Annotated in this window: 48 protein-coding genes and 1 pseudogene (1 of these 49 running past the window's edge); 35 read left to right on the forward strand and 14 right to left on the reverse strand. The window is 41.0% G+C overall.

The genetic code is table 11. The features are described from left to right. Both ACESMA_RS03405 and ACESMA_RS03410 read left to right on the forward strand, forming a co-directional pair. Positions 1-277, forward strand: a pseudogene (locus tag ACESMA_RS03405) (glutamate dehydrogenase); the annotation flags it as partial. Positions 278-578: 301 nt separating this feature from the next. Then, the gene (locus tag ACESMA_RS03410; RefSeq protein ID WP_372947361.1) at positions 579-2,975 is read left to right on the forward strand and encodes a TonB-dependent receptor plug domain-containing protein; all 2,397 of its coding nucleotides are present in this window, start codon (positions 579-581) and stop codon (positions 2,973-2,975) included. Between the two features lie 137 nt (positions 2,976-3,112). On the opposite strand, the gene ACESMA_RS03415 is transcribed toward ACESMA_RS03410, so the two are convergent. Further along, the gene (locus ACESMA_RS03415) at positions 3,113-4,552 is read right to left on the reverse strand and encodes a hypothetical protein (protein ID WP_372947362.1); all 1,440 of its coding nucleotides are present in this window, start codon (positions 4,550-4,552) and stop codon (positions 3,113-3,115) included. Positions 4,553-4,701: 149 nt separating this feature from the next. Then, complete coding sequence (gene tpx / locus ACESMA_RS03420) at positions 4,702-5,202, reverse strand: thiol peroxidase (RefSeq protein WP_372947363.1); 501 nt, start codon at positions 5,200-5,202, stop codon at positions 4,702-4,704. Between the two features lie 168 nt (positions 5,203-5,370). Here tpx and ACESMA_RS03425 point away from each other — a divergent pair, with 168 nt between their 5' ends. The 4 genes from ACESMA_RS03425 to ACESMA_RS03440 all read left to right on the forward strand — a co-directional run bounded on the left by ACESMA_RS03425 (position 5,371) and on the right by ACESMA_RS03440 (position 9,947). Then, positions 5,371-5,955: a hypothetical protein gene (locus ACESMA_RS03425; RefSeq protein WP_372947364.1), complete on the forward strand. Its 585-nt coding sequence runs from the start codon at positions 5,371-5,373 to the stop codon at positions 5,953-5,955. A 12-nt stretch (positions 5,956-5,967) separates the two neighbouring features. Beyond that, positions 5,968-7,290: a phage exclusion protein Lit family protein gene (locus tag ACESMA_RS03430; RefSeq protein ID WP_372947365.1), complete on the forward strand. Its 1,323-nt coding sequence runs from the start codon at positions 5,968-5,970 to the stop codon at positions 7,288-7,290. A 79-nt stretch (positions 7,291-7,369) separates the two neighbouring features. Next, complete coding sequence (locus tag ACESMA_RS03435) at positions 7,370-9,454, forward strand: S9 family peptidase (RefSeq protein ID WP_372947366.1); 2,085 nt, start codon at positions 7,370-7,372, stop codon at positions 9,452-9,454. 16 nt (positions 9,455-9,470) lie between these two features. After that, positions 9,471-9,947, forward strand: a complete 477-nt coding sequence (locus ACESMA_RS03440) for a hypothetical protein (RefSeq protein ID WP_372947367.1) — start codon at positions 9,471-9,473, stop codon at positions 9,945-9,947. Between the two features lie 36 nt (positions 9,948-9,983). Here ACESMA_RS03440 and ACESMA_RS03445 read toward each other — a convergent pair whose 3' ends face one another. Together ACESMA_RS03445 and ACESMA_RS03450 are read right to left on the reverse strand one after the other, a co-directional pair. Beyond that, positions 9,984-10,382 (reverse strand): HEPN domain-containing protein, encoded by a 399-nt coding sequence (locus ACESMA_RS03445; protein ID WP_372947368.1) that lies wholly within the window; start codon positions 10,380-10,382, stop codon positions 9,984-9,986. Then, a complete protein-coding gene (locus ACESMA_RS03450) occupies positions 10,379-10,696 on the reverse strand; it encodes a nucleotidyltransferase domain-containing protein (RefSeq protein ID WP_372947369.1) in 318 nt (105 codons plus the stop codon). Before ACESMA_RS03450 ends, ACESMA_RS03445 begins: the two co-directional genes overlap by 4 nt. A 137-nt stretch (positions 10,697-10,833) precedes the next feature. Between ACESMA_RS03450 and ACESMA_RS03455 the strand changes: the two genes are divergently transcribed. Together ACESMA_RS03455 and malQ are read left to right on the forward strand one after the other, a co-directional pair. After that, positions 10,834-11,931 carry a Gfo/Idh/MocA family protein gene (locus ACESMA_RS03455; RefSeq protein WP_372947370.1) on the forward strand — a complete coding sequence of 366 codons (1,098 nt, stop codon included), beginning with the start codon at positions 10,834-10,836 and terminating at the stop codon, positions 11,929-11,931. After that, positions 11,924-13,408 carry a 4-alpha-glucanotransferase gene (gene malQ / locus ACESMA_RS03460; protein ID WP_372947371.1) on the forward strand — a complete coding sequence of 495 codons (1,485 nt, stop codon included), beginning with the start codon at positions 11,924-11,926 and terminating at the stop codon, positions 13,406-13,408. Before ACESMA_RS03455 ends, malQ begins: the two co-directional genes overlap by 8 nt. A gap of 3 nt (positions 13,409-13,411) precedes the next feature. Here the strand turns inward: malQ and ACESMA_RS03465 are convergent, their stop codons facing one another. Continuing rightward, positions 13,412-14,215, reverse strand: coding sequence for an alpha/beta fold hydrolase (locus ACESMA_RS03465; protein ID WP_372947372.1), 804 nt, complete (start codon positions 14,213-14,215; stop codon positions 13,412-13,414). A gap of 1 nt (position 14,216) precedes the next feature. Then, entirely contained in the window at positions 14,217-14,930 is a 714-nt protein-coding gene (locus ACESMA_RS03470; protein WP_372947373.1) for a pyridoxine 5'-phosphate synthase, read from the reverse strand. Between the two features lie 63 nt (positions 14,931-14,993). On the opposite strand from ACESMA_RS03470, the gene ACESMA_RS03475 reads away from it, so the two are divergent. The 9 genes from ACESMA_RS03475 to murI all read left to right on the forward strand — a co-directional run bounded on the left by ACESMA_RS03475 (position 14,994) and on the right by murI (position 25,044). Next, a complete protein-coding gene (locus ACESMA_RS03475) occupies positions 14,994-15,659 on the forward strand; it encodes a CBS domain-containing protein (RefSeq protein ID WP_372947374.1) in 666 nt (221 codons plus the stop codon). Positions 15,660-15,670: 11 nt separating this feature from the next. After that, the gene (locus tag ACESMA_RS03480) at positions 15,671-16,552 is read left to right on the forward strand and encodes an NAD kinase (RefSeq protein ID WP_372947375.1); all 882 of its coding nucleotides are present in this window, start codon (positions 15,671-15,673) and stop codon (positions 16,550-16,552) included. 303 nt (positions 16,553-16,855) lie between these two features. Beyond that, on the forward strand, positions 16,856-17,599 hold the full coding sequence (locus ACESMA_RS03485; RefSeq protein WP_372947376.1) for a DUF6089 family protein: 744 nt from the start codon (positions 16,856-16,858) through the stop codon (positions 17,597-17,599). Beyond that, positions 17,569-18,345, forward strand: a complete 777-nt coding sequence (locus ACESMA_RS03490; RefSeq protein ID WP_372947377.1) for an isoprenyl transferase — start codon at positions 17,569-17,571, stop codon at positions 18,343-18,345. The genes ACESMA_RS03485 and ACESMA_RS03490 overlap by 31 nt, the downstream gene beginning before the upstream one ends. 15 nt (positions 18,346-18,360) lie before the next feature. Continuing rightward, a complete protein-coding gene (gene bamA / locus ACESMA_RS03495; protein WP_372947378.1) occupies positions 18,361-21,087 on the forward strand; it encodes an outer membrane protein assembly factor BamA in 2,727 nt (908 codons plus the stop codon). A gap of 61 nt (positions 21,088-21,148) precedes the next feature. Continuing rightward, on the forward strand, positions 21,149-21,661 hold the full coding sequence (locus tag ACESMA_RS03500; protein ID WP_372947379.1) for an OmpH family outer membrane protein: 513 nt from the start codon (positions 21,149-21,151) through the stop codon (positions 21,659-21,661). A gap of 44 nt (positions 21,662-21,705) precedes the next feature. Further along, complete coding sequence (locus tag ACESMA_RS03505) at positions 21,706-22,221, forward strand: OmpH family outer membrane protein (RefSeq protein WP_372947380.1); 516 nt, start codon at positions 21,706-21,708, stop codon at positions 22,219-22,221. Between the two features lie 138 nt (positions 22,222-22,359). Beyond that, a complete protein-coding gene (locus tag ACESMA_RS03510) occupies positions 22,360-24,198 on the forward strand; it encodes a glycosyltransferase (RefSeq protein WP_372947381.1) in 1,839 nt (612 codons plus the stop codon). Between the two features lie 18 nt (positions 24,199-24,216). Next, on the forward strand, positions 24,217-25,044 hold the full coding sequence (murI, locus tag ACESMA_RS03515) for a glutamate racemase (RefSeq protein WP_372947382.1): 828 nt from the start codon (positions 24,217-24,219) through the stop codon (positions 25,042-25,044). Positions 25,045-25,051: 7 nt separating this feature from the next. Here the strand turns inward: murI and ACESMA_RS03520 are convergent, their stop codons facing one another. The 3 genes from ACESMA_RS03520 to ACESMA_RS03530 form a co-directional block, all read right to left on the reverse strand. Then, complete coding sequence (locus ACESMA_RS03520) at positions 25,052-26,140, reverse strand: phosphotransferase enzyme family protein (RefSeq protein WP_372947383.1); 1,089 nt, start codon at positions 26,138-26,140, stop codon at positions 25,052-25,054. A 10-nt stretch (positions 26,141-26,150) separates the two neighbouring features. Next, the gene (locus ACESMA_RS03525; RefSeq protein ID WP_372947384.1) at positions 26,151-27,050 is read right to left on the reverse strand and encodes an NDP-sugar synthase; all 900 of its coding nucleotides are present in this window, start codon (positions 27,048-27,050) and stop codon (positions 26,151-26,153) included. Positions 27,051-27,254: 204 nt separating this feature from the next. After that, positions 27,255-27,770 carry a gamma carbonic anhydrase family protein gene (locus tag ACESMA_RS03530; RefSeq protein ID WP_372947385.1) on the reverse strand — a complete coding sequence of 172 codons (516 nt, stop codon included), beginning with the start codon at positions 27,768-27,770 and terminating at the stop codon, positions 27,255-27,257. 204 nt (positions 27,771-27,974) lie between these two features. On the opposite strand from ACESMA_RS03530, the gene ACESMA_RS03535 reads away from it, so the two are divergent. From ACESMA_RS03535 to ACESMA_RS03545, 3 genes are all read left to right on the forward strand, one after another. Beyond that, the gene (locus ACESMA_RS03535; RefSeq protein WP_372947386.1) at positions 27,975-29,813 is read left to right on the forward strand and encodes a 2-oxoacid:acceptor oxidoreductase subunit alpha; all 1,839 of its coding nucleotides are present in this window, start codon (positions 27,975-27,977) and stop codon (positions 29,811-29,813) included. 2 nt (positions 29,814-29,815) lie between these two features. Further along, a complete protein-coding gene (locus ACESMA_RS03540; RefSeq protein ID WP_372947387.1) occupies positions 29,816-30,883 on the forward strand; it encodes a 2-oxoacid:ferredoxin oxidoreductase subunit beta in 1,068 nt (355 codons plus the stop codon). Between the two features lie 161 nt (positions 30,884-31,044). Further along, positions 31,045-32,124, forward strand: a complete 1,080-nt coding sequence (locus ACESMA_RS03545; protein WP_372947388.1) for an NAD(P)H-dependent flavin oxidoreductase — start codon at positions 31,045-31,047, stop codon at positions 32,122-32,124. Positions 32,125-32,177: 53 nt separating this feature from the next. On the opposite strand, the gene ACESMA_RS03550 is transcribed toward ACESMA_RS03545, so the two are convergent. After that, positions 32,178-32,732, reverse strand: a complete 555-nt coding sequence (locus tag ACESMA_RS03550; RefSeq protein ID WP_372947389.1) for a hypothetical protein — start codon at positions 32,730-32,732, stop codon at positions 32,178-32,180. Positions 32,733-32,939: 207 nt separating this feature from the next. On the opposite strand from ACESMA_RS03550, the gene ACESMA_RS03555 reads away from it, so the two are divergent. From ACESMA_RS03555 to ACESMA_RS03615, 13 genes are all read left to right on the forward strand, one after another. Continuing rightward, positions 32,940-34,103 (forward strand): GNAT family N-acetyltransferase, encoded by a 1,164-nt coding sequence (locus ACESMA_RS03555; RefSeq protein WP_372947390.1) that lies wholly within the window; start codon positions 32,940-32,942, stop codon positions 34,101-34,103. Positions 34,104-34,156: 53 nt separating this feature from the next. After that, positions 34,157-35,341: a GNAT family N-acetyltransferase gene (locus ACESMA_RS03560; RefSeq protein WP_372947391.1), complete on the forward strand. Its 1,185-nt coding sequence runs from the start codon at positions 34,157-34,159 to the stop codon at positions 35,339-35,341. Positions 35,342-35,478: 137 nt separating this feature from the next. Continuing rightward, entirely contained in the window at positions 35,479-35,742 is a 264-nt protein-coding gene (locus ACESMA_RS03565; protein WP_372947392.1) for a type B 50S ribosomal protein L31, read from the forward strand. A gap of 205 nt (positions 35,743-35,947) precedes the next feature. After that, positions 35,948-38,401, forward strand: coding sequence for an endopeptidase La (gene lon / locus ACESMA_RS03570; protein WP_372947393.1), 2,454 nt, complete (start codon positions 35,948-35,950; stop codon positions 38,399-38,401). 113 nt (positions 38,402-38,514) lie between these two features. After that, positions 38,515-38,985, forward strand: a complete 471-nt coding sequence (locus ACESMA_RS03575) for a DUF302 domain-containing protein (protein WP_372947394.1) — start codon at positions 38,515-38,517, stop codon at positions 38,983-38,985. A 4-nt stretch (positions 38,986-38,989) separates the two neighbouring features. Next, positions 38,990-39,298 (forward strand): heavy-metal-associated domain-containing protein, encoded by a 309-nt coding sequence (locus ACESMA_RS03580; RefSeq protein WP_372947395.1) that lies wholly within the window; start codon positions 38,990-38,992, stop codon positions 39,296-39,298. A 115-nt stretch (positions 39,299-39,413) separates the two neighbouring features. Continuing rightward, positions 39,414-39,566, forward strand: a complete 153-nt coding sequence (locus ACESMA_RS03585; RefSeq protein WP_372947396.1) for a hypothetical protein — start codon at positions 39,414-39,416, stop codon at positions 39,564-39,566. A gap of 260 nt (positions 39,567-39,826) precedes the next feature. Beyond that, a complete protein-coding gene (locus tag ACESMA_RS03590) occupies positions 39,827-40,447 on the forward strand; it encodes a hypothetical protein (protein ID WP_372947397.1) in 621 nt (206 codons plus the stop codon). Positions 40,448-40,626: 179 nt separating this feature from the next. Beyond that, entirely contained in the window at positions 40,627-41,502 is an 876-nt protein-coding gene (locus ACESMA_RS03595) for a CPBP family intramembrane glutamic endopeptidase (protein ID WP_372947398.1), read from the forward strand. Between the two features lie 61 nt (positions 41,503-41,563). Beyond that, positions 41,564-41,860 carry a type II toxin-antitoxin system HigB family toxin gene (locus ACESMA_RS03600; RefSeq protein ID WP_372947399.1) on the forward strand — a complete coding sequence of 99 codons (297 nt, stop codon included), beginning with the start codon at positions 41,564-41,566 and terminating at the stop codon, positions 41,858-41,860. 10 nt (positions 41,861-41,870) lie between these two features. Then, complete coding sequence (locus ACESMA_RS03605; RefSeq protein WP_372947400.1) at positions 41,871-42,227, forward strand: type II toxin-antitoxin system HigA family antitoxin; 357 nt, start codon at positions 41,871-41,873, stop codon at positions 42,225-42,227. A gap of 308 nt (positions 42,228-42,535) precedes the next feature. After that, entirely contained in the window at positions 42,536-42,907 is a 372-nt protein-coding gene (locus ACESMA_RS03610; protein WP_372947401.1) for a BlaI/MecI/CopY family transcriptional regulator, read from the forward strand. After that, entirely contained in the window at positions 42,904-44,418 is a 1,515-nt protein-coding gene (locus ACESMA_RS03615) for a M56 family metallopeptidase (protein WP_372947402.1), read from the forward strand. Before ACESMA_RS03610 ends, ACESMA_RS03615 begins: the two co-directional genes overlap by 4 nt. A 132-nt stretch (positions 44,419-44,550) precedes the next feature. On the opposite strand, the gene ACESMA_RS03620 is transcribed toward ACESMA_RS03615, so the two are convergent. The 4 genes from ACESMA_RS03620 to argH all read right to left on the reverse strand — a co-directional run bounded on the left by ACESMA_RS03620 (position 44,551) and on the right by argH (position 54,762). Continuing rightward, on the reverse strand, positions 44,551-47,106 hold the full coding sequence (locus ACESMA_RS03620) for a TonB-dependent receptor (protein ID WP_372947403.1): 2,556 nt from the start codon (positions 47,104-47,106) through the stop codon (positions 44,551-44,553). 69 nt (positions 47,107-47,175) lie between these two features. Further along, positions 47,176-48,600, reverse strand: coding sequence for a glutamate synthase subunit beta (locus ACESMA_RS03625; protein ID WP_372947404.1), 1,425 nt, complete (start codon positions 48,598-48,600; stop codon positions 47,176-47,178). A 36-nt stretch (positions 48,601-48,636) separates the two neighbouring features. After that, on the reverse strand, positions 48,637-53,172 hold the full coding sequence (gltB, locus tag ACESMA_RS03630) for a glutamate synthase large subunit (RefSeq protein WP_411289411.1): 4,536 nt from the start codon (positions 53,170-53,172) through the stop codon (positions 48,637-48,639). 258 nt (positions 53,173-53,430) lie between these two features. After that, positions 53,431-54,762 (reverse strand): argininosuccinate lyase, encoded by a 1,332-nt coding sequence (gene argH / locus ACESMA_RS03635; protein WP_372947406.1) that lies wholly within the window; start codon positions 54,760-54,762, stop codon positions 53,431-53,433. A 135-nt stretch (positions 54,763-54,897) separates the two neighbouring features. Between argH and ACESMA_RS03640 the strand changes: the two genes are divergently transcribed. Next, the gene (locus ACESMA_RS03640) at positions 54,898-56,517 is read left to right on the forward strand and encodes an ArnT family glycosyltransferase (protein WP_372947407.1); all 1,620 of its coding nucleotides are present in this window, start codon (positions 54,898-54,900) and stop codon (positions 56,515-56,517) included. 2 nt (positions 56,518-56,519) lie between these two features. Continuing rightward, positions 56,520-57,671, forward strand: partial view of an ArnT family glycosyltransferase gene (locus ACESMA_RS03645; protein WP_372947408.1) — the 5' portion only. It continues 486 nt past the right edge of the window; 1,152 of the gene's 1,638 nt are visible here — the first part of the coding sequence; the start codon lies at positions 56,520-56,522; its stop codon lies beyond the right edge, outside the window.

Below are 57,671 nucleotides of genomic sequence, written 5' to 3' on the forward strand. Positions count from 1 at the left end.
TAAATTTTTGAATGCCAAAATTTTATATGCGCCGGGGAAAGCAGCCAATGCCGGAGGAGTTGCAGTTTCGGGACTGGAAATGAGCCAAAACAGTATGCGTCTGAGCTGGACGCGTGCCGAAGTAGATGAAAAACTGAAGTCAATTATGACCAACATCCACAGCATGTGCGTGAAGCACGGTAAAGAAAAAGGCGATTTTGTGAACTATGTAAAGGGTGCAAATATTGCCGGTTTTGTAAAAGTAGCCAACGCTATGATGGCGCAGGGACTGGTTTAAAATGATACAAAATTTGGAAAAATATCCTGGCAGTTTTTGTCAGGATATTTTTTTTAAATCTGGGTGTTCTAACCCGAATAATCCAAGAATTATTCCTGTCTCCGACAGCGACTAAGATTACGTAAAAACTTTTTTCAAAAGTTTAACTTCCCCGAATCAACTTCGGGGCAGGCTATCTAAGTCGGGATTAACCTGCATTTCATTCATTACAAACAAAATTTATGAATAATGCAGGCTAAGATTGCCGGGCATAATTTTTGTAGTTTTCCGCGCTGAAAAAACAGTTTTTAAAATTGCCTTTGTGAAATACCTGATTTTATTTTTTCTGCTATTTGTTGTTACTTTAAGTTCCAGTGCACAAAATATTATTGTAATTAATGCTGCAACCAAAGAGCCTGTTGAAAATGTGCTGGTCATTTCAAAAAAATATACAACCCAAACCAACGCAAGGGGATTAGTTAGTTTGGAAAATATCGGGAAAAATGAACCACTGTTTTTTCAGCATTCATCGTTTTTGAAAGTTACCACTACCCTCGAAAAAATTGAAGCCGCGGGGAATATTGTTGAACTTTCTGAAGCTCCCATAAGAATTGATGAAGTAGTGATTTCTGCAAACAGGTGGGAACAGGTAAAAACTGAAATTCCGTTTAAAATTCAAAATATAAGTTCTACTGATATTTTGCATGTTCAGCCACAAACTACAGCCGATATGCTGGAAAGTAAAGGTGGCGTTTTTATCCAGAAAAGTCAGATGGGCGGCGGCAGTCCCATGATTCGGGGATTTTCTGCCAACCGGTTGCTTCTGGTGGTTGATGGAATTCGAATGAACAATGCCATTTACCGCAGCGGAAACCTCCATAACGTTATTTCGCTCGACGCCAATAGTCTGGAACAAACTGAAGTTATTTTCGGGCCGGGAACGGTAATTTACGGGAGCGATGCATTAGGCGGAGTAATGAGCTTTTCCACACTTACACCACGTTTATCCACTTCAGAAAAGAAAATCCAAAAGGGGAAAATTTCAACACGCTACTCCTTTGTGAACAGCGAAAAAATGATACACGGACATTTTTCTTTAGGAGATAAAAAGTGGGCGGTACTGTTCAGTGCTACATTTTCTGATTTCGGCGACCTGAGAATGGGCAGTCACGGGCCGGATGAATACCTTCGGCCAGAATATATTTTACCGGGGAAAAAGCCGGAAGATGACCAGGTTATAAAAAATGAAAATCCCAAAATTCAGACTCCAACAGAATACAATCAGATTAACCTTATGGGAAAATTAAGGTACCGGCCAACTGATTATCTAGACCTTACACTGGGAATTCACCATTCCCAAACATCCGACATTCCGCGTTTCGACAGGTTAGTGGTTTACCGCAACAAAACATTACAATATGCCCGCTGGTACTATGGTCCGCAACAATGGTCACTATTTTCGGGTCAACTAAATTACAGCAAGGAACATGTTCTGTTTGATAGGTTTAATCTGCTTGCCGGATTTCAGAATTATGCCGAAAGCCGGAATGACAGGAAATTGTATGATTCCGCTTTGAATCAGCGGGTTGAAAACCTCAGAATTTACTCGCTTAACTTTGATTTTGGAAAAACACTGAACAACCGCCATGAACTTTTTTACGGTGCAGAGGCTTTTTATAATCATGTGAGATCAATTGGAAAATCTGATAATATTTCTACCGGCGGGTCTATAAATATTTCGCCCCGGTATCCTGAAGGTTCAGAATATTCAAGCCTGGCAGGATATTTTTCCTGGAAATTCAGGCTAAACGAAAAAATCATTTTTCAGGCTGGGGGACGGTTAACTCAATCCTTTCTGAGCGGAGAATTTGATCACAATTTTTACGCTTTTCCTTTTGATAATTTCGAAATAAAAAACTCTGCACTTAACGGAAATGCGGGAATGGTGTGGCATCCAACAAAAGAATGGCAAATAAACGTTAGTGCCTCAACCGGATTTCGCTCGCCAAATATTGATGATGTAGCCAAAGTTTTCGATTCTGAACCGGGGAATGTGGTCGTACCAAATCCCGGATTAAAACCGGAGTTTGCAAGAAACCTTGAGGCCAGCATCATTCGTAATTTTTCAGGAAAAGCGAAGTTTGAAATAACGGGGTTCTATACACAATTAATAAATGCCATGGTTCGGCGCGATTTTCAGTTGAATGGACAGGATTCCATTGTGTACGATGGGATTTTAAGTAAAGTGGAAGCACTGGTCAATGCCGAATCGGCAAATATTTATGGGGGCAATGTTTTGCTTGAATTTCTGATAATTCCGGAATTGCGCACCGTAAATGAGTTGACATTAACTTTCGGGAAAGATTCGGAGGATTTTCCTCTTCGACATGTACCTCCTTTATTTGGCAGTTTTCATTTTCAATATCAAAAGAATGAGTGGTTTGCAGATTTGTTTGTCGATTACAACGGTAAATTAAATTTTGAGCAACTGGCACCCGATGAGCAAGACAAACCGCATCTTTATGCCACTGATGAAAATGGAAATCCGTGGTCACCTTCCTGGTGGACCTTAAATTTGAAAGTGAATTATAATTTCAGTGAATTAATTACTTTTTCTGGCGGAATTGAAAATATTTTGGATAAACGCTACCGCAGCTATTCGTCAGGAATTGTGGCGCCGGGAAGAAATTATTACATTTCTCTGGGTATTCATTTCTGATTTTTTCTTTCTGGAAATAATAAAAAAAAAGGTTTACCGTTTTGTTTGCATGAAGACGAATATTAGTCCATTTATTTTTTACCATCAATTCGGTATTAGTCTTCAAAAGAGGGGCGCGGGTCGTCCCTCTTTCTTTTTCAGAAATTCTTTTTCAGAAAATTCAGGGCATTGGTTCGCATAAACCGTTCCACAATGTCGGATGCCGTTGTTTTATTGTAATCTTTCAGGTTGTCAGACTGGCTGGATGCCAGAAAGTTATATGCGTGTTTTTCGAGGTAGCTGTCGAAAATCGGCATTTCTTCGGCACCCCAGAAACCGTTTAGCGGGTTCACCATCCCGTCGTAATCTGTACCGATGCACTGTATTCCCCAGGCAAACTGGTCGTGTTTGTTTAGCACCTCGGCAATGTGCTGAATCTGGTTCCAAACGAGTTTCGATTTGTAAAACAACATTTTTCTGCGCGCCAGAGACGGCCCTGTTTTTTTAAGTTCCATCTCGCTGGCCAGCCGGCGTTCATCGAATTGGATGCCAAACAAACCGCCCGATTTACCAATTCGTACAATTTCATCGTCGAAAAAATTAATGTCGGTTGGCTGAAATTTTCCGTAATTGAACAGGTCGTCTTCCACTTTTTCAGTGGGAGACCGGAAGCCATTCACAGCTCCGTGGCTTACTATTAACGGAATAACTTCTCCCGGATGTTCCTCATCCAAAAACCGGTAATATTCGTTTCGGGCTTTTACGCTCATGTGTTTCAAATCGGGTAAAATCCGTTTTCCGTTTGTATTGTCGAGCAATTTTCGCAGCACTTTCCAGCCCAGCTCATTAAATCCTGAATCCATTCCTTCAGATTGGTTAATTATTTTACAGACAATTCCGCCTAAACTTTGGGCATGCCCAACCATTTCGTTATAAAAATGGTGTGTTAACCCGGTAAAAAAAATTCTGTCGTCCCAACCTTTAACTTTGTCAATGTTGGTCAGAATTTCATTTGGGTCGGCAGTTTTACCCATCATTTGCAAGCCGGCATTGAAAACATGTGTTCCTTCAATGGTGAAAATGACAAAAATGGTTCTGATTTCCGGATTTTGATTCTCTTCAATTTCATTGTAGCTGGAGACAATTTTGTAGCGGTGCCACATGCCGTCGATTTTTACTTTATGGCCGTCGAGCTGTTTGTAAAAATCGTATTCCATTTCCAGGTCGCTGAAATAATCAGTCATTCTTTGTACATGATCGATGCGTTTTTTGCTCAGGCCAGTAACCAGATTGCCAATGATATCGCCCTTTAGTCCGGTACCCAGTTTGGTCATCACAAAACCTTTTTCGAGTCCGCACAACGATACAAACACAATTTCAGCGCCGCCTTTTGCCAGTGAGGTAAAATCTGATTGGCGAAACTTGGTGAGGGTTGTTGTAATGTTTAAAGCTTTGTCCAGAAAAGTGGCGGCATCGTAATGCCAGATGCTATCCACCCTGTTTTTGTCCGGGTTGTTTCTTCCCGGCTTGCTGTTGAAACTTTTTCCCAGCGGTTTCATCGCCGGGTGAATGTGCAAATCGATAAATTTTGTTTCCATGGTTGTTCCTGTTTTATTTTCAATATAAAATACTAATAAGTATGTAATTTACGAAAAAATACAGCAACTGTGGTGGCTTTCAGGCAAAAAAAAACCGCAGGAAGAATGGATTCAACCTGCGGCATGAAATTATAAAATTTGAAACAAATTTATTTCAGTGCATTAAGTGCTTCCTCGTAATTGGGTTCGTCCACAATTTCAGGAACTTGTTGTGTGTATGTAACTTTTCCGTTTTCGTCGAGGATAATGACCACCCGTGAATGCAAACCCGCAAGCGGCCCGTCGGCTATTTCCAAACCGTAGTTTTTACCGAATTCACCGGTGGCGTAATCTGAAAGTGTTACTACGTTTTTAATGCCTTCGGCACCACAAAATCTTGACTGTGCAAATGGAAGGTCGCGCGAAATACAAAGCACTTTGGTGTCTTTCAAATCAGCCGCAACCTTGTTGAAATGACGCACCGAAGCAGCGCATGTTCCAGTGTCGAGGCTCGGAAAAATATTCAGAACCAGTTTCTGTCCTTTAAAATCATTTAAACTTACCCGCGACAAATCGTCTTTCACCAGTTTAAAATCTTTTGCTTTTTCTCCTTTTTTGGGGAGTTCACCAACCGTATTCACCGGATTTCCTTTTAATGTAATTTGTGCCATTTTATTTTTTGTTTTTAAGATTTAACTCTAATCTTAAACACATATTTAGCCTGAAAGTTTTAAAGAGCGTAATTATCCTTTCTGCTGTTTGAAAAAATCAGATGAAAAAGTCGTAAATTGATGTGCATATCAAAATTTGTGTTTTGTGGAATTCTAAAAATTTATACGATGGTAGATCAGTTAATTAAATTGAGAAGCAAAGAAAGACTGTTGGCTCTTGGTATTGCCGGATTGTGCATCATCCTGGGATTTTTGTTGTTTATTTTCGCGCCAAATGCTTCGGAGGCGGGCACGGCCGAACTGGAATGGCTGGAGAAAAAAATGATGCTGGCCAATATTGGACCGGGTGTATTTTTTGCCCTTTTTGGCGCAGCAATTTCGGTTTACTCCATCGTTACGCAGGCGAGTGCAACTACTGAAAAGGATGGCGAGACTTCAGTAATGACCTATCGTTATCTTCAAAAAGATGTGAAGGATAATCAGGAAACTGAAAATTTGCGTAGCAATTATCAGCGCGATTTCCGTATTTTTTCCGAAGTCGTTCAAAAGCTGGAAGAAAACGAATCGGTTCCTGAACGGTTGAGAATGGATTTTGAAAATGCGTTAACCCATTCCAAAGATTTTCTGATGCGTTCGGTTTGGGACGATTCCTGGGGCGATTACAATCAGTTCAGCAACTGGATTTCCATGGGTTGCCCGGAACCTCCGCCGCCGGAAATAAGTAAAGCCGCAAAATATTTTTCAGGAAAATAAAAACGAAGCGACATGGAACATGATTATTCTGAAATGTACAGCAAACAAGACCTCAGTTACTGGCAAACCCGCTACCCGGCAAATATTTCGTGGAATTTTAATGATTTAATGTTGGGAAAACTTTATCCCAAAGAGAAGTACAACGCATTCGGAACAAAACTTGAATTTCCGTTAACTCCCTATGGCGAAATGGCTGGTTCGCCTTTTTCGTTTTACGCTGCAGTGCCACACAAAACCATTTACATTCCCATTTCTTCAGTAAAGTTTATCGACGACCTTGCCATTGCCTCGGCCTGGCTCGAGCAAAACGGGTACAGCCAGGAAACGGTTATGGATTACATTTCTGTTTTGAAATACAGTTTTAACCGTTTCCCCAAGGGAAATATTCCCGGCCCGCTCAAAGCATTGCATATTCCGGATAATGCGCTCGACGACCGGTTGGTTGATGACTTGTCCCAGAAAATTCTGAAGTCGATAATTGTCTGGATTCTGGGTCACGAACTGGGGCATATCGTTTACAACCATCCTGCTTATCACTCGGTTTCATTTGCCGAGTCGCAAAAATGCGAAAAAGAAGCGGATGCTTTTGCTACCGACATGTTTCGCAGGATTGGTACAATTCCGGCTGGTATGATTTTATTGTTTACGGTTTTTACTACGTTTTATGCGCATCGTGGTGACTTTTCCAATGAAAAAGACTGGCAGAATTACCTCAAAAATTCAACACACCCGGTTTCGCTCGAACGGTTAAAATTAATTTCTAAAAAACTGGTTAACACTGCGGAATCTTTTACGGGCGCCGAACCCGACCGTTTTAATGCAACACGGGTTACTGAATATGTGGGCCGGGAAGCCGGTAAAATTGTGGATATCATCAATTCAGAAAAAATGCAGGAATTTCTTCGTTTACGGGCAATGGCTGTTGATATTCATTCTTTATATCCGCGGAAAATTGGTGATGTAGCTGTGGCTGAACAGGGATTTTCCGAAAATTATTTTACAGACGAGCCATTTTCAGGAATTTATAAGGGAGAGCGCACGCGACAATATGGACAAGGCAAAGAGGAAATTTTTGAAACAATTTTAATTTTTTACCGAAATGGGAACAAAGTGACAGGCCGGTTTGGTTTCGGGTTGGGAACAGGAATTTTAAACGGCCTGGTAAAAGAAAACAAACTGGTTTTTAACTGGAAATGGGCGAACGAGGAAGGTGTTGGGGAGATGGTTGCCGCAGACCGGAACAGTTTTTCCGGAAAATGGCAATACAATGAAGGTGTTGCCGGAGGTGGTTCCTGGAAAGGGGTGAAATTGGGTCAGCGAATTGAACATTTGTAGGCACGTTTTATTCATTGTTTTTTTGTAATCGGCGAAAAGCTGCTATTTTTAACGCCATCTTTTAAATAAGACAAAAACCATGAAGAAAAACCTTTTTATTTTTGCACTGCTGGCACTCTTTGCCTGCACTACTCAAACCGAATCAACACAACAGAAAAATTATATACCCCAAACCCCTCAGCTTTCATCAGATTTAATGACACCTGAAGTGCTGTGGTCGTTTGGCCGGTTGGGCAGCCCGCAGGTTTCTCCCGATGGAGAATCGGTTTTATACACCGTAACATATTACAACATTGAAGAAAACAAACCCTACCGCGACATCTATTCAGCGCAGGTTTCAGGCGGAGAATCCAAAAACCTGACCAACTCGCCTACCAATGAGTTCAATACAATCTGGCGGCCCGACGGACAAAAAGTCGGATACATTTCAACGGCGTCAGGCAGCGCCCAGGTTTGGGAAATGAATCCCGATGGCAGCGGGGCAAAGCAGATTTCAGAAATTGAAGGAGGTATTTCAGGATTCAACTATTCGCCCGATGGTTCAAAAATTTTCTACATTAAAAGTGTGAAACTCGACTACAACATTCACGACTTGTTTCCCGATTTGCCCAAAGCCAATGCCCGGCTTGAAAACGACCTCATGTACCGGCACTGGGACCAATGGCACGATTACACCTACCAGCATATTTTTATTGCTGATTATTCGGATGGGAAATGGGGTGAAGGAAAAGATATTATGGAAGGTGAACGTTTCGATTCTCCTATGAAACCCTTCGGTGGAATTGAACAGATTGCCTGGAGTGCGGATGGAAAAATTCTGGCTTACACCTGTAAAAAGAAAACCGGGAAAGAGTATTCGATTTCGACGAATTCAGACATCTATTTTTATGATGTTGAAACCGGCCAAACCACCAATTTTACGGAAGGAATGATGGGTTACGATAAAAACCCGGTGTTTTCTGCCGATGGAAAATACCTGGCCTGGGAAAGTATGGAACGCGACGGTTACGAATCGGACAAAAACCGGTTGTTTGTTGCTAATCTCGAAACCGGAGAAAAAACAGATTTTACAGCAGAATTCGACCAGAATGTGCACAACCTGAGTTGGAATGAAGAAAGCAATGCCATCTTTTTCACCAGCAACATTCACGGAACCGATGAAATTTACCATGTAAAACTTTCGGATGGAGTGATTTCAAGATTAACAGACGGCATACACGATTACCAAACCGTGGAACCGGCCGGTTCGAAACTGGTGGCGCAAAAAGTTTCCATGTCACAACCGGCAGAGCTTTACCTGGTTGACCCGGAAACCGGAACTGACCAACCGTTAACCGCTGTAAACAAAGGCATTCTCGACCAGCTTACCATGGGCAAAGTGGAAGAACGCTGGCTGGAAACCACCGACGGCAAAAAGATGCACACCTGGGTAATTTATCCGCCGAATTTCGACCCAAACAAAAAGTATCCGACACTTTTGTACTGCCAGGGCGGTCCGCAGGGAACGGTAAGCCAGTTTTGGTCGTACCGCTGGAATTTCCAGATGATGGCTGCCAACGGGTATATTATTGTGGCGCCCAACCGCCGGGGTTTGCCGGGATTCGGACAGGAATGGAACGAACAGATTTCGAAAGATTACGGAGGACAAAACATCAAAGATTATCTGACGGCCATTGATGAACTGGCAAAAGAACCATTTGTTGACGAAAGCCGGCTTGGAGCTGTTGGTGCAAGCTACGGCGGATTTTCAGTTTTCTTCCTGGCAGGAAATCACGATGGACGTTTTAAGGCGTTTATTTCGCACGACGGGATGTTCAACTTCGAGTATCAGTATTTAACCACCGAAGAAATGTGGTTTGCGAACTGGGACATTGGCGGGCCTTTCTGGGAAAAAGAGAATGCGGCAGCGCAACGTTCCTACACTTTTTCGCCGCACAACTTTGTTCAGAACTGGGATACGCCCATTCTGGTCATTCACGGTGAAAAAGATTTCCGTGTTCCACCCGACCAGGGAATGGCAGCTTTTAATGCTGCTGTTTTAAGGGATATTCCTGCCCAGTTTCTCTATTTTCCGGAAGAAAACCATTGGGTGCTGCAAGCCCAAAACGGTATTTTGTGGCAGCGGGTTTTCTTCAACTGGCTCGGCAAGTGGCTGAAAGATTAGATTTTAACAGAAGAAATTGAAAATTGACAACAGAATTGAGAAGCCCTTTGGAAAAACCGCCGTTTTTGTGGGCGTTGTTTTTCTTCTGACGGGTACCGGGATGTTGCTGAATGGCGCTGTTATTTGGGGAATTTTAGTTGTTTTGTTTGCTGCCCTTGTTGTTTTTACGAATTCAGGAATTGAAATTGACACTGAAAAATATGAAGTGAGGCAATACAACAAATGGTTTGGGTTGTTCAAAACCGGGAAATGGAAATCGCTTCGGGCATACATTGGTGTAACTTTGGTGCCCATCACCACCCGCGAGTCGATGGCAAGCTGGTCGAACCGGGTAACCTCAAACAAAAAAACCGATTACCGCATTTACCTGGTGAACAAATCCCGGAAACCTGCTTTTGCCATAAAAACCTGCCCCACCCGAGAAAAGGCGCAAAACAGCCTCGATGAGTTTTCTATCTGGTTGAAAGTACCGGTTTTTTCGGTGAAAAGGTAAAACGCAAAAATGAAATTTTTAGTTGGAAGAATTATTTCAATCAGAAATATTTATTTCATTTTCAATCAGGCTTATGAATTCTTCAACAGGTTTAAATAAAGGTTGAACCGAATTATTATCATAGTCAAAAATATTGTCGTAATCGCCTTTTTGCCTCCAATCATATAATTCTCCAAGTAGCCGGCCATATTTTTTATCAAATTTTCCTGTTTTAATAAAATGAAGTGAAAACTGACTTTTTGTGGCTGAATGTGATTTTGTTTGAATTTTATTCATAACCAAAAGTGCATTAACCGCATAAAAAACAGCATAATACAAGCGGTTAACTGCTGAATTCCAAAAACCGTTTTTGGCTAAAACCTTTGCGGCTTCAAAGGTTTTACAGGCAGATTCAATCCGGTATTGTACATACTCTTTTCGTTCATTATCATTCATAAACTTACACCTTCAGCAATTACATTTTGGTAGTAGGGTGTTATTCTTTGTTTTGTTTGCCAATCCTGTTTCGAGTAAACAAAAATTGAAAAGGACTCTCCGGTTTCCAACTCCAAATCGTACAATTGATTTCTAAATTTTCTTTCTGTCTCCAGACTGGTTGGATAATCAGTCAAAATTAATATGTCCCAGTCGGAATCCTGACGTTCATCTCCCCGGGCTCTGGAGCCGTATAGAATTACATTTGCATTTGGGTCAATTTCATTAATGCAATTCTTAATAAGTCCACTAATATGTTGTGTTTTTTTCTTCATGTTTCAAAGATAGTGAATTGGTTACAATTTTTTTATCTGTTGATATGTTCATGTTTCAAAATAAGTACTCTCCAAAGAAAGAATTGCTCCTTCATTCCATTTAACTATTTTTGAGCAAATTTTGAAAAACTGTTTCCATGCAAAAAATACACATCGGATTTTTGGGTGCCGGCGGAATTGCCCGTGCGCATGCCTATGCGCTTCAGTCGTTAAAGTTTTATTACAACGAAGTCCCTGAACTGGTTTTCGAATCGGTGGCCTCGGCCAGAGCGGAAAGCCGCGAAAACTTTGCAGCAAAGTTTGGTTTTGCTTCGGCACAAACGGTTGAAGTGTTTTCGCAAAATGAAAAAATTAATGCCGTTTTTATTTTGGGGCCGAACAATGTGCATTTTGAACACCTGAAACTGGCGTTGCAAATGCCGACTGTAAGATACATTTACCTCGAAAAGCCGGTTTGTGCATCGTTGCAGGAAGAAAAGGAGATGAAAAAGATGCTGGAAACAATTAGCGAAGATGTAAAAATCCAGGTTGGTTTTCAGTACCTGCAAACTTCATCGGTGCGCGAGGCACTGCAATTCTGGAAATCGGGCAAACTGGGCAAACCCATTCATTTCGATTTAAAATATTACCACGGGGACTACCTGCAATCATCTTATCGCGAAAAACGGGTAACACGGCTCACTCCGGCTCCCGATGGCGGCGCCATGGCCGATTTAGGTTCGCACGGAATCAGCCTTTTGATAGCTTTTTTAGGCGAAGAATTACAAATTACCGGTGCTTTGCAGGGAGGCGAATTTTCTGATGTGCCTACCGGTTCCGATTTGTTTAGTTCCCTTTCGCTGGTAGAACCCGAAACAGGGGCAGTTGGCAACTTGTCGGCCAGTCGTATCAGCTCCGGTACAGGCGATTTGGTGCATCTGGAAGTGTATGGCGAAAACGGTGCCTTGCGGTATTCTTCAAAAAACTCTGAATATTTTGAATATTACACGGAAGGTTCCGACCAGTGGGTGAAACAGATGGTTGGCAGCAATTACAAGCCGGTTACCAGTTTCCCGTCAGGCCACGTGCCGCCGGGCTGGCTGCGTTCGATGGTTCATGCACATTACCTGTTCTTAACCGGAAATGATGCCAAAGCATTTATACCCGATTTAAAACACGGTCTAGCCGTTCAGCGCATTGTGCGTGAAACTGCAGAACACCTTTCCGTTTTCCGAAAAAACTTCAAAAATGATTGAAAGGAACAGCGGTATTATCCTGCATATCACTTCACTTCCCGGTCCGGAAGGAATAGGCACGCTGGGGCAGGAAGCATTGCGGTTTGTGGATTTGTTGCACGAAACAGGTCAAAAGCTATGGCAGATTTTACCGCTGGGACCTGTCGGATACGGGAATTCGCCCTACCAGTGTTATTCAGCTTTTGCCGGTAATCCGTTGCTTATCGATTTGCAGTTGCTGGTTGAAGATGGTTTGCTTTCAGACCAAGATTTAAAAAAACGTCCAACTTTTCCTTTAAAACGAGTAGATTTTGAAAAAGTGGAAGCCTGGAAATTTCCATTGCTGCGAAAAGCTTTCGAAAATTTTCAACACAAAAAGCCGGAAAATACTGAGACTGAATACCATCATTTTTTGAAAGAACACGGTTGGTGGTTGCAGGATTATGCCCTTTTTATGGCAGCCAAGATTCACTTTAAAAATGCACACTGGAGGGATTGGGAGCACGATTTGAAATTCAGAAAAAGGAAAGCCATTCATATATATTCCGAACTCCTTTCCGAAGAAATTGAATACCGAAAGTTTTTGCAGTTCCTGTTTTATAGGCAGTGGTTCCGGTTAAAGGAGTATGCTCATTCGAAAAAAGTTCAGATTTTTGGCGATATGCCGCTTTACGTTTCCGGCAATAGTGCTGATGTGTGGACGAATACCGATGTGTTTTTGCTCGATGAACATCTGAATCCCACTCAGGTGGGTGGCGTTCCACCAGATTATTTTAGCGAAACAGGTCAGCTTTGGGGAAATCCGGTTTTTAACTGGGAACGCCTCGAACAACGGGATTTCGACTGGTGGCTTGCCCGGCTGCACTTCAATGCGCACTTGTTCGATAAAGTTCGGATTGACCATTTTCGCGGACTGGAGTCGTTCTGGTCGGTACCGGCTGGTGAAAAAACGGCCATTAACGGACAGTGGCTTCCGGCTAAAGGTTTTCAACTCCTGAAAAAATTTAAGGAACAGGTGGATTACATGCCCCTTATTGCCGAAGATTTGGGCGTTATTACTTCCGAAGTACAGCAGTTGCGCGATGATTTTCATCTTCCCGGCATGAAAGTGTTGCAGTTTGCTTTTGGCTCCAATCCGGCCAACGAACATCTGCCCCACAACTACCTGCCGAAGTTTATTGCCTATACCGGCACCCACGATAACGACACCACATTGGGTTGGTTGTGTTCAATAAAGGACGAAGAGCGAAAACGAGTTCGCCGATATCTGGGCAGGTTTGGAAAACGTGCATTAAAAAAAGGAATTGAATGGATTTGGGCATCTTCGGCTCAAAGTGCTTTAATGCCCATGCAGGACTTATTGCAACTGGGAACCAAAGCCCGGCTCAACGTACCTGGCACTTCTGATGGGAATTGGGAATGGCGGTTTAATTGGAAGCAGTTAAAGAGAAATCATAAAAGGTTTTTAATTGATGTTACTCAGAAATTTAACAGGTAGAATTTAGCAACACCTCATTACTGCTTCCATAAATTCTTCTGGTTTTTCGGCATGAAGCCAGTGTCCGGCGCCGGGGATATCCACTATACTGGCATCGGGATAAATTTCCTTGATTAACGGAATGTCTTCATCCATTATGTAATTGGATTTTAAACCTCGAATGAAAATGACCGGATATGTATTAATTGGAATCCGGTCGTCGAACCACTGCCGGTTAACGCCACCAACAATCTCATCCAGCGACTCGTATAAAACATCTACATTCAGGCGCCATTCGTATTGTTTGGTTTTTTTGTTTTTAGTTATACTTTTTAACAGAAACTGTCTGATACGACTGTCGTCTATTCGTTCAGAAAGCAGGTCGTCCACCTGTTTGCGTTTTTTTACACGGCTGAAATCCAGTTCTTTCAGGGCCAGAAGAATGTTTCGGTGCAGGTGGTACTGGCTGCTGTCTTTTAATTGCAGATAATCTTTGGGCGCAATGTCGGCAATCACCAGTTTTTCAACTTTTTCGGGGTAGTCGGCGGCAAACCACATGGCTGTTTTTCCGCCCATGCTGTGTCCTAAAATTGTGGCTTTTTCAATCTGTTGTTGTTTGAAAAATGCAGCCAAATCATCGCGCATGGCATTAAAAGTATGCTCGCTGGCGAACGGCGAACGTCCGTGGTTTCGCTGGTCAATCATGTAAACGGTGTGGTTTTCGGCCAGGCGTTTTCCCATGTTAATCCAGTTGTCCGATGAACCGTAGAGTCCGTGAATGATAACTACAATCGGACCTTCTCCTTCCTTTCGGTAATAAAGTTCCATATTATTTCAAACAATCAAGGTATTTTTGAATGGTAGTTTCCAAACCGAAATAAAGAGCATCGGCAATAAGGGCATGGCCAATGGAAACTTCCTTCAAATCAGGAATATTCTTGTAAAAATAATTGAGGTTCTCCAGGCTCAAATCATGACCGGCATTCACTTCAATTCCAATTTTATCTGCAAATTTTGCTGCTTCAATAAACGGTTCAATGGCTTTGTCGCGGCCCAATGGATAAAGGCGTGCATAAGGTTCAGTGTACAGTTCAATACGGTCGGATCCGGTTTCGGCAGCACCCTCAATGTCTTCCGTGTTCGGATCTACAAAAATGGAGGTTCGTATTCCGTGCTCGTGAAGTCGAGAAATTACCTCCTTCAAAAAGGTAAGGTTTTTCCAGGTATCCCAACCATGATCGCTGGTGAGTTGATTGTGCGTATCGGGCACCAAAGTAACCTGATCGGCCCTCACTTCGGTAACCATTTTTAGAAAATCTTCACTCGGATATCCTTCTATATTAAATTCAGTGGTAATTAAAGGTTTAATTTCATAAACATCTTTTCGCGTAATATGCCGTTCATCGGGGCGGGGATGCACTGTAATTCCCTGTGCTCCAAATTTTTGACAATTAATTGCTGCATCTTTCACACTGGGAATTTTCCCTCCCCTCGAATTTCGCAGTGTTGCTATTTTGTTTATATTTACACTTAGTCTTGTCATTGTTTTATTTTTAAGGCGCAAGTTACAATTTTCAGTTTGAAACATTAAAATAAAATTAAAGAATTGCTGGCAAACAGTTTAATATCAGATGTAGTTCCTGCAGTAAGCAGCACCGAAAAAGGACAGAAAGTGTTAAATTCGATGGATGTTTTCAGGGTTTCCCATCTTCCGGTTGTTGATGATGGCCATTACCGTGGAATAGTTTCGGATAAATTTATTTACGATTTGAATTTGGTGGAAGAGTCCATAGGCAAAGAAGTTGAAAAATTTGATACGACGCATGTACATGAAGATCAGCATATTTTTGAAGTTGCGATGTTGATGTATAAGCTGAAATTAAGTTTAATAGCGGTTTTGAATTCTGCTCACGAATACATGGGGGCAATTACACTTTATGATCTTGCACGACGTTTTGCCCGCTATTTTTCATTACAGGAAATGGGTGGAATTATAGTTTTGGAGGTGAATGAAATAGATTATTCACTCGCTCAAATCAGCCAGATTATTGAGGGCAATGATGTCAAAATCCTGAGCTTTTTTATGAATCGCTTGCCAGGCACACATACACTGGAATTAGTGCTTAAACTGGACAGAGACGACCTTTCTTCTGTTATTCAGTCGTTTATGCGTTACGACTATACCGTGAAAGGCATTTATCTCGACCATTCCATGCTGAGTGATTTATACCAGGACAGGTACGACCAATTCATGAAATTTATGAATATTTAAAATACAATCAAGTGAAAGTAGCTGTTTTCGGAACTTCTGTTTCTGAGAGTTTCATTCCTGTTTTAGAGGAGTTTTTTAATTACTTAAAATTGAATAAAATAAATGTTCAGCTTTTTAAACCTTTTCATGATTTTTTAACAAGCAATTTAAAAATTGAACCTTATTATTCTTCTTTTTTTAGCTCTCCGGACGATTTTGAAAAATCCAATAATTTTATTTTCAGTGTGGGAGGCGATGGCACGTTTCTGCATTCGGTAGTAAATATTCGAAATTTTGAAATTCCGGTAATTGGAGTGAACAGCGGCAGGCTCGGATTTTTGGCTGATATTTCGCAGAACCAGGTGAACGATGCGCTCAACAGCATATTTGATAACAAATACTCGATTATTGAAAGGTCGCTGCTTGAAGTTGAATTTTGCGGAGGTGAAAAAATTGATTTTAGTTTTGCTTTGAACGAGTTGGCTGTTCTGAAAACAGATTCTTCCTCCATGATTAATATTACTGCCCGGTGCGACAAACAACTATTGAACAACTATTGGGCTGACGGACTTATTGTTGCAACCCCAACCGGCTCAACGGCTTACTCCTTAAGTGTTGGCGGACCTATACTTACTCCCGATTCTGAAAATTTTGTGATTACCCCGCTTGCCCCGCATAATCTTACCATCAGGCCCGTGGTTGTTCCCGACAAATATGAAATTGAGCTGAAAGTTGACGGAAGAGGTTCCCATTTTTTAACATCACTCGACTACCGTGCCGTTCCTGTTGAGTTTTCAACCACCCTAAAAATAAGAAAAGCAAATGCTACCCTAAAAACCCTTCAATTACCCGATCAGGATTTTTTTAATACACTGAGAAACAAGTTAATGTGGGGTTACGACAAACGCAACTAAATATTCTGCAAAGCTTAACAATTTTTAATCTTTCTTTGGGTTTTATAATAGCGTTCAGGTATGTTATATTTAGAATTATATTACTTTTGTACCTCTTGAAAGCTGAACAATACAGGGGCAAACAAGAGAAGTTCGTTGATAACCAGAGAATTGCAAGGGATTATTATAATGTTTAATAAATTCAAAATTAAAAATAAAGGTAAAACTGAATTTGTTATAAATTCCTTACAGTCAGTTTTTTGTGTAAAAACGAACCGGTAATATGCCTGAAGCTATTGTTGAATAAACGAGTTAGGATACCAAATGAGAAAAATTGTATTGGTGTTTATAGCAGTTATTTTTACTGTTTCAGGTTTTGCCCAAAAATCAGCAGACATAGGCATTTGGGGAGGTTCTTCGGCGTATTTGGGAGATATTAAGGAAGCCCCCCCTGTACAAACGTTCAATTTAAATTTTGGAGCTTTTTTCAGGTACAATTTTAATGCACGAATGGCAATGCGGGCACAGTTTTTAACCGGCAGTTTTGCTGCCAACGGAGTGGTGGAGGATATTCCTTTTGAATTCAAAAAAAATGCCCAGGATATTTCGTTTATGATGGAAATTAACTACCTGAAATATATTTTGGGAGAAAGGAAAACGCCTTTTACGCCTTACATTTTGGGAGGTTTGGGAGTGATGTATTTTCCATATAATCTCGATCCAATAAAAATGGCGCAGATTAATGCAAATTATCCGGTTTTGAATACTGTTGAAGAATCGGTTATTGCTGCAACAATTCCATTTGGTTTTGGAGTAAAGGTGACAGTTGGTGAAAGATTGGGAGTTGGAGCCGAGATTCAAATGAGAAAATTGCTGAACGATAAATTTGATAATCTGGATGATCCGTTATCTTTTGTAGCGGTTAATAATGATGGAGATACGGAAACAATTAAATATACAGACTTTTTGCACAATAATGACTGGCCAGGCTATTTGGGAATTAATGTAACCTACAAGATTAATCTTGATCCCAGAGCATGCCCGGCTTACGACAGGAAACACTGGTGATGAAATCGGTAAAAGAAAAACTAAATATCAACAAAATTCCGCGACATGTTGCCATAATTATGGATGGGAATGGAAGATGGGCTGCAAAACATGGCAGCGAACGCATTTTTGGCCACGAACATGGTGTGGAAAGTGTGCGATCAACCGTTGAAGGTGCCGGGGAAATTGGAATAGAATACCTTACATTATATGCCTTTTCAACTGAAAACTGGGAACGACCGAAAAATGAAGTGGATGCTTTAATGGGGCTGCTGGTTCAGGCAATTGAAAACGAAACCGGTGAATTGATGAAAAACAATGTGAGGCTGGGCACAATTGGCGATATTAAAAAATTACCACCAGATGTGGCTGCAAAATTAAACGAATGCATCAGGCTGTTGGAAAAAAACACCGGGTTAAATCTGATTTTGGCACTGAGTTACAGTTCAAAATGGGAAATTACCGAAGCCGTAAGAAATATTGCAAATGATGTTAAAAATGGAAAAATTCAATCGAAAGATATTGATGATAAACTGTTCGAAAGTTACCTGTCAACTGCGCAAATTCCAGATCCGGAATTGTTGATTAGAACAAGTGGAGAGTTCAGAATCAGCAATTTTTTACTTTGGCAAATTGCCTATTCGGAGTTATATTTTACCGATAAATTATGGCCTGATTTTAGAAAAGAAGATTTGTTTGAAGCGGTTTACGATTTTCAAAACAGAGAGAGAAGATTTGGAAAAATCAGTGAACAGTTATTTAGTTAATTTATTATGGTCAGAATGCGAAAGCCAGTTATATTCCTTTTATTTTTAATCGTTGCGTTTACACCTGCCGCCATTGGTCAGATTACCGACGATACAAATTTTTCAATTTACTATTCCAGTCCGCAAAAATATACGGTGAAGGATATTCAGATTTCCGGAATTAAATATCTCGATCAAACGGTACTTGTTCAACTGTCGGGCTTAAGTGTAGGACAGATAATTGAAGTTCCCGGTGAGGAAATTACCAATGCCATAAAAAAATTGTGGCAGCAGGGACTTTTTTCCGATGTTAAAATTACGGCCAGCAAGGTAGATGGCGACGATATCTGGCTCGATATTTATCTTCAGGAACGGCCCCGGTTGTCGGATGTAAATTTTAATGGAGTAAGTAAATCGGAACAAGACGATATTACAGAAAAAGTGCTTTTGCTTAAAGGAAGCCAGATTACCGATAACCAGGTGAATAATGCCGAACGCACCATTAAAAATATATTTCTGGCCAAAGGTTTTCTTAATACCGATGTAAATATTGTTCAGCGTGATGATACAACTCAAAACAACAGTGTTATCCTCGATATTTACGTAGATAAAAAGGAAAAAGTAAAAGTAAACGATATTGTTATTCACGGAAATGAAGCCATAAAAGATGTTGTTTTGGAACGGGCCATGAAAAAAACCAATGCCCGCAAACTCAGGAATTTTTTCAGAACCAAAAAGTTTTTGGAAGAAGAATATGAAAAAGATAAAGTGAACCTGGTTACTAAATACAATGAAAAAGGTTACCGCGATGCAATTATCGAAGACGATACCCTTTACCAGGTTGAAGTGGGTAAAAAGAATAAGCCAAGGGTAAATTTAGAGCTTTGGGTTGATGAGGGAGACAAATATTATTTTGGCGATATAAGGTGGGTTGGCAATACAGTTTACCCCGCTGATTACCTTGATAATTACCTTGGAATTCAGAAAGGCGATGTATTCAACCAGTCGATTCTTGAGAAACGGTTATTCGATAATGACGAAGGATTAAATAACCTTTATCTGAACGAAGGATACCTCTTTTTCGATTTACAACCCATTGAGGTTAATATAGAAAATGATACCATTAACTACGAAATGCGCATTCGCGAAGGAAAACAAGCAACCATTGATAAGGTGATGATTTCAGGAAACACCAAAACACATGAACATGTTGCCCGCCGCGAAATAAGAACTTACCCGGGCGATTTGTTCAGCAAAGAAGCCATTATCCGTTCGGTAAGGGAACTGGCCCAATTGGGGCATTTCGATCCGGAAGCCATTAATCCCGATGTAAAACCCAAACCCGAAGACGGAACCGTTGACCTTGAATACCAGTTGCAGGAAAAAGCCAACGACCAGATTGAACTTTCGGGCGGTTGGGGAGCCGGAATGTTTGTAGGTTCGGTAGGTCTGAAATTTGCCAACTTCTCTGTTCGGAACATCCTGAATAAAGAAGCATGGAGGCCTCTTCCAACAGGTGACGGCCAAACACTCAGCCTTCGCTACCAAACCAGCGGACGGTATTATCGCACCGTAAGTCTTTCGTTTATTGAACCATGGCTGGGGGGTAAAAAACCCAACTCTTTCTCCCTGTCATTATCTCATTCGCGAATTAATTACAGCGCGAACAAATATTATAACAATTATAACTCGTATGGTGGTTATGGTGGTTACAATCCGTATGGTGGTTACGGAGGTTATCCGTATAGCGGCTATGGTGGCGGCTACCCCTATGGTGGCTATGGTAGTTATGGCGGTTTAGGTGGTTATGGGTACGATCCGTATGGCGGTTATTATGGCGGTTATCCTCAATACAGCTACAATTATGGTTCAGAAGATGATAATGAAGAAGACGACCAGATTTGGGAAACCACTGCTCTTGGTATGGGATATGGCTACCGGCTTTCATTTCCCGATGACTATTTTACCGTTTATCACGAATTGTCATTCGAACGATACCGGCTTCAGAATATGGGTGGATCTTTTTTATCAGTAGGAGACAGTGGCGATCCGAATGAAATATTCAATAACTTTAATCTTCAAACCGTTTTTGGGCGCAATTCAGTGGATAATCCACTCTATTCGCGCAGAGGCTCTCAGTTTTCGCTGTCAATGAAAGTTACACCTCCCTATTCATGGTTTACCGATAAAGATTACAGTGCACCGGATGTTACAAATGAAGAAAAATATAAATGGATTGAATACCACCGCTGGCTTTTTAAAGGACAGGTTTACAATCCACTTTCAAGAAACACAAATCTGGTATTGCGTACAGCAGTTGAAATGGGATTTTTGGGCCATTATGATCCCTATCGTAAATCTCCGTTCGAAGGTTTTATTGTGGGGGGTTCAGGAATGTCGGGTTACAACCTTTACGGTACCGATTATGTGGCTCTGCGCGGGTATAAAGACTTTAGCCTTAGCCGGGAACGGAGCGGATCAAAAATGTACAACAAATTTACTATGGAAATGCGTTACCCGGTTACTTTAAAACCCAGTGCAACCATTTATGCACTTGCTTTTCTGGAAGCCGGGAATGCCGATATGAATTTTCAGGAATACAATCCCTTCAAACTTTATCGATCAGCCGGTGTGGGTGTGCGCATTTTTCTGCCCATGTTTGGGTTGATGGGAATTGACTGGGGATATGGTTTCGACGAAATTCCATGGGCGCCAGATGCAAACGGAAGCCAGTTCCACTTTGTTATTGGTCAGCAATTCTGATAGTTACAGGTTTGGCATAAAATATGATATTAAAAAGATTATTAACGAAAAATATTTAGCCATGAAGAAAATATTATTAATGCTTACAGCCCTGATGCTTTTCAGTGGAATTACTTTTGCCCAGAAGTTTGGTTTTATTGACTCCGGTTATATTCTGGAAAATATCCCGGCCTTTAGGGCTGCGCAGGAACAATTGAACCAGCTTTCAGCACAATATCAGAAAGAACTGGAATCAATGCATGCCGAAATTGAACAAATGTACCAGGACTTTCAGGCTGAAAGTGTTTTACTTTCGGAAGACATGAAACGCAAACGCGAAGATGTAATAATTTCCAAGGAAAAAGATTACAAACAGTTGCAGCGAAAATATTTTGGACCGGAAGGCGATTTGTTCCAGAAACGGCAGAGCCTGATAAAACCGGTTCAGGATGATATTTTCTCAGCGGTTCAGGAATTATCCAACGAAGGGAGCTATGCTGTAATTTTTGACAAAGCTGATGGGACAACACTGTTTTTTACTAACCCGCGATACGATTTAAGCGATCAGGTTCTCCAAAAACTCGGATATAAATAATTTATAATTATATTTGTGACCAAAAATTTAATACTACGTTGATTATGAGAAATTTAAAGAAATTATTTGTGTTGATTTTGTTCGCAGCCGCAACCATTTCGGCTGGTGCACAAAACCAGAAGTTCGGACATATAGATTTGCAGGCTTTGGTACAGTTAATGCCTGAAAGAGCAACGGCCGAAACGGACTTCAATACTTTTCAGTCAGACCTGGAAGATGTACTTGAAGAAATGCAACAAAATTATCAGCAGAAACTTACAGAACTTGAACAATTGGGCGCCGACGCCTCAGAAGTAAGAAGAAATGCAAAAATTACCGAATTGCAGGAGCTTCAGCAGCGTATTCAAAATTACCAGATGACCGCACAACAGCAACTTCAGCAAAAACAAGCCGAATTGCTTTCCCCGGTTTTCGATAAAGCAGAAGCTGCCATTGAAGAAGTAGCAAAAGAACAAGGTTTGCTTTATGTTTTTGACATTGGTTCAAGAGTTGTTCTATACAAATCGAACCAAAGTGTTGATTTGCTTCCCATGGTAAAACAAAAGCTTGGTATCCAGTAAAAAAATCAGATAAAATATTATGAAAGCCATTTGTCAGCCGACGGATGGCTTTTTTTATGCTTTTAAACTTATTTTGTTGGAAAGAAATGGAATTCCCGCTATATTTAGTGGTATGAAATATTACCCAAATTGAAATTTATGAAGACAATAATACCCGATGAAATTCAGGAAGATGTTAAAATTCCTTCCAATACCAAGTTATTTGAAATTGCCTGGGAAGTTTGCAATCAGGTTGGCGGCATTTACACAGTCATTCGTTCTAAAGTACCCTCGGTTATTGAAAAGTGGGGCCCAGAAAACTATTTCCTGATTGGTCCCTATTTTGCTGATCAGGCAGCAGCTCACTTCGATCCGGCCACCGATTATTCAACCCCGGTGGGTAAGGCAGTTCATAAAATGCAGGAGCGCGGTTTCGATGTTCATTACGGGCAATGGATTGTTTCCGGCCGCCCAAACGTAGTGCTTTTTAATCCTTATTCGGTTTACGATAAATTAGGAGAAATAAAACACTTTATTTGGCAGGATTATCACATTTCATTACCCGAACAACATGAATTGCTCGATAAAGTAGCTGCATTCGGTTTTCAGGTAAAAGAATTTCTGCGGTATTTGTGTTCTTCGGGTTTTTGCAGCGGGAAAGTAATTGCCCATTTTCATGAATGGATGGCAGGTCTTCCAATTCCCGGCCTCCGCAAAGACAACCTCAATATTAAAATAGTTTTTACAACGCATGCTACGCTGCTCGGCAGGTATCTGGCCATGAATGATAATCAGTTTTACGATCATTTGCCGTTTTACAATTGGGAGCAGGAAGCAATTAATTTTAACGTGAAGGCAATTGTGGAAATTGAACGCGCTTCGGCACACGGAGCTCATGTGTTTACCACCGTAAGTGAGTTAACCGGTCGCGAATGTACTCACCTGCTTGGACGAACACCTGACCTTATTCTGCCCAACGGGCTTAATATTCAGCGGTTTGAAGCTTTGCACCAGGTGCAAAATCAGCATTTGGCATACAAAGAAAAAATACATGATTTTGTGATGGGACATTTTTTCCAGAGCTATTCCTTCGATTTGGACAATACGCTTTACTTTTTTACATCGGGCCGTTACGAATATCAAAACAAAGGTTACGATTTAACGCTGGAAGCATTGGCAAGGTTGAATTACCGAATGCAGCAGCAAAATTCAAAAATGACTGTAGTTGCCTTTTTTATAACTAAACGGCCCTATTATACTTTCAATCCCGATGTTTTACATTCAAAAGCTCTGATTGAGGATATTCACCGGGTTTGTGAAGAAATAAAAGAACAGGTAGGCCGAAGGTTATATACCAGAATTACTTCAGACAACGGTCAGTATGTTTTTCCAAATCTGAGTGAAATGGTTGACGATTACCTGCGGCTGAAACTCAGAAGAAACGTGCAAAGCTGGAAAACCAAAAAGTTGCCAAAAATTGTGACTCATACTTTGATTGATGATGCCAAGGACGAGGTGCTGAATTTTCTGAGAACAGCAAATCTGGTAAATCACCGGCACGATAAAGTAAAAGTGGTTTATCACCCCGATTTTATTTCTACCTCAAATCCATTATTTAAAATGGACTACAATCAGTTTGTTCGTGGATGCCATTTGGGAATTTTCCCCAGCATGTACGAGCCGTGGGGATATACTCCGCTGGAGTGCCTTGCAAGTGGTTTGCCCTCCATTACAAGCAACCTGGCTGGTTTTGGCGATTATGTTTCCAGGAATATTATGGATAACGAAAAACAGGGAATGTATATCATCGACAGAAAAAGCAGAGATTTTAATCATACAGCCGATGAACTGGCCGATATAATGCTGCGTTTTGTGCAAATGAACCGCCGTGAAAGAATTGCACTCAGATATAAGTGTGAAGAGGCATCGTTGCATTTTGACTGGTCAAACCTGGGTCGGTTTTACGATGTGGCATACAATATGGCTGTTGAACGATAATGTGGAAACCATCTTGTTATGATTGATTCTCCAATTGGTGTTTTTGATTCAGGTTATGGCGGGTTAACCGTGCTCAAAGAACTTGTAAAAAAACTTCCGCAAAACGATTTTCTGTACCTTGGCGACAACGCGCGTACTCCTTATGGAACAAGGTCGTTCAGAGTTGTTTATGAATATACACTGCAGGCCGTTAAATATTTATTTAGTCAGAATTGTCCGCTGGTTATCATTGCCTGTAACACCGCTTCGGCAAAAGCGCTTCGAAATATTCAACAACTCGATTTACCTCAAATAGCGCCTGACCGGCGGGTATTGGGTGTCATCAGACCAAGTGTTGAAAAGGTTTCTGAAATTACCCGGAACGGGCATGTGGGAGTTCTCGGTACTCCCGGAACAGTTCTATCCGAATCCTATCCCATTGAATTGGAAAAATGGTCGGAAGGCAAGGTGATGTCCACCGTTCAGGAAGCCTGCCCACTTTGGGTTCCGTTGGTGGAAAACAATGAAATTGAATCGGAAGGTGCAGCGTATTTTGTAAGAAAAAATATTCAGAATATTCTTCAGAAAGATAAAAACCTGGATACGCTGATTTTAGGCTGTACACATTATCCGCTTCTTATTCATCAGATTCGAAAGTTTGTTCCTGCAAACATTCAGATTCTGGAGCAGGGGCAAATAATTGCCGAAAAACTGATGGACTATTTAAACAGGCATCCTGAAATGGATCAGAAATTATCCAAAAGAGGGAAATTAGAATTTCAAACCACCGAATCCGCAGATAATTTCAATGAAAAAGCAGCGCTGTTTTTGGGTCAAAAGGTGGAGGCCAAAACCATCCACCTTTAGTCTTTTCTTACGAAACCAGTTCTTTTACCACTTTTTTCATAGCGACATATTGTTCTTCAATGCTGGTTAAAAGTTTGTATTGTGCCCGCGTTCGTATTAAATTGTGGTCTTCCGATTTGGTTTTGTAATAATTATCTCCATCAATGTAATCCATTAAAAACCTGAGAACCTGCTCGTAAGTAATATATTTGGCAGAAAATGCAAGGTATTCTATTTCCTTTTCTGTTAAAAACGAACCAGCTTCTTCGAGATATCCCTTGGCAAATGCTCTGAAAATTTCCATATTCATCGACACGTTGGCCAGATTGGTATCGTCTTCTTTCCCGGTATTGGTGTAGTAACGGATGGCATCGCCAAAATCATTCAAAACCGTGCTGTTTAAAACCGTATCGAGGTCGATAACACAAAGCACTTCCCCGTTTTTATCGAAAAGAATGTTGTTGATTTTGGTATCGTTGTGGCTTACCCTGGTCGGAATGGTTCCATTCTCGACCAGTTTCCAGAAATCCATCATTTCTTCCCGGCGGCTTTCAATCCATTCTATTTCTTCCTGAACTTTTTCTTTTCGCCCAACCGGATCTTTTTTTAGAACGGCATCCCACTGTTCGTAACGGATGCGGATGTTGTGAAACCCTGGGAGAATATCAGTGAGTGGATCTTTCAGGTCAGAAACCAACGACTGAAATTTCCCGATTCCTTTTCCGCCGGCATAGGCCAGTTCCGGTGTTTCGGCTGCTTCGTATGCAATAGTATCTTCAATGAACAAACACACAGCCCAATATTCTTTCTCTTCATCCAAAAAATATAATTTTCCGTCGTTTGCCGGAATAATGGTCATGGCCTCGCGCATCGGGTCGCCTCCAGCTTTTAATACTTTTGCTTTTATGTGGTCACACACTTTTTGTATGTTTTCCATCATGGCCGGAATGGGAGAGAACACCTTTTTATTTTTACGCTGAAGAATGTATTTGGGCGATTTTCCTTCGGTGCTTATAATAAAAGTGTCGTTAATGAAACCTTCGCCAAGAGGAACAACCTCTTTTATATTTCCTAAAATCCGAAACTGGCTGGCAATTTTTATCAAATCAACGTTCATAGAAGTTATTTTAATAGAGTTTTTCAGGATATTCTCCTTCTTCAATCAGCTTATTAATTTTGGCAACAACCCGGGGTTTATCTTCTTTGTAAGTAACTCCAAACCAGGGGGAATCAGCTTTCAAAACCTTAACTGTAGCTTTTTTCTCCTGAATCATATCGAAAACCACCGAAGGAATGTAAATCTCCGATTTGGGTTCGCTGATATGGTTTTTCAGAAAGGCGGTGAATTTTTCTTCGAGAATAGGGAAAACAGTTGGTTTGAAACCCCAAATATTCATGGAAGCACTCTCATTTCCGGTTAATTCCTTCTCGCTTCCGTCCGGTTCAACTGAAATAATTTTGCCGTCTTTTTTCAGAATTTTTGTGGTTTCCACAATTTTACGGAGCAAATCATTTTCGTCCACATCGCAAATGCCACGCGATACCGAGCCGTAATCCGACAAGGTGTGCGAAAGTTTATAGCCAACCATGGAATATTCAGTTGGATCAGCCGATTGAGTTAAAAATTCAGCCATTACTTTATACGCATTGTACCCGTAAAAATCGTCGGCATTCAGTGCGCAGAACGGTTCTTTTATCACGTTTTTTACAACCAGAATGGCGTGTGCCGTTCCCCAGGGTTTTTCCCGGCCTTCGGGTAAAGTGAATCCTTCGGGCAGGTTATCCAATTCCTGAAAAACATATTCAACATCAATTTTGCCTTTTAATATCGGATCAAATTTTTCTTTAAAAGCATCGGCAAAACTTTCGCGGATAACAAATACCACTTTGCCAAACCCGGCTTTTATGGCATCGTAAATCGAATAATCGATTATCGCTTCTCCGTTGGGTCCAACGGGTTCAACCTGTTTCAGTCCGCCAAAGCGGCTTCCCATGCCGGCTGCAAGTATTAAAAGTGTTGGTTTCATTTAACTCTGATTTTTAATTTTCAGTTCAAGATTTGAATTCGAATACGAAACAAAGAAATCTTTTTGAGAAACAAAAAGGATTGTGCTTAATGTTTATAATTTTTTTAATAAGTGACAAGCGTTATTCTTTTGCTCCGTCAGGCTCAACATTTTTTTTCCCACTCCCGACTCCCGACTTCTGTCTTCCGACTTCCGTCTTCCGACTTATTCCTTGTACCAACCTGCATAAGTTCCGTATGAACTGGCTATTCGGTTAATTTCATTTTCCAAAAGTTCAGGGCTGATTGTTTTTATTTTTTTAGCCGGAATACCAGCATACACGCTGCCACTTTCAACAACGGTACCTTTGGTTACTACCGAACCGGCAGCAATAATTGAATTGCTTTCAATAACTGCGTCGTCCAAAACCACAGCATTCATTCCAACCATCACATTATCATGCAATGTACAGCCATGAACAATAGCCCCGTGGGCAATGGTAACATTATTTCCAATATTTGTGGGCGATTTCTGGTAAGTGGCATGAATAACAGCATTATCCTGAATATTGGTATTATTTCCAATTTTAATGAAATGCACATCGCCACGCAAAACAGCATTGAACCAAACACTGCAGTTGTCGCCCAGTTCCACATCGCCAATCAGAGTGGCTGTTTCGGCCAGAAAACAGTTTTTTCCTAAAACAGGTGTTTTGTTATTAAGTGTTTTTATAAGTGCCAATTTTGTTCATATTTAAATTGATTCCAAATATATTAAAACCTTTAAATATTTGGATATGTCATTAGCAACTTGTTAAATAATGGTTATTTTTGTTTCTTGAAAAATATGAGTAAAAAAGTTACGTCGATTCTAAAATTACAGATTATTAGTTTTAGGGTCGTTTTTATTTTGGATTGATAATATTGAAATCAAAAACCTTATATAATGAAGGATGCAAAAGTAATTGAGTTGGAAGAAGTAGCCATTCGGTTTTCCGGTGATTCAGGAGATGGAATGCAGCTTACCGGGACTTTGTTTTCGGATACCACTGCACTAATTGGTAACGATATTTCAACTTTCCCCGATTACCCGTCCGAAATTAGAGCTCCTCAGGGAACAGTTGGAGGAGTATCAGGATTTCAGGTGCAGTTTGGAAAAAAAGAAGTAACCACCCCCGGCGATTATGCACATGTGCTGGTTGCCATGAATCCGGCAGCTATTAAAGCCAATGCCCGGTTTATGGATCCTGGTGGCACTATTATTTACGATTCTGATTCCTTTACTGAAAAAAACCTGCAAAAGGCCGGTTATGAAACCGATGATCCTTTTACAGAAAGCAACTTGCTTGATTTTCGCAAAATTGCAGTTCCCATTTCGAACCTTACCCGCGAAAGTCTGAAAGATTTCGGACTGGACAACAAGAGTATTTTGCGCAGTAAAAATATGTTTGCACTTGGACTGGTTTGCTGGATGTTTAACCGGCCGCTCGATTACATCGAAGAATTCCTCCGGAGTAAATTTGCCAAAAAGCCTGTGGTTGTAGATTCCAATATCAAAGTACTGCACGATGGCTATAATTACGGAATGAACCTGCAACATCAGACACCCACCTATATTGTTCATTCTGCCGATATTGAAAACGGTACCTACCGGAATATTAACGGAAATCAGGCTACTGCATGGGGATTTATTGCGGCGGCTGAAAAAGCCGGGCTGGAATTGTTTTTAGGCTCATATCCCATTACTCCGGCCACCGAAATTCTTTCCAATTTATCAGAAAGAAAAGATCTGGGTGTGAAAACTTTTCAGGCTGAAGACGAAATTGCCGGAATTGCCTCAGCCATTGGAGCTGCTTTTGCCGGCGATTTGGCCATTACAACCACATCGGGCCCGGGATTGGCTTTAAAATCCGAAGCCATTGGCTTGGCAGTTATGGCTGAACTCCCTCTGGTTGTTGTTAATGTTCAGCGCGGTGGCCCTTCAACCGGTTTGCCAACTAAAACAGAGCAGTCAGATTTACTTCAGGCACTTTATGGCCGAAATGGCGAAAGTCCTGTTGTGGTGCTGGCAGCGAGCAGTCCATCCGATTGTTTTTTCTATGCCTACAGAGCAGCAAAAATTGCATTGGAACGAATGGTACCTGTAATTCTTTTAACTGACGGATTTTTAGGAAACGGAAGTGAACCCTGGAAGGTCCCTAAAATGTCGGAACTGCCGTCTATTACTCCGCGTATTGCAAAAGATGCAGCAACATTTAAAGCCTATCAGCGCGACGAAAATTTGCTTGCGCGCGACTGGGCGTTCCCCGGCATGGCAGGTTTTGAACACCGCATTGGCGGGTTGGAAAAAAATGCTTCAGGAACAGTTAGCCACGATCCTGAAAATCACCAGATAAATACCGAAATAAGAGAAGCAAAAGTGCAAAAAGTGGTTGACCTCGTGCCCGATCTGGAAGTATGTGGCGATGAGGATGGTGATGTTCTGGTTGTTGGCTGGGGAGGCACATTCGGACATTTGATTAGTACTGTGCGTGAAATGAGAAAGCAAGGCAAAAATGTTAGCCTGGCTCAATTTAATTACATTAAACCGCTACCAAAAAATACCGCCGAGGTATTTAAAAACTTCAAAAAAATTGTTGTTTGTGAATTGAATATGGGACAGTTTGCCAGCTACCTGCGCGATAAAATTCCAGGTTATCATTATCATCAGATTAACAAAGTAAAAGGATTACCTTTTACCGCCAAAGAATTGAAAGAAGGTATTAACAAATTACTGGAGGAATAAAAATGACAGACCTGAATTATACCATCAAAGATTTTAAAAGCGAAAATGAAGTACGCTGGTGCCCGGGTTGCGGCGACTATGCCATAATGAATGCCATTCAGCGCACCATGGCCGGTTTGGGAATTTCCAAAGAAAAATTTGCCGTTATTTCAGGTATTGGCTGCTCTTCCAGGTTCCCATACTACATGAATACTTTTGGTTTTCACACCATTCACGGAAGGGCTGCAGCAGTAGCTTCAGGAGTAAAAATAACCAATCCCGACCTGAGCGTTTGGGTAATTACTGGCGACGGTGATGCCATGGCCATTGGTGGAAATCATTTTATTCATACCATCCGAAGAAATATTGACCTGAATATTATTCTTTTTAATAACCGTATTTATGGTCTTACAAAGGGGCAGTATTCACCAACCTCAGACCGCGGTTTTAAAAGTAAAACATCGCCTTACGGAACCATTGAAGATCCGTTTGTACCAGGTCAGCTTGTAATTGGTGCAAGGGGCACTTTCTTCGCCCGCTCAATTGATAGCAACATTAAAATGGGTGAAGCAGTTTACAAGGCCGCGGCTAAACACAAAGGAACCTCGGTAGTGGAAGTATTGCAAAATTGTGTTATTTATAATAGTGGAGTGCATAATGCCATAACTGATCCGGAATTCCGGGCCGATCGGCAATTGGTTCTTGAACATGGAAAACCGATGCTTTTTGGTGCCGAAAACGAAAAGGGCATTATTATGGAAAAAGGTCGACTGAAAGTGGCTAAAATTGGAGAAAACGGAGTAACGATAGATGACATTTTGGTTCACGATGCAAACGAACCAGATCCAACACTTCACATGGCATTAATTAATATGTCGTTACCGGGTTTTCCCGTTGCCTTTGGAGTAATTCGCAGTGTTCCCTCTCCGGTTTATAATGAAGAAATGGATGAACAAATCCGTATGGTAAAACAAAACCGAAAAATAACCTGTGTAGATGAACTATTGAATTCAGGAAATACATGGGAAGTAACCGGAAATGAGAATGGAAAAGAAAAACTTCAGGATTGTCCGGGCAAGAAATTAAAATGAAATTGAAAAAAGTGGGTAAGTTTGCTTATCCATTTTTTTTGAACCAATTTCTCTGTTTCGCACATTACCAACAGGTTAATTTTGTTTAATATTTACAGTTTACTGTTTTTGCCTTCCATTTTAAAGTATATTTGCACAATTTTGGACGCAAAATTTATATAATGAAAGCATTTAATATCGGAGATTTACAAATAAATGTTCCAATTATCCAGGGTGGAATGGGGATTGGAATTTCTTTGTCGGGGCTTGCTGCCGCAGTTGCCAATCAGGGTGGAGTTGGGGTTATTTCAGCAGTTGGCATAGGCATGTTTGAAAAAGACTTTGCACGCAATTTTATTCATGCAAATATCAGGGCGCTAAAAAGAGAAATTAATTTAGCACGCGAAAAAACCAATGGTGTAATTGGTGTGAATATTATGGTTGCCCTCACCAATTTTTCAGATTTGGTTAAAACGGCAATTTCCGAAAAAGCAGATATTATTTTTTCAGGCGCCGGGCTTCCGCTGAATTTGCCCTCTTTTTTAACCAACGACTCTAAAACCAAACTGGTACCTATTGTTTCATCAGGTAGGGCAGCGGCACTTATTTGTAAGAAATGGAAAGAAGTTTATAACTATCTGCCCGATGCGATTGTTGTTGAAGGTCCGAAAGCCGGCGGCCACCTCGGATTTAAACGCGAACAACTGGATAATCCCGAATTCGCACTTGAAAAGCTTGTACCTGAGGTTGTTTCTGAGGTAAAAAATTTCGAAGAAAAATACCAAACCTCAATTCCCGTAATTGCTGCAGGCGGTATTTATTCAGGTTCCGACATCAAAAAGATTATGGATTTGGGGGCCACCGGAGTTCAACTGGGGACACGTTTTGTAACCACACACGAATGCGACGCCTCCATTGAGTTCAAACAAACCTATATCAATTCAACTGAAAGTGATATGGAAATTATTCAGAGTCCGGTTGGCATGCCAGGCAGGGCAATTCGAAATGATTTTATTGAAAAAATAAACCGGGGTGAAAAACGGCCGGTAAAATGTCCCTACAAGTGCCTTAAAACATGCGATGTAGAGAAAACTCCCTACTGTATATTTGCCGCTCTGATGAGCGCTATGAAAGGTAATTTTTTTAACGGATATGCTTTTGCCGGGTCAAATGCGTGGAGAACGTCAAAAATTATTTCTGTAAAAGAAACTTTTGATGCACTGAAACAGGAGTTTAAAGAGGCTGTAGCTTCAAGGTTTTGATAAAAAAGAAGGTTCCATCCTCTGTGGACAGAACCCTCTATTTGAATTAATTATTAAAATTTGAGTGATATACCTATATTCAGCCAGGCAATTCCATATCCCAATTCACCCATAGCAGCTAAATTGTCGGTGAAATAATATCTTCCGCCTATATAAAATGCCGATGCAAGTCCGCTACCGGCCACTGAACCGTAATCAAAACTGCCAGAACTTGATTTCCAGCTAACTACTCTGAATCCCAGCATCAAACCTGCATAAGTGTCTAAATTTTCAATAAAATGATAGTGTAATGAACCTCTTCCACCAATGATGAAATTTGAAAATCCATAACTGCTGCCGAATCCGGAGTAATTGGAACTGCTGTAGCCAAGATATCCTCCCACTCCCAATGAACTGTTTTCATCAAACAATTCATCTTTAATGCCTACTTCAAATGACGCTGAAACCGGAGGCACACTGGTTGAATAAAAACTTCCGGTATAAAGTGTACTTCCTAAACCTAAGCCCAGGTTTAAAACCTTATCCCCCTCATTAAAGGTTGTGTTTTGTGCATTAACAGACAAAGCAAACAAGAATGCGAAAACAACAGGTAAAAAATGTTTGATCATAATTTTTAATTTTTTAAATTATTTAATAATGCAATTTAAGACATTAATATATTAAAATCAATAAATGGTTTTAAATTCCTGAATTTTTTTTCATAATGGGAAATCAATTCAATGGCCACAATTGAATATAAATTTTGAAGTTTATAAAATTTTACCTTTCAGTAGAAAATTTTATTTTCGGGGTGAATATTAAATTGTTGCTGGTTTATGGAAACAATTGAGGTTTCAGGGAAAAAATCTGTTGACGAGTTTCACAATTTGCCCGATAAAATTTATACGAATGACCCAAATTATACACCCCTACTTAAGCTAATTATTGAAAATACGTTCAACCCGAAAAAAAATGCAAAATTTAAGGAAGGTAATGCCTGCCGGTGGATTGTGAAAAAGGATGGGATTTGCGTGGGGCGTATTGCGGCTTTTTTCGACTCGGGTTATTCCTCCGGTTATGAGCAACCTACAGGATGTTTCGGTTTTTTTGAATGTATTGATGATCAGGAAGTGGCGAATCTGCTGTTCGAAACTGCAAAAATCTGGTTACAACAAAATGGCATGGAAGCCATGGATGGCCCTGTGAATTTTGGCGAAAACTTTTTTTACTGGGGATTGCTCATTGACGGGTTTCAACCCCAAACTTTCGGAATGCAGTACCATAAACCGTATTACCTGAAGTTGTTTGAAAATTACGGGCTGAAAACTTTTTACGAACAATACAGTTATTCGCTGGATATTACCCATCCTGATTTGCCCGATCGGTTTTGGAAAATTGCTGCCTGGGTGGCCCAAAAACCGGGGTATTCATACAAACATTTCACCTTCAAAAATCAGGATAAATTTATAAACGATTTTATTGAAATACATGAACAAGCCTGGGCCAGTCATAGCAATTACAAAGCGGCCAGCTTTATTGAATTAAAGGAAATGATTACAGAGGCAAAGTTTATTTTAGACGAGGAATTTATATGGTTTGTTTACCACGATGGAAAACCTGTTGCCTTTTATATGATGATTCCGGACCTGAATGAGATTTTAAGAAAAATGAAATCGGGGAAACTCAATTTTTTGAATATGCTGAAGTTATTCTATTACAAAAAAACAAAGACCATTTCGCGATGCCGGGTAATTGTTCTGGGTGTGATTCCACAGTTTCAGCGGCTGGGCATTGAATCGGGAATTTTTTACCAACTGAAAAAAGTAATGCTGCGCAAACCATGGTACAACGATATGGAGATGAGTTGGGTAGGGGACTTTAACCCGAAAATGATTGCACTTTTTAAATCATTTGGCGCCAAACATACACTTACGCACCTGACTATGCGTTATCTTTTTGATCCTGAAAAAGAATTTAAAAGGGCCACAATTATTCAGTAACGATAATGTACATTTGCAATAGATAGCCAGAACCCGAAGAAAAATAAAGAAAAATGCAACTGATTGAAGTAACCGATAAAAAGACAAAGAAACTTTTCCATAAAGTTCCTCATCCGATTTATAAGGATGATTCCAACTGGGCTTGCCCGCTGGAGGGAATGATTGAAAATACCTTCGACCCTCAAAAAAATCCTTCCTTTAAAAGGGGCGAAGCTGTTCGCTGGGTATTATTGGATGGAAACAATAAACCAATTGGCCGCATTGCTTCATTTTATAACCTCGACAAAGCTAAAATATTTGAACAACCTACCGGAGGTTGCGGATTTTTTGAGTGTATTGATAATCAGGAGGCTGCAAATATGCTTTTTGACGCATCACGCGACTGGCTCAAATCCAGGGGAATGGAAGCCATGGACGGGCCGGTGAATTTTGGCGAAAACTACATGAACTGGGGACTTCTTGCTGATGGATTTATCCCGCAAGGTTTCGGAATGCCATATAATCCGTCATATTACCTGAAACTTTTTGAAAACTACGGATTTCAGATTTATTTCAAACAGTTTAGCTACCATTTGGATACCACTTTGCCCGAGTTGCCGGATCGATTCTGGAAAGTAGCCGAATGGGTGGCCAAAAAGCCACAATTCAGTTTTAAACATTTTTCATGGAAAGAAAAGGAAAAGTTTATAGACGATTTTGCACAAATTTACGATAACGCCTGGCGTTTTCATGAGCATTTCAAACCCATCGATAAAGATGATTTAAAGGATTTTATAAATAATGCAAAATTTTTAATTGAAGAAGATTTAATCTGGTTTGCCTATCACGAGGGGGAACCCATTGCACTTTTTGTTGCAGTTCCCGATTTTAATCAGATTCTGGCCAAACTAAATGGCCGGATTACGATTTGGAATTTTCCAAAAGTGATGTGGTTGAAGTGGCGAAAAACCATGACACGTACACGCAGTCTCATTATCGGAATTGTTCCAAAATTTCAGCGTTCCGGAATTGATGCTGCTATTTTCTGGCATTTGCGCCCGGCAATGTACCGCAAACCCTGGTTTACCGAAATGGAACTCTCTTGGGCCGGCGATTTCAATCCCAAAATTGTGGCGCTTTACGAATCGGTGGGAGGAAAAAAAATGAAAACACACTACACCATGCGCTACTTGTTCGACCGAAACAAGCCGTTCACAAGGGCTCCGATTATTTCTGCCGAACCGGAAAAGAAAAATTAAAATTGGGCATTAAAATTATTTTTGCTTTTGGTTTCTTAAAAACAATATTTATCTTTGCAGGCCGTAAAAAATTATAAATGAATTTGGAATGGATTGTAGTTTGAAAATGCAACCATTCAAAATAAAAACAAGATAAAATGAAAAAAGGAATACACCCGGAAGAATACAGAATGGTAGCGTTCAGAGATATGTCGAACGGACATACTTTTCTGACCCGTTCAACTGTTGAAACGAAAGAGACTGCCGAAGTTGACGGAGTGGAATACCCGTTGTACAAACTCGAAATTTCCAATACCTCACATCCGTTTTATACCGGTAAAGTTAAACTGGTGGACACCGCCGGCCGTGTGGACAAATTCATGAGCCGTTACGGAAAACACATGGAAAACAGGAAAAAGTAAAATATTTGTTGAATACATTAAAAGCTCCGTTGGTTCGGGGCTTTTTTTATTTCTGTTGGGTGCAATTTTGTCGTGTTTTTTTGCCGATACCTGTGAACATCCGGCAGATTCCAATCGTTTGGGGTAGTGGCACGACTATTGCCTTTTAGCAACCACACAAATACGAAGAATAAATTCCGACAGATTGTCACAATGTTTTAACAGCATGGGAAAAATAAAGAATTCAGGTTTCGAGAATATGTTTATGAGTGGAATGATACAGGATGATTCAGACTTTATTCCGATTATTGCCGATGGAGACGATGCAGATTTAAAAAACACAGAAATTCCTGATGTTTTGCCCATTCTGCCTCTGCGGAACACTGTTCTTTTTCCGGGAGTTGTTCTTCCAATAAATGTGGGCCGAAAAAAATCATTGAAACTGATTCAGGACGTTTATCGCGGAAGCCGGCTGCTTGGCACCGTTGCGCAAAAAGATTATACCGTTGACGACCCGGCATCAAAGGAGTTATTTTCAGTTGGAACAATGGCTGAAATACTGAAAATCCTGGAAATGCCCGATGGTTCAACTTCAGTTATTATTCAGGGTAAAAGGCGTTATTCCATTCGTGAATTTGTTGCCGAAGAGCCCTACTACAAAGCAGCGGTTGACCCACTAAATGACATTTTTCCTGAAAACGATTCCGAATTTAACGCCATTGTTGGATCGCTCAAAGACCTTTCCATAAAAATTGCACAATTTTCTGCCAATGTTCCGCCCGAGGCAACTTTTGCAGTAAAAAATATCGAAAATTCCACTTTTCTAATCAATTTTATTTGCTCCAACACCGATATAAATATTGACGACAAACAAAATTTGCTGGAAATTGAAAGTTTAAAGGATCGTGGAGTGCAGGCCATAAGCTACCTGGTGAAAGAGGTTCAGATGCTGGAACTGAAACAGGATATTCAGAAAAAGGTGAAAACCGACATGGACAAACAGCAACGTGAGTTTATGTTAAACCAGCAAATGAAAACCATTCAGGATGAGTTGGGCGGAAATCCGTTGGAACAGGAAATTAATGAGCTAAAAGAAAAAGCAAAAAACAAAAAATGGAGCAAAGAGGTTGCGAAGTTTTTTGAAAAAGAGGTAGAAAAACTTCATCGCCTCAATCCGGCTGCCGGTGAATATTCGGTGCAGTTTTCCTTTTGTCAGACCTTGGTTGATCTTCCATGGAACGAATACAGCAAAGATAATTTCGATTTAAGAAATGCCAGAAAGGTTTTGGACGAGGATCATTACGGATTGGAAAAAGTGAAGGAACGCATTTTGGAACATTTGGCCGTTTTGAAACTTAAAAACGACATGAAGGCGCCCATCCTTTGCCTGTATGGTCCACCGGGAGTTGGGAAAACATCTTTGGGAAAATCGGTTGCACGCGCGCTCGACCGCAAATTTGTGCGCATGAGTTTAGGTGGGTTGCACGATGAATCAGAAATCCGCGGCCACCGCAAAACTTACATTGGCGCCATGCCGGGCAGAATTATTCAGAATATTAAAAAAGTAAAAACATCGAATCCGGTTTTTATTCTCGATGAAATTGATAAAGTTTCCAAACATTTTCATGGCGACCCGGCTTCTGCATTGCTGGAAGTACTCGATCCGGAACAGAATTCTGAGTTTCACGACAATTATGTGGAACAGGACTACGATCTTTCCAAAGTAATGTTCATTGCAACGGCCAACACCTTAAGCACCATTGCACCACCCTTACGCGACCGCCTCGAGTTGATTGAAGTAAGCGGCTACCTGGTAGAGGAAAAAATTGAAATTGCCAGACGTCACCTCATTCCCAAACAACTGGAAAACCACGGTTTGAAAAAAGGTGAGGTGGTATTCCCTAAAAAGGTGATTGAAAAAATCATCGATGGATATACCCGTGAGTCAGGTGTTCGGGAACTCGATAAAAAAATAGCCAAAGTCATTCGCCGGATTGCTAAAAAAATAGCATTCGAAGAGCCATTCAATAAAAAATTAACGGTGGAAGATGTGCACCAATATCTTGGTGTTACCGAGTATTCCAAAGAAAGATACCAGGGCAACGAGTTTGCCGGAGTGGTTACTGGTTTGGCGTGGACGGCAGTTGGCGGTCAGATTTTATTCGTGGAAACCAGTCTGAGTAAAGGGAAAGGTGCTTTAACACTCACTGGTAATTTGGGCGATGTGATGAAAGAATCGGCTATGCTGGCTCACGAATACCTTAAATCGCACGCCGAACAACTCGATTTGGACCCTGAAGTTTTTTCCAACTGGAATGTGCATGTGCATGTTCCCGAAGGCGCCATTCCAAAAGACGGACCCTCAGCCGGTGTAACAATGGTTACGTCGCTGGCATCGGCTTTCACTCAGCGTAAGGTGAAAAAGAACCTGGCCATGACAGGTGAAATTACCCTGCGTGGAAAAGTCCTTCCTGTGGGCGGCATCAAAGAAAAAATTCTGGCTGCAAAACGAGCCGGAATCACCGAAATCATTCTTTCAGCACAGAACAAAAAGAATCTGGAAGAAATAAAGGATGAATACCTGAAAGGACTTACTTTTCATTTTGTTAATACGATTATGGATGTGCTGAATATTGCATTGCTTAAAACAAAAGTGGATAAACCAGTGAAACTCGGTTGAAAACATTTGTTTATTTACATTCATTAAAAAATTTGAACACCCTGAAGATTTTTTTATCAAAACATTTTCTGTTCATTCTTGTTTAACCCTGTGAAATTTTAAAGGTATAAACAATGAAAGGAATAGGTATATTTTTGACTGGGTTGATTGTTGGTATCGGGGCAACCCTGCTGATAATTTTGACAATTGTTCCACAAAAAATGTTTGTGGTACAAGAAAGCAAATTTAATTTTGAAGAAACTGTAGATGCCATTGTGGAAACGGCTGAGGAAAAAGACTGGACCATTTCCCATATTTACGACCTTCAGGAATCGCTGAGGAAAAAAAATTTTGATGTAGCTCCTGTTTATGTTATTTCACTTTGCAACCCTCCTTATGCCAACAATATACTTGGAACCGATGAGGACAGGATGGTTTCTGCCATGATGCCTTGCCGGGTAGCAGTTTATGAAAAAGGAGGTAAAACGTATATTTCCATGTTGAATGCCGAACTTTTTGCCCGTTTCCTAAGTAAAAATGCAAAACAAACCATTATTGATACAAGTAAAGAATCAATTGAGATTTTAAAACCGGTAATTAATTAACACTATGAGAAATCTGATTTTCATTTTGGGAATATTTTTCCTGGTCTCCTGTGGGGGACAAAAAAAGCAAAGCGAAGGAAATGAGCCATCTGCGCAGGTTGCATTAACAGAGGTTACATTGAATGTGGGCGGCATGCATTGCGATATGTGCGTGGCTTCCATTGAAAAAGGAGTTGGAGCGGTTGAAGGAGTTGAATTCGTTAAAGCAGAGTTGAGTGATTCAACAACAGTGATTAAATTCCACGAAGCTGAAACCAGCCTGGCCGAAATAAAGCAAGCCATTGAAAAAAGAGGATATACAGTTAAAGAGTAATTAAATACCTCTTGATTCAGTTCGTTTACCCTGTTTTTTCGTCATTTGGCGGATTGTGGCATTTTTTTTGTTTCACTCTGTTCTATTTTTAGCAGGAAACAGAAAACAATTTGTCATGAATAGCAATGAAAAAAATAACCAGAAAGTTGCAGCCATAAGAGTTGCAGTCTGGAATATACAGGTAACGGTCTTTGAACCGGCCATGATTCTGAGCCGGTTGATACCTTCAGAATCAAAGTACTGGAAATTAAAAGTAATGTTGAATTAATAAACAGGCAGTCTCAAAATAGGGACTGCTTCTTTTTTAAATTCTGTTTACGGAATTTTTTATTGGTAAGCCACCAGTATCATCTTTCCTTTAAAACACTTAATTTATTCCACAATATAAGCCTTCCAAAATCTGGTGCTCCATTTCCATAAGCACCTTCAAATTCTACTTTTCAATACCTGATTTTATGTGAAAGTTAGGAACTGATTATCAGAAAATTATTTCGTAACTTGATAGTAGTAAATCAAAACTGATAATCAATGAAATCCACAATAAAAACATTTGTTATACGACATATTCTGATGTTTTTTTTGTTTGTACTCTTGTTTACAGGCAGAGCCACCAGCCAATCGGAGTTTCATGAATTGTCAGTTTCTTATGGAGTACGATCTTCAACTGAAATAATTAGAAATGGATGGATTGATGAATTTCTTCCCATCATGACAATTGGTTTGGTAAAAATTGAAACCACAAATACAAAAGTCACAGGACCTGTGATTTTTTCCTGGAAATACATTCCAAAATCCAGGTGGAGTATTGGCATTGTAGCTGGTCGTGTAAAAGGTTCTTACGATGAAACCATTGGTTCATACTGGGCTGAAGGAGAATCTGTTAATCACTGTAAATATTCAGCATTTACCATAGCGCCAGAAACAGACTTCCGGTATATTCAAAAAGAAAATATTACCCTCTATTCATCTGCTGCCGTTGGATTAACTTTTCTTGCTGAAGAGATTAACGGGTCAGAAGAAAAAAGAAATCATATTGATGGCCACCTGTCAATAGTCGGGCTTCGTTATGGAGAAAAACTGGGAGCTTTTGCTGAGTTGGGTTTTGGTTTTAAGGGGCTCATTAATTTTGGAATAAATTTACGATTGTGAACTTTGTTCCATACATCGGTTGTTTAAAAAGCATTATTTTCTTTTTTTGAGTAACGTTTGTTTCCTGGCAGGAAAACATTTTTTGATACATTTGAGCCACTTTGCAACAGTTAAAACAAATGAGGAAAACTATACTATTCATATTTTTTCTATTAATAATTCAAACATTAGCAGCCCAGATGACCGATTCCATCCGGATAGAAAAACCGGTAGTTTTGCCAAAGTGGACACTATATGTGCCTGGTGCGTCGTATTATTATCAAAGAAATTACATGAAAGGAACTGCATTTGCTGCCCTGGAAATTGGTGGTGTTTACCTGGGAATAAAACATAAACAAACGTTGAAAAGCAACAGCACCAGTCCGTATTACAATTACCCGCTTTTTCTGGGATTACAGGCCTTTCAAACCGAAAAACTGACCAATTTCAAAAATCAGCTGGAGGTGATTAAATACCATAATCCGGATTTTCGCTACCACGACATTTCGGAAAAGGACTTGTATCTGGCGCCGTTTAAACTGGAAAACATTGCCACACCCATTACTGGCGGGATGGTATTACTAGCTGGTGTTTTTCTTGGATTGGAAAAACATTTTGAAAAACACACCATTTCTGATGTTGAACAAATGTATTTCATAAACCGCTACATTTCCCGCAATCAGGCGCTGGCAGCGTTCGGAACCACTTCGCTGGCCATGAGCTGGGCCGCGGGAGTGGGAGAAGAATACATCGTCCGCAACTACATGATGCCGCTCCTCGATTACAGGTACGGGCAAACCAAAGGACTTATTTTTTCAAGCGTAGCTTTTGGTGCATTACATTTTACGAACATGATTTTTGCCGAAAATCCCGATTTTAAATCCACCTTGCTGCAAGTTGGACAGGCCACTGTTTTGGGGTTTTTCCTTGGAAGAGATGTTCAAAAACGCGGCTACAACATTGGCCCGGCGGTGGCCGCGCACATGTGGTACGATGCCGTTTTAATGCTGGGTTCGTTTTTAATTAATCCGGAAGAAAATTTTCTGGGTGTGAATGTTCGGTTTGGAATTAAATGAAGATTTTATTCCATAAAATGGAATTTTATCATACCTTTGTAGTCCTAAAGCTTTTACTGAAATGCATATTATTTCATTCAGAAAACTAAGGGAATTCTTTGAAAAAGAACCAAGTGCAAAAATTGCACTCCAGGACTGGTTTAAAAGAACGAAAAAAGCTGAATGGTCTAATTTCAATGATGTAAAGAAAACTTTCAATTCTGTTGACACAGTTGGGAATTCAAGGTATGTGTTCAATATAAAAGGGAATAATTGTCGGTTAGTTGTTAAAATAATGTTCACCATTAAAAGGGTTTACATCAGATGGATTGGCGCTCATGGAGATTATGACAACATAAAAAATATTGAAAATATATAAAAAGTATTGTATGATAACACATGAAGAATATATAAAAGCAAATGTAGTTGTTGAATCTCTAATCAATGAAGTAGATGATTCAACGCCACAAGACAGCGAAATAATGAAAAAATTTCTGGCTGCGTCTGATATTGTTGAAGCTTATGAAGAAATCCATTTTCCGGTTGGATTGCCCTCACTAACAGATGTTATTCGCCTGCGGATGTCGGAAATGAAATTAAAAAATAAAGATTTGGCTTTACTGCTTGGCACCACACCTTCCCGCATCAGCGAGTATTTAAACGGGAAAAGGGATATCACTTTAAACATAGCCAAAACAATTCACCGAAAATTGAATATTGACAGCGATATAATCCTAAATGGTTAACAATTTTCATTTGAATCATCAGCCTTCTATCCTTTTACTATATCTAAATTTTACCCGATTTTTATCCAGCTAAAATTTCATTTTTGATTATAATAACGGCAAGGATAAATAAAATACCGTTTAAATTTAAAAAATTCACTTCATTCTGAAAATAATATAAAATATTTTAAATCAGCTAAATAAATTAGAGAATTCAATTATTTCTTTGGCATAACTGAAATTTTTAGTAAAATAACTATAAAAAATAGTTGTACAACTAAAAAATATAGTTACATTTGTTTCAGCAATTTTTAAATACCTTTTTTAAAATGAAAAAGCTGACACAAAAAGAAGAGGAAATCATGAACGTATTCTGGGAGAAGGGCCCAATGTTCGTGAAAGAACTGAAAAAAGAGTTTTCTGACCAGAAATTGCATTACAACACCCTTTCCACGATTGTTCGCGGCCTGGAAGAAAAAGGGTTTATCGACCATGAACAGTTTGGAAACACGCACCGTTATTTTGCTGCACTTTCAAAAGAAGAGTACAAAAAGAAAACACTCGGGAATGTGGTAAAAAAGTACTTCGATAATTCATACAAAAATGTGGTCTCTCTGCTGGTGAAAGAGGAAAACATTTCGCTGGAAGAATTGAAAAAACTGATTGCTGAAATTGAAAACACCAAAACCAATTCAAAATGAACCCGTTTTTCGAATACCTTTTAAAATCCACCATCAGTTTGTCGCTGCTGTATTTGTTGTTTAAGGTTTTTATGCAAAACGATAAAACACTGCTTCTAAACCGGTTTTTGCTGCTGGGAATTCTTTTTGTTTCGGCAGTTATTCCATTGCTGAATTTTCAGTTTTTTCAACCGGAAGTCCCCGTAATACAAGTGGAACGATTTCGGGAGTTTGTTTCGGTCCCATTATTTGATGCTGAAGAAATTCCGGTTACAGAACCCTCGGTTTCACAACCGGTAAAAAATGAAATTAATTACTGGATGTTGATTTACGGCGGAGCAGTTTTGATTTTGGTAATCCGTCTTCTTGTGTCTGTTGGCAGGGTTTTGCAACTCATTCAAAAAGCGGAAAAACAAAAACTAAAGCATATCGTTTTGGCGGTCGTAAAAGAGATGATTCAGCCTTTCACTTTTCTGAATCACGTGGTGCTTTCCGAAAAAGATTTAAACGAAAACAAAAAGATAATAGTGGCTCACGAACAGGCCCACATCAAACAATTGCATGCGATTGATATGGCGGTTTGTGAGGTTTTTACGCTGCTGCATTTTTTCAACCCACTGATGTGGTTGCTGCGGCGCGATTTAAAACTGAACCACGAGTACCTGGCCGACCAGGCCGTTCTGAACAAAGGCATCGATGCACAGATATACCAGTTGCTGGTTTTACAAAAGGCTGTGGGTGAAAGACGTTTTGCCCTGGCTAACAATTTTTCTCAAAAACCAATTTTAAAACGAATTAAAATGATGAAAAAGAAAAAAAACCGATGGAACGGATTAAAACTTATGTTATTCGTTCCTTTTACAACCGCTTTGCTAATGTCGTTTAGCAAGACTGCAGAAATTACTTCCCCAAAAGTGAATTTAATTGAACAGAATGTCGCTCCCAAACAAATTGTTCAGGAACAAAATGAGAAGGCTGGTTTTATTATCGAAATAAAAAGGGATGGTAATTATATTGATAATAAAATGATTTCATTGGAAGAGGTCGTCAGACGTGCAAAATCATGGCAGAAAACCGGCAGAGAAGATATTCTTCTTATTAAAGACGAATCGATTTCATTCAAAAGAGTTGATGAAATAAGAGAAGCACTTCAAAAGGCAAATGTTTATCATGTTAACCAAAGAACAGTTAACTCTGATGAAATTATTTACCCTGCAGGTGATGTTACCAAACTTGCGGAATTCTCACAAGGAAAGTTCGAAGAATGGATGCGTGAGCAATTGAAACCTTATTTGGAAGGCATTCCTAAAGATCAGGAATATAATGTCTTTTTTGGTTTTATAATTGATAAAAACGGGAAAGTTAGCGAGGGCCATGTAATTAATGGCAATAATCCGGAGATAAATGAAGCATATAACAAGGTACTGAATAAAATTCCGGATTGGATACCAGCTAAAAAAGGAAATTCTACGGTGAGTGTCTATCACACTATTATGGATGGAAGAAAAAATTATTCTACAGTTATCAAATAATGAAATAATAATTATTGATTTGTAATAATAGTTCTATGTTAACTAATAAAGCCCGGTTTTGCCGGGCTTTATTATGGGATCGGCGATTTGCAATCGCCGTAAAAGCTGCGGTTCGGAAACCACATCACCCGTTTAGAATCGCCACGTCAGTTTTGCTCCAAACATTCTTGGCGCACCCGGAACAAAAGTGGGCATTCCGAACTGTCCGCCCCAGTGACCGGCACTTGCAATGTATTTTTCTTCCAGCAGATTGGTTCCGTAAATACTCAGCACCAAATCAGGATCGGCCATTTCGATCCCGAAGTTGACATTTAGTACTCCGTAAGCCGGCTGCTCAATTCCGGGCGTGTTTGCTTCGGTGAACCAGAAATGCGATTGCCAGGCATACCAGGGAGCAGCAAAAATCCACATTTTTTGTACAATTCGCGCTTTGGCCGAAAAACCGGCTGAAAAACTGTGTTCGGGTGCACGTGCAAAGCTATTTGCTGCATACAAAAAATCTTTGCCATCTAAGCCGGTTGAATCGAACGCCGACTGCATCCAGGCATAATTTCCGAAAACATTCAACCCAGGAATGACGGCCACTTTCAGCCCGGTTTCGGCGCCGTAAGAAGTGGCTTTTCCGTTGGCCGCCAGCAACGCGGTTCCGGGTTCACCATTCCACTGCAATGTTTGCACATTAAAATGCCGGCGGTAAAAACCGTTCACATCCCAGAAAATTCGCTTTTTGATAATAGTTTTCCAGCCGCCCTCTCCGCTGTAAACAGTTTCGGAACCGGTAATCAGTGGTTTTCCATCCCATGTAAACTGAAGCACCTGTGGTCTCCGTCCACGGGCTGCATTCAGGTAAAAGTTGAAATTTTCGTTCCATCGGTAAGTTAAACCGGCTTGCCCGGTAAACGAGAGGCTGTTTTTTTTCAGTTCCTGCTGTTCAGCCGGACTGTAAATTAAATTGGGTGCAGCTCCGGAAAATTGTCCGAGTGATGAGGTTTCGCCTCCTGAAAATTCCGATTCGTGGTTGAGCTGAAGACGGTCGTAAATGGCACTTGCGCCAATTGTAAAAAACAATCTTCTTCTCCATTGGTAGGTATAATGCAGAAATGCCTGCGCCGAATGCGTTTTCCTTTTATCAGAAAATGCTTCATTGTGGTTTCCTGAAAGCGGGAAATTTGCCATCGGATTTGGATTGAGGGGTTTCGGCTGCACCGGAAACCGGCTTTGTCCGGGCATTGTAAAATTTCCTTGAGAAGACAATATCTGGTTAATCATTTCATCGGCTGAAATTAACGATTGAGACAAGTTTCCTTTTTCCTGAAAATAATTCAAGCCAAATGAACCGTTGGTAAAACTCCCACGCATAAAATTGTACCGGATTTCCTGGTAAAAAAGATTTGCATTTGTTTCATTATTCATTTCGAGTGCCGGAAAAGAAGTTCCGTCGGCATCCCATTTGGCAGCGGTGTTATTTTTACGAAAGGAAGTTACGGAAGTCCAGTAGTTGTGTTCATCCCTGAAAAAACGATAGGTTAATGTCGCATCCATCCGTTCCGCTTCCGAACCCAAATCTTCGCCCCTGTTCAGCGATGCGCGGTAATCAAACAATCCGGTTTCTCCATTTTCATCAGGAACCCACAAATTTATAAATGCCGTGCCCGGATCATCGCTTTTTTGGTAGTTCAGTTGCAAATCAATTTTGTGGTTCCACGCCGGTAGAAACCGAACCGAAAACCTTCCTCCCAATACATTTTTGCCGTTAAGCGTTCCGCCAAATGTATTTTCCACATAACCGTTTTGATCGTGAAAAATGCCGGCTGCCCTGACAAACAATTTATCTTCAACAATTGGATAATTCACAGCGGCCTGAATTTCCTTGTTTGAAAAGTTTCCGGCTCCGGCCGAAATATATCCGCCAAACTCATCTTCCGGTTTTTTGCTGATAAAATGTACCGCGCCATTCAATGCATTTCTTGCGAAAAGCACATTCTGCGGGCCTTTCAAAATTTCTACCCGTTCCATATCAAACCACTCAGCAGAAAATCCACCGGGTTGGCTCACCGGAACCTGGTCGGCAAAAACGGCCACAGAAGGCGACAAACCCGGAAAGCCGGAACTCGCGTTGGCACCTTGAATGGAAAAACCGGAGTTGCCGGCACCCAGTTTTTCAAAATGTAAACCGGGTTCTAAAACAGCCAGTTCCGAAAAATCAGTAATGCCTAAAATCCTGGCATTTAATTGGGTTGAAACCGAAACGGCAGCAGGAATATCTGAAATCTGCTTTTCGCGATTTTGGGTGGTTGCGATTTCGGTTTCCAGTGGAATCGATCCGCGTTCGAGGGTAAAATAGTGGTCATTGAAGCCAGGCTGTAGCACATAGTCGATGGTTCGTGTTTGGTAACCCAGGCATGAAACTCTGATGCGCAACCTACCGGTAGGCAAACCAGACAGCATAAACTGGCCAAATTCGTTGGAGTGCACCAGTTTCGTCAAACCTTCAATTTCGATGCCGGCACCGGCAATGGGAATACGGGCGGCATCGCGCACCAATCCACGCATAATTACTTGTGGCAGGTTTTGGCTCACCTGCTCCACGTTGCGGTACTTTCGTTTTACCCGTCCCCGTTTTTTGGATTGGGAAACTGCGGTTAATGCGATTGAAAATAGCAGGATAAATATAATTGTACGTTTCATTTTTAGCTTATTCAGACTATTAAAACGAAACGTACAAAATAAAATTTTCGTGTTGACAATTATTCGAAATTATTCACCTCTCAAAAAAGCATCTACACCGCGGGCGGCTACTTTTCCTGCTTCAATGGCATGAACAACAAGGCTTGCCCCTTTTTCGGCATCACCAGCAGCGAATATTTTTTCCACGGTGGTTTGCTTCATTTCGTTCACCTTCACATTTCCTCGCGGGTCGTATTCCACTTCCAATGTTTCGAGTAAGCCATTGTGCACAGGTTGGGTGAATCCCATGGAAAGCAGCACCAAATCGGTGTCGAGCAGTTGAGTGGTTCCTTCCACTTCATTCATAATCCAGCGTCCGTTTTCGTCTTTCGACCATTCCACCTGCACCACTTCGGTTTGTTTCAGTTTGCCGTTTTCGCCTATAAAGCGCTTTGTTGACAGACTCCAGTGCCGTTCGCAGCCTTCCTCATGCGAACTGGAAGAGCGCATTGTATTTGGCCAGTATGGCCACGGATTATTGTTTTCGCGTTTTTCAGGGGGTTTGGGCAGAATTTCAATTTGTGTTACCGATTTTGCCTGCTGCCGGTTTGAAGTTCCCACGCAGTCTGATCCGGTATCTCCGCCACCAATTACCAGTACATGTTTGTCTTTTGCCGAAATGCGTTTTTTAGCCGGAATGGTTTTTCCTGCCACCGTTTTGTTTTGCTGGGTCAGGAAATCCATGGCAAAATGCACTCCGTCCAAATCGCGGCCTTCAACAGGCAAATCGCGTGGTTGTTCAGCTCCAACAGCTAACAACACGGCATCGTATTTTTCAAGCAATTCTTCCTTCGTAATATCAATGCCCACATTAATGTTCGTTTTAAACTCAATTCCTTCATCAACAAACAATTCCAGCCTGCGGTCGATAACGCGTTTGTTCAATTTAAAATCGGGAATTCCGTAACGCAGCAACCCGCCAATGGCATCGTTTTTTTCGAAAACCGTAACATGGTGTCCGGCGCGGTTTAGCAAGTCGGCAGCCGACAATCCTGCCGGACCGGAACCAATCACAGCCACTTTTTTTCCTGTGCGGAATGTTGGCGGATTCGCTTTTATAATTCCCGCTTCAAAAGCCTGCTCCACCGTGGAACATTCGTTTTCCCGAATGGTTACCGATTCTTCGTGGATGGCCAGTACGCACGATTTTTCGCAAGGCGCCGGGCAAACCCTTCCTGTAATTTCAGGAAAACTGTTGGTTGAGTGTAAAATATAATATGCTTCTTCCAGATTATCGCGGAAAAGCGCATCCTGCCACTCGGGGATTTTACTGCCTACCGGGCATCCCCAGTTGCAAAACGGAACGCCACAATCCATGCATCTGGAAGCCTGTAGTTTCCTGTCTTTTTTGTTCAGTGTCTGTTCCACTTCGCCGTAATCGAATACCCGCTCTTTGGCAGGCCGGTAACCGGCTTCAACGCGCGGAACATTCATAAAACCTCTTGGATCTCCCATATCTTTTTTTCCTCTTTTCTAATTAATTACTGAAATTTACTCATGTCTTGACGGATCATCTTCCGTAAGCTGCAATTTCTTTTGTAATTCCTGAAGTTTTTGTTCTTCCAGTACTTTTTTATATTCGAACGGAATCACTTTCACGAACTTTGGCAGATACTCTTCCCAGTTGGTAAGAATTTTTGCAGCCAGTGTACTTTGCGTATAAAGCAAATGGTTGTTAATGAGAGTTTGCAACTCGTTGACATCCGATTTATCCTCAACCGGAAGTAATTCTACCAATCCCTTATTGCAGAAATAATCGAAATTGCCGGTTTCATCCAAAACATAAGCAATTCCTCCGCTCATACCTGCCGCAAAGTTTTTCCCGGTCTTTCCAAGCACAACCACGCGGCCGCCTGTCATGTATTCGCAACAATGATCGCCGGCACCCTCCACAACGGCATTTGCACCTGAATTTCTTACACAAAAACGTTCTCCGGCAACTCCACGAATGTAAGCTTCACCCCGGGTGGCGCCATAAAATGAAGTATTTCCGATGATGATGTTTTCCTCTGGTTTGAATGTAGTTCCAACCGGCGGTACAACAACAACTTTTCCGCCTGAAAGTCCTTTGCCAATGTAGTCATTGGAATCGCCTTCGAGCCTGAAAGTAATCCCTTTTACCAGGAACGCTCCAAAACTTTGTCCGGCAGTTCCGTGAAAGGTGCAGTTGATTGTATCGTCGGGCAATCCTTCTTCGCCATAAAGTTTTGATATTTCTCCTGAAAGCATGGCTCCGGTTGTACGGTCAACGTTTACAATCGGATGTGAAATCCATACCTTTTCGGCACCACGAATCGCTTTCCTTGCTTCCTTAATCAGGTCGAAATCGATATGACCTTTATTCGGTCTTGTGTTGGGGTGAGTATTGTGGAGGGGTAAATTTTGAGCTTGTTGAGGCATGTAAAGCAACCTGGAAAAGTCCACGCTTTTCATTTTCCAGCCCTTTCCATTTTCTTTAAGATTAACCACTTCCTGATCCACTTCAAGTAAATCAGTACGGCCAACAATATCATCAAATTTGGTGAATCCCATTTCTGCCAGGTATTCGCGAATTTCGCGGGCGACAAACCTGAAATAGTTAATGGTGTATTCCGCTTTACCGATAAACCTTTTTCGCAGTGTTTCATCCTGGGTGGCAATTCCGGCAGGGCAGGTGTTCATGTGGCATTTGCGCATCATTACACAACCCAACACAATAAGTGCCGCAGTGGAAAAACCGAATTCTTCACCGCCCAGACAAGCCAGTGTTACCACGTCACGGCCGGTTTTTATTTGTCCGTCAACCTGAAGTTTTACCCTTCCGCGAAGGTTATTCAAAACAAGTGTTTGCTGAGTTTCGGCAATTCCAAGTTCTACCGGCAAACCGGCATGTTTTATGGAACTTGCCGGGCTTGCGCCGGTTCCACCTTCGGTTCCGGCAATTACAATAACGTCAGAAAATGCTTTGGCAACTCCGGCAGCAATGGTGCCCACTCCATCTTCCGAAACCAGTTTCACCGATACTTTGGCGGTTGGATTAACAATTTTCAAATCGTAAATGAGCTGAGCCAAATCTTCAATAGAATAAATGTCGTGATGCGGCGGAGGCGAAATCAATGTAATTCCAGGTGTGGAATTTCTTGTTTTGGCGATGATTTTATTCACTTTGTACCCTGGTAACTGGCCACCTTCGCCCGGCTTTGCTCCCTGGGCAATTTTTATCTGCAACTCTTCGGCATTTACCAGATAATTGTTGGTAACACCAAACCGGCCCGAAGCCACCTGCTTGATTTTGCTGTTACGCAGTGTGCCGAAACGAGCGGGATCTTCGCCACCTTCGCCTGTATTACTCCTGCCGCCTATTGTATTCATGGTAATAGCGAGCGCCTCGTGGGTTTCAATGCTGATTGAACCGTAAGACATGGCGCCGGTAACAAACCGTTTCATAATTTCTTCTTCCGGTTCTACCTTATCTATTGGAATTGGATTTCTTTTCAGGTTAAAACACCCGCGAATAAAAGCCGGACGTTTGTTCTGTTTGTCAACTAAAGAACTGAATTCTTTAAATTTTGTGTAGTCGTTGGTGCGGGTTGCCCATTGCAATAACCCAATAGACTCGGGATTCCACGCGTGGTGCAATCCGTTTCTTCGCCAGGCATAAACGCCTTCATTTTCAAAACGGAATGGTTCGGGTGTAACCTCTTTTTCATAGGCCTTATTATGAAAAAGCATTGTTTCCTGGTATATTTCTTCGAGACCAACTCCTCCAATTTTGGATGCTGTTCCGGTAAAATATTTATCAATAAGCTCTTTGCTAACACCAATTGATTCAAATATTTGAGCGCCATGATAACTGCGCAACGTGGAAATTCCCATTTTCGAGAAAACCTTCAGTAAACCTTTATCTATGGCTTTGATGTAATTTTTACGTGCTTCTTTGTATTCCAAATCAATTTTTCCGTCTTTCACCAATTGATCTATAGCGGCAAATGCCAGATAAGGATTAATTACACTGGCTCCGTAACCCAGCAACAACGCAAAATGATGCACTTCGCGTGGTTCGCCGGTTTCAACAATTATTCCCACCTGCATTCTTTTTTGCTTTTTAATCAGGTGGTGGTGCACAGCCGCAACTGCAAGTAACGATGGGAAGGGTGCGTAACCTTCACTGATATTCCGGTCACTTAATATGATATAGTTCCTTTTAGTATCCACTGCATTTTCTGCCTCGGAAAGCATTTTTTCCAGCGCTGCTTCAAAACCATTAACACCTTTGTCCACCGGGAAAACCATAGGAATAACCTTATGGCTGAACATTTCATCCTTAAGGTCTTTTATTTTACCCAAATCGGTATTTGTGAGAATGGGGCCAAAAAACTTAATCAACTTACAATGCTCAGGATTTTCTGCCAAAATATTGGAATGAAGTGAGCCGATATAATTGGTCAGGGCCATTACCAGGCCTTCCCGAATGGGGTCGATGGCCGGATTGGTAACCTGCGCAAACATCTGCTTAAAATACTCGAAAAACCGGCGCGGTTTATCGGAAAATACAGCAAGCGGCACATCATTTCCCATTGAACTGGTTGGTTCAGCTGCTGTAACACACATAGGCTGAATCAAATCATACATGTCTTCTTTAGAATACCCGAATTCTTTGGCGTAAGTTTCAAAATTATCTATTGTGGAGGGCACACGGTGCTTTACCTTAATGTCTTCCATAAGCATCCGGTTCTCCTTCAGCCACATTTGGTAAGGATTGCGGTGACTTAACTGGTCTTTTACTTCTTCATCGGGAATAATAATTCCGAGCTGTGTGTCCACCAGTAGAATTTTGCCCGGGCGTAAGCGACCTTTTGCTTTAATTTCCTCGGGTTTAAACGTTTGCACGCCCACTTCGGATCCCATTACTATGAGATCGTTTTTGGTGATGACGTAGCGCGAAGGCCGTAAACCATTCCGGTCGAGGGTTCCACCAATGTAACGACCGTCGGAAAATACCATGGAAGCCGGACCATCCCAAGGTTCCATAATGGTTGAATGGTACTCGTAAAATGCTTTTAAACTTTCAGGAATCGGATTTTTTTCGTTAAACGATTCCGGAATCATCATACAAAGCGAGTGCGGTAAAGTACGCCCGGTCATGTGCAAAAATTCCAGTACATTGTCAAACGAAGCCGAATCAGACTTACCAGGTACAATTACCGGAAGCAGTTTTTTCAGGTCTTCGCCAAAAACTTCTGACTTCATAAGCGCTTCGCGTGCCTGCATCCACAAACGGTTTCCTTTAATGGTATTAATTTCGCCGTTGTGTGCCACAATACGGAATGGCTGAGCCAAATCCCATGTGGGGAAAGTGTTGGTGCTAAACCGTGAATGCACCAGTGCAATGGCGCTTTTAAATTTTTCGCTTTTAAAATCGAGAAAATAATCGCGCAACTGTTCGGGTGTAAACATCCCTTTGTAAACGATTATTTTAGCCGAAAAACTGGGTTGGTAAAAACTGTCTTTAAATTTCAGTTTCGAGTCCCGAATCTCTTTCTCGGCAAGTTTTCTCACAACGTACAATTTCCGCTCGAGGGCATCTTTTTCGAGGTTTGCTTTCACAAAAACCTGTTTGACTGCAGGTTCGGTGGTTTTGGCAATTTCACCGGGCACTAAATGATCAACCGGCACATCGCGGTAACCAACCAAAGTAAGCCCTTCAGCCTGAATGTGTTTTGAAAGTACTTCAATACACAATTCCGCCTCTTTTTCATCTTTGGGAAGAAAAATCAAACCAGTACCATATTTTCCAGGCTCGCCAACAGGCAATTTCAGTTCTTCGGTAATGAATTCATGCGGAATCTGCATTAAAATTCCGGCTCCGTCGCCGGTAGAATTATCGGCACTTATAGCACCGCGGTGGTCCATATTCAGTAACACATCCAAACCTCGTCTGACTATATCGTGTGATGGCTTACCTTTAATATGGGCAACAAATCCGATCCCGCAATTATCATGTTCATTCTCAGGATTGTAAAAACCCTGCGCATCAGGTAATCTCATCTGTAGCATTTTCAAGTACTTTTTTAATGTTCAAAAAATATAAAAGAAATAATTTCAATCATTAGAATATAAAACTGAAAGTAAATTTCAACTTTTTCTAACGAAATGAAATCAAAAATAAGCAAGGAGAAGAAAAAATACAATTGCACTTCGAAAAAAATGTGTTTCATAACATAGAATTAACCTATCCTGAAACGGGATTTAACGATGCTTTCAGGACATAAATTCAGAATATTTCTGATATAAAATTGATATACGTTAATCAATCAACTTTTTAAGTGCAGTTCTGATTTTCTTAAACTGAAAATTTTCGATTATCTCGGTTTTTTTTGCATCTATTTTTTCGAGGCACAAGTTCCCAATACTACCTTCATGAACATGATTTACATCTTTTTGGGGATTAAATTCGCCTGATTCGATTTTTTCGGCAACCTGCCGGTAGGCTTCACGAAACGGGATTCCCTGCAAAACTAATTTATTCACTTCTTCAACACTAAAAAGGTAATCATACTTTGGGTCGTCGAGAATGTTTTCGTTCACCTGCAATTTTTCCAAAGCCAGGTTGGCAATGGAAAGGCAGTCGTGCAGTTCGGAAAAAAGGGGTATAAAAATTTCCTTCACGGTTTGCAAATCACGGAAGTAACCGCTCGGAAGATTATTGATGATGAGTGCAATTTGCTGCGGAACACCTTGGATTTTATTGCATTTTCCGCGAATCAACTCAAACACATCGGGATTTTTTTTGTGCGGCATAATGCTGGAACCGGTGGTAAATTCAGCAGGAAGTGTTACAAAATTGAAATTCTGACTGTTGAACAAGCAAACATCGTAAGCCAGTTTTGAAAGCGTGGCCGCAATATTAGACAGTGCAAAAGACACTATTTTTTCCACTTTTCCGCGGCCCATTTGTGCATACACCACATTGTAGTTCATGTTGCTGAAACCCAGAAGTTCTGTCGTCATTTGGCGGTTCAGCGGAAAGGAGGAGCCGTACCCGGCAGCCGAACCCAGCGGATTTTGGTTGGCAATTTTAAACGCAGAAAGAAGCAGTTCCAAATCGTCGGTTAAACTTTCGGCATAAGCGCCAAACCATAACCCGAACGAAGATGGCATGGCCACCTGCAAATGCGTATAACCCGGCATCAGCAAATCTTTGTGTTGTTCGCTTTTGGCCAATAATGTGTCAATTAATTGTACAGTAGCATTCACAATTTCACGGATTCCTTCGCGGGTAAACAGTTTCAAATCGAGCAGCACCTGGTCGTTGCGCGAACGGCCACTGTGAATTTTTTTACCCAAATCGCCCAGTTCTTTGGTTAACAAAAATTCAACTTGTGAATGTACATCTTCCACGCCTTCCTCGATGACAAAATTTCCTTCCGAAGCCTGCCTGTACAATTTTTTCAATGCCTTGAGCAATACCGGCAGTTCATCTTTTTCAATCAGTCCAACCGACTCGAGCATGATCACATGCGCTATCGAACCTAAAATATCGTATGGCGCCAGGTAAACATCCAGTTCGCGGTCTTTTCCAACGGTAAATTTCTCAATGGCTTCGTTCACAGTAGTTCCTTTTTCCCAAAGCTTCATGCTGTACAATATTAAATTTGAGCAAAGATATGGATTTTGGTTTGAAACAATTTGGTGGGCGAAGTTCATAATTCCTGAAAAAATTACCACTTTTGCCCTGCATTTACTGATAAAACAGGCATATACAATCAATTCATGCTCGAAAATAAAACAATTCGAATTATATTTTTTACGCTAATGGCACTGGCACTGGCGGTTTATTTTGCAGGCCTTCCCATTGACGTAACCCGCGATGCAGGGAAATACGCCACCGTTTCAAAAGAAATTTTTCAGAACGGGAATTACATCAATCTTACTGTGCACGGTGAGCCATACGACCAGAAACCACCGCTGTTGTTCTGGTTGGGGGCGTTGGGATTCGCTATTGGAGGCATTTCCAATTTCTGGTTCAAATTTCCGGTTTTACTGCTGGTCTTTTTCGGATTTTATTCCGCTTACGGTCTGGGCCGAAGTCTGTACAACCGGCGTGTTGGATTGCTAACCGCATTCCTGATGGCGTTTTCGCTCATCTACACATTGTACAGTATGGACATCCACACCGATACGCCGCTGCAGGTTTTTATCACTTTCGCACTATGGCAACTTGCAGAATTTATCCAAACCAAACGAAACAAGCACTGGATTTTGGGTTTTACCGGAATTGGATTGGCCATGCTGAGCAAAGGCCCCATTGGGGCTGCCATTCCGGCTTTTGCAGTTGTTGGCCATATTTTACTGCGTAAAGATTTTCGGTTACTTTTCGATTATCGATGGTACCTGGGCATTTTGTTGTCATTTGTGATTGTGAGTCCGGCGCTGATTGGCCTGGTTAACCAGTTTGGCTGGGACGGTATTGTGTTCTTTTTCTGGGAAAACAATGTGGGGCGGCTCACCGGCACCTACGTTCAACCCAACAGCGACCCTGTTTTTTACGTCCATAATCTGCTTTATCTTTTTCTGCCCTGGAGCCTTTTATTTTATGCAGCGGCATTTATGGAATTTAAATCACTTCTTACCAACAAATTTAAAACTTCGGAATATTTTACATTTACCGGAATATGGGTGTTTTTTATTATTCTGAATGCTTCGAAAAGCCAATTGCCCAACTACATTTTCGGAATCATGCCACTTATGGCAGTGCTTACGGCCAAGTGGATTGACATTGCACTTATACGGAAATCGGAGCTTCTGAAAATTTTTTGGTGGATTCAAACCACAGTGGTTGTGCTGCTTTGGGTTGTTGTTTTTGTCATTGCCATTTACCTTTTCCCAATTCCCGAATGGCAGGCAACATTATTTGCACTGCTCGGTTTGGCTGCAACAATCTATATTTTCACCAAAAGCAAGACCTCGGTTGCAAGGCTTGTTTTGCCGTCAGCCATTGCTTTTACGTGCCTGGCCTGGCTGCTGAATACCGATGTTTTTCCTTACATTTTCAGCTACCAGGCGCCACCTAAAGCCGCTCAATTTTATACTGAAAACGCCCGGGCAGGGGAAAAACTGTACAATTTTCATTACGAACAATACGAATTGTTTTTTTACAGTGAGCCGATGGCTGAACAACTCTCTACAGAAGAAGAAATGAAAGCAGTTGCGGGCAAAAGCGGCAATTGGATTTTTACCGATGCCGAAGGTTTTGAAATGATTTCGGATTTGAATATGCAACCTGACACTGTTTTGGAGTACCAGCATTTGTACCTGAATCGCGGCCACCGGTTTATTAACCCCAAAACACGCGAGGAAGTGCTGCAACCCATGTACCTGATAAAATACTGAACATGCAAAACCGGCTGAAAAAATATACCTGGGTAATTATCCCGCTGCTGTTTTTGCTCTATTCGGCGCCCAGTGCACTCGATTATGTTTTTCACTTTCCCGATGAAAAATATTACACCGATGCCGTTTTGCAGATGATGGACAAGGAAGATTATTTTACACCCTATAAAGCTGACGGCTCGCACCGGTTTTTGAAACCCATTGTAACTTACTGGACACTAATCGGTAGTTATAAAGTGCTGGGTGTGAGCAAATTTTCTTCGAGGGTTCTGTTTTGGCTGGCCGGTGCATTGCTTGTTTTTTTAGTTTATTTTATGGCGAAATCGCTTTTAAAAGATAAACGAACAGCCTTTCTGGCTGCATTTATTACAGCAGCCAATCCGCTGGTATTAATGAGTTCCAGTCGCTCGATTCCCGATATTTTGTTGGTGCTTTTTCTCACCCTCAGTGGCTGGGGATTTTTGGAAATTATGCTGGCAGAAAAACCTGCTAAAAAATTCTACTGGATGGCTTACCTGGGCGCTGCATTTGCCTTTGAAACCAAAGGTTTGCCTGCAGCCGCGTTCGCCGGAATCAGTTTTTTGTACCTGCTGTTTAATCCATGGCGGCGGAAAAAACTGCGTGAAATTCTCCATCCCGGTGCAATTTTTCTGGCCGTTTTAGTTGCGTTAAGCTGGTTTGTAATCATGTACATCGAACATGGTTCGGAGTATCTCAATTCATTTTTAGCCGATCAGGTGGGAGAACGGGTTTCGTCAAAATTTTTACAGGTGTTTACCAACGGATTTCTGGGAATTATCAATCTGATTGCGTTTACATTTCCGTGGATTATTATTGCTTTTTCAAGGCCAAAAAAATTGAAAGCTTTTATTTTGAGTTCAGACCCACAAACCAAAGCTCTTATAGGTATGATTGCCATTTGGGTGGTAATGGTACTTTTGATGTCGGCGGCTGTTTTCAAGTTTTACGACCGTTACTTGCTTCCGGTCATTCCACTGGTTTCGCTGTTTTTTGCCATTATTATGAACCAAACCGAGACACGCGGCACCAAAACAGCTTTGAGAATATTCCAGGGACTTGTTTTTTTAATCCTTTTCATCAATATTTTATACATCGTTTTTATTCTGCCCGATAAAATTCTGATTTTGGGAACT

The sequence above is a fragment of the Mariniphaga sp. genome, assembly GCF_041687215.1.
In the GTDB taxonomy this organism is placed as follows: domain Bacteria; phylum Bacteroidota; class Bacteroidia; order Bacteroidales; family Prolixibacteraceae; genus Mariniphaga.

Excerpts from the sequence above, each read along its gene's own strand:
- ACESMA_RS03605 (WP_372947400.1), top strand. The coding sequence starts at position 41,871 with ATGATAACACATGAAGAATATATAAAAGCAAATGTAGTTGTTGAATCT.
- ACESMA_RS03620 (WP_372947403.1), bottom strand. The coding sequence starts at position 47,106 with ATGAAACGTACAATTATATTTATCCTGCTATTTTCAATCGCATTAACC.
- ACESMA_RS03550 (WP_372947389.1), bottom strand. The coding sequence starts at position 32,732 with ATGATCAAACATTTTTTACCTGTTGTTTTCGCATTCTTGTTTGCTTTG.
- murI (WP_372947382.1), top strand. The coding sequence starts at position 24,217 with ATGATTGATTCTCCAATTGGTGTTTTTGATTCAGGTTATGGCGGGTTA.
- ACESMA_RS03565 (WP_372947392.1), top strand. The coding sequence starts at position 35,479 with ATGAAAAAAGGAATACACCCGGAAGAATACAGAATGGTAGCGTTCAGA.
- ACESMA_RS03520 (WP_372947383.1), bottom strand. The coding sequence starts at position 26,140 with ATGAACGTTGATTTGATAAAAATTGCCAGCCAGTTTCGGATTTTAGGA.
- ACESMA_RS03505 (WP_372947380.1), top strand. The coding sequence starts at position 21,706 with ATGAGAAATTTAAAGAAATTATTTGTGTTGATTTTGTTCGCAGCCGCA.
- ACESMA_RS03500 (WP_372947379.1), top strand. The coding sequence starts at position 21,149 with ATGAAGAAAATATTATTAATGCTTACAGCCCTGATGCTTTTCAGTGGA.
- tpx (WP_372947363.1), bottom strand. The coding sequence starts at position 5,202 with ATGGCACAAATTACATTAAAAGGAAATCCGGTGAATACGGTTGGTGAA.
- bamA (WP_372947378.1), top strand. The coding sequence starts at position 18,361 with ATGCGAAAGCCAGTTATATTCCTTTTATTTTTAATCGTTGCGTTTACA.
- ACESMA_RS03540 (WP_372947387.1), top strand. The coding sequence starts at position 29,816 with ATGACAGACCTGAATTATACCATCAAAGATTTTAAAAGCGAAAATGAA.
- ACESMA_RS03435 (WP_372947366.1), top strand. The coding sequence starts at position 7,370 with ATGAAGAAAAACCTTTTTATTTTTGCACTGCTGGCACTCTTTGCCTGC.
- ACESMA_RS03580 (WP_372947395.1), top strand. The coding sequence starts at position 38,990 with ATGAGAAATCTGATTTTCATTTTGGGAATATTTTTCCTGGTCTCCTGT.
- ACESMA_RS03415 (WP_372947362.1), bottom strand. The coding sequence starts at position 4,552 with ATGGAAACAAAATTTATCGATTTGCACATTCACCCGGCGATGAAACCG.
- ACESMA_RS03600 (WP_372947399.1), top strand. The coding sequence starts at position 41,564 with ATGCATATTATTTCATTCAGAAAACTAAGGGAATTCTTTGAAAAAGAA.
- gltB (WP_411289411.1), bottom strand. The coding sequence starts at position 53,172 with ATGAGATTACCTGATGCGCAGGGTTTTTACAATCCTGAGAATGAACAT.
- ACESMA_RS03510 (WP_372947381.1), top strand. The coding sequence starts at position 22,360 with ATGAAGACAATAATACCCGATGAAATTCAGGAAGATGTTAAAATTCCT.
- ACESMA_RS03640 (WP_372947407.1), top strand. The coding sequence starts at position 54,898 with ATGCTCGAAAATAAAACAATTCGAATTATATTTTTTACGCTAATGGCA.
- ACESMA_RS03625 (WP_372947404.1), bottom strand. The coding sequence starts at position 48,600 with ATGGGAGATCCAAGAGGTTTTATGAATGTTCCGCGCGTTGAAGCCGGT.
- ACESMA_RS03445 (WP_372947368.1), bottom strand. The coding sequence starts at position 10,382 with ATGAATGATAATGAACGAAAAGAGTATGTACAATACCGGATTGAATCT.
- ACESMA_RS03455 (WP_372947370.1), top strand. The coding sequence starts at position 10,834 with ATGCAAAAAATACACATCGGATTTTTGGGTGCCGGCGGAATTGCCCGT.
- ACESMA_RS03470 (WP_372947373.1), bottom strand. The coding sequence starts at position 14,930 with ATGACAAGACTAAGTGTAAATATAAACAAAATAGCAACACTGCGAAAT.
- ACESMA_RS03425 (WP_372947364.1), top strand. The coding sequence starts at position 5,371 with ATGGTAGATCAGTTAATTAAATTGAGAAGCAAAGAAAGACTGTTGGCT.
- lon (WP_372947393.1), top strand. The coding sequence starts at position 35,948 with ATGGGAAAAATAAAGAATTCAGGTTTCGAGAATATGTTTATGAGTGGA.
- ACESMA_RS03545 (WP_372947388.1), top strand. The coding sequence starts at position 31,045 with ATGAAAGCATTTAATATCGGAGATTTACAAATAAATGTTCCAATTATC.
- ACESMA_RS03465 (WP_372947372.1), bottom strand. The coding sequence starts at position 14,215 with ATGGAACTTTATTACCGAAAGGAAGGAGAAGGTCCGATTGTAGTTATC.
- ACESMA_RS03615 (WP_372947402.1), top strand. The coding sequence starts at position 42,904 with ATGAACCCGTTTTTCGAATACCTTTTAAAATCCACCATCAGTTTGTCG.
- ACESMA_RS03450 (WP_372947369.1), bottom strand. The coding sequence starts at position 10,696 with ATGAAGAAAAAAACACAACATATTAGTGGACTTATTAAGAATTGCATT.
- malQ (WP_372947371.1), top strand. The coding sequence starts at position 11,924 with ATGATTGAAAGGAACAGCGGTATTATCCTGCATATCACTTCACTTCCC.
- argH (WP_372947406.1), bottom strand. The coding sequence starts at position 54,762 with ATGAAGCTTTGGGAAAAAGGAACTACTGTGAACGAAGCCATTGAGAAA.
- ACESMA_RS03430 (WP_372947365.1), top strand. The coding sequence starts at position 5,968 with ATGGAACATGATTATTCTGAAATGTACAGCAAACAAGACCTCAGTTAC.
- ACESMA_RS03490 (WP_372947377.1), top strand. The coding sequence starts at position 17,569 with ATGCCCGGCTTACGACAGGAAACACTGGTGATGAAATCGGTAAAAGAA.
- ACESMA_RS03590 (WP_372947397.1), top strand. The coding sequence starts at position 39,827 with ATGAAATCCACAATAAAAACATTTGTTATACGACATATTCTGATGTTT.
- ACESMA_RS03610 (WP_372947401.1), top strand. The coding sequence starts at position 42,536 with ATGAAAAAGCTGACACAAAAAGAAGAGGAAATCATGAACGTATTCTGG.
- ACESMA_RS03525 (WP_372947384.1), bottom strand. The coding sequence starts at position 27,050 with ATGAAACCAACACTTTTAATACTTGCAGCCGGCATGGGAAGCCGCTTT.
- ACESMA_RS03535 (WP_372947386.1), top strand. The coding sequence starts at position 27,975 with ATGAAGGATGCAAAAGTAATTGAGTTGGAAGAAGTAGCCATTCGGTTT.
- ACESMA_RS03585 (WP_372947396.1), top strand. The coding sequence starts at position 39,414 with ATGAATAGCAATGAAAAAAATAACCAGAAAGTTGCAGCCATAAGAGTT.
- ACESMA_RS03555 (WP_372947390.1), top strand. The coding sequence starts at position 32,940 with ATGGAAACAATTGAGGTTTCAGGGAAAAAATCTGTTGACGAGTTTCAC.
- ACESMA_RS03595 (WP_372947398.1), top strand. The coding sequence starts at position 40,627 with ATGACCGATTCCATCCGGATAGAAAAACCGGTAGTTTTGCCAAAGTGG.
- ACESMA_RS03560 (WP_372947391.1), top strand. The coding sequence starts at position 34,157 with ATGCAACTGATTGAAGTAACCGATAAAAAGACAAAGAAACTTTTCCAT.
- ACESMA_RS03485 (WP_372947376.1), top strand. The coding sequence starts at position 16,856 with ATGAGAAAAATTGTATTGGTGTTTATAGCAGTTATTTTTACTGTTTCA.
- ACESMA_RS03575 (WP_372947394.1), top strand. The coding sequence starts at position 38,515 with ATGAAAGGAATAGGTATATTTTTGACTGGGTTGATTGTTGGTATCGGG.